The following is a 56573-nucleotide window of genomic DNA, read 5'->3' on the forward strand; positions in this document are numbered from 1 at the left end:
GCCTATGCCGACCTGGGCCAGGGCAAGGGCAGCTATCCGCTGGCCGAGGAACTGGCCGAAACCGTGCTCAGCCTCCCCATCGGCCCCCACATGCCGACCGACGCCGTCGACCACGTCGCACAAGTGGTGCGCCAAACCCTCAGCAGCTGAGCGCTACTGCTCCGGAGCGGACGCTGTGGCGGGCGACGGCCCAGCCGATGAAGCCGGCGCCGCCAGTGACGAGGATCCACAAGGGACCGTCACTGCTTCACCATTTCACGATCGAGCGCTGGGATCGGCTCGTCGAACAGCATGATCTTCAGTTGTTCGTCAGCGAAACGACACCATAGGTGAGCGGACGAGAGAAAGATTGGCGCCCGATGCATACCGCCGATACTCTTTGACAAGAACCCGCGAGACAGCGATTCCTGCCAGATCCGCCTGAGCATCCAACAGCTGCTTCAGGCCCTCGAGTGCGGTCTCCTTGCGAGTATGACCCCAGCGCACGACGTAAACCGCTTTGTCGGCCATTCTGGACAAAGCAAGGGCGTCGGCGCTCACGAGAACCGGTGGGCAATCCAGCAAGACAGCATCGTATGTGGTTGCAAGAAGCTCCAGCAACTGTGCCATCCTACCGGACGTCAGAAGGTGCGACATGCTCGGGTGCCATGTGCCCGCGGGAATAAGATCAGCGCCCGTCAATTCATCTCTGTGGATGCACTGGTTGAGGACCGCCTGATCATCAGTCAATAGTTCGGCGAGGCCCGGACCGCTCCCGCAACGTAGAAGCAGATGGGATCGCGGGTTGCGCCAGTCGCAATCGATGACGAGAACCCGACGCCCCTTGGTCGCAAGCAAGCGCGCCAGGGAAGCTACCATCACCGACTTGCCCTCGCCGGGAGTAGCCGAGCTGAAGAGGATAGTTCTCGGAATTGACTCCGTCTCGGAGAGCTCAATGCCCAAGGCTAACCGGCGCAAAGCCTCGCCGTAAGGCGATGCGGGCTCGCGGACGACCTTCTGGCTTGCCGTACGTCCCTTTACCTGCGGCACCATCGCCAGTACCGGCATGCCGGTCATACTCTCGATCTGGTCCGGTCGCCGAAAGGTGCGATCATTGCCCTCGAGTACAAGGGCGATTCCCGATCCGATGAGCAGGGCCGCAAAGGATCCCAATCCAAGGAACAGGGCCTTTGGTGGGAAGCTCGGGGCAGCGGCCGGCACCGCCGGCGAGATCAGTTTGGCGTTCGCCTGAAGAGCATCGCCGGCCGTCGCGGCCTGCTTGGCGCGATTGAGCATTGCCTCCAGCAGATTGCGATTCACCTGCGCGTCGCGCTCGAGAGCTTCCAGCTGAATGGATTTGTCATTCACCACACCCATCTGCGCCTTAACGGCGTCGAACTGGGCGGAGAGTGCATTGTATCTTGCTTCAGCCGCTCTCGCGTCTCGCGCCAGACCGTCGATGATACGCCCGACCTCGCCCGACAGACGGGCTGCGACCGAGCCGGCTTCGGCGCGGCTGGCGAGGACCTGCGGATGCCGCGCCCCCAAAGTCGATTCCGTCTCCGCTCCACGCCTTTCTACATCTGCGAGCTGCTGCTTGAGCGCCGCGACCAGCGGCGAGCGCAATACTTCCGGCACGGATTCATTCGCGAGTGCTCCCTTGCGAAGCTGCTGGGCTTCCCGCAACCGCGACTCTGCTTCGACCTTGGCTCCCTGAGCCACTGTGAGCTGGCTGTTCAGCTCGGCAAGTTGCTGCGTCGTGACGCTTCCATTCCCGCTCTTGTATAGGCCATGCGCGCGCCGATAATCCTGGACGGCCTGATCCGATTTGCTCACCACGTCACGAAGTTCGGATATGCGATCCAACAAATATTTGTCGACCTTCTCCATGGCGCGCAGCTTCTCGCCTCGCTGAAAGTCGAGATACTGTTCAGCAAAGGCATTTGCCATGGAAGCTGCGAGAAGAGGCTCCGGAGCCTCCGCCTTAATGCTCAGGACGTGAGAACGGCCAAGCATTGCTACGTCGATCCGCGAAAGCAGCACATCTATCATTCGCTCACGGCCTAGCGCATCCGGCGACAAGTGCGTGACGCTCTCCGCCGTGCTTTCTCCGAAAATCGAACGTTGAACGTCAAGGCGCAGCCCGTTCACAAAGGCCATCGCCTCGCTCCACCGCGAAGGCTTCTGCAGTTCGGGGTTGAAGAATGGACTCTTCTGCAGCTGCAGCTGATCGATAACGCTCGCGGCAATCTGCCGAGACTGCAGTATGAAGCTTTCGTTCTGAACTCTCTCGGCGTCCGGACTGACCTCCGCCAGCACCGACTGAACATTCATCACCCGCGGTGCCTGGATCCCCACGAGAAGCCTCGCCTCGCCAACGTACAACGGCGGCAGTGAGTAAACGATCGCACCAGACAGGGCTGCGCCAAGAATTGTCATCGAAAGCAGCAACCAACGCCGACGCCAAAGTTGGGCGAGCGTTCCACCCAACGTTTGCTCCGTGCTGGGGCGCGATCCGGCGGCCTCTACGGCGATATATTGCGGTGGTGGAAACGCCTCGGCTGCCTCGATTTCTCGGCTCTCGCGATTCAGCCGCTGAACTCCCGTTTTTCTCGAGCCTTGGGTATCTCGCATGATGTGCTCCAGCTCACGGCTGGCGGCCGCGGCCAGCCGGGTCAATCATTCTGTCAACAGCAGAAGCGTATCAGGGAGGTCAGTCGGTGCCGCGTGATCAGATCATGGCGAGAGCAGGATGATGCACCTCAACCGTGCCACACTTCCGCCTAGTCACTCGACGCTGGAACGAAAATCGTCAGGAATCGCTGGCAATCCCGATGACCGAACTGTGCACGCCCCCCCAGGACAAGGAATGTACGCGCGGCATCCTGGGGAACCGCCATATCTTGGAGATCGCGCCCATCGTCGCCGCCCTCGGCGCCTGAAGAACCTTGGGTCTCGAGCCTAATGAATACCATCTCCCCGGCTCTGCTTATGCTGACGGAAACGGCGTCATCTGCCCGAGAATTCTCTCGTAAGACAGCAAAACACATCACAAAGGCTTGGAGAAGGAACTGTCTCGGCCCGATGACGGTGCAATCACCATCACTCTGAATGTGAGTGTGGTCACCACATTCTTCCAAACCGACGGCGCTTTGCGCGAATGCCTCCCGCACCATAGCGGTAAGATCAATCCGTTCATGAGGCGTCACTATGGTAGCAGCGAGCGAGTCTCCGGCGTTCCAGAGTTCATCCATCAGGGCCGCGAGGCGCTGAGTCGCCACGTCGATGAACGTAGCGGCGCGAACAGAATGGCTGTGTTCGGCCGGCAACGCTCTCTTGATGGATTCCATTGCCATCATGATCGTCGTCAGCGGCGTCTTCATCGCGTGAACTGCGGTCGACGCATCTTGCCGAATTTGCGCCGCCAGCCGCTCCAAGTCATCGCGGGGCTGCGCGAACGGGTTCGCGATATAGGTCGAAATGGCGGGCGCTGCGGGCGCTGATGCCGGGAGTGTTTGCCCTCTCTTGATGGCCATGAGAATCAGGGCGATCGTCAGGATCACACCCACGAGATAGACTGCAGCTGCTGACATCGCCGCCGGTTGCTGCCAAAAAAGTACCGCCTTCAGGACGGTGGAATCGGGCGGCAAGCTCGGAGAGGTCGCCTGCGATGCTGACTGATTCAACGGAGCGCTGGCAATCCCGATTAGGGAGAAGGTATGGGCACTCGGCGCGAGCACAGTGTCGCCGGAGGAAGATGCAGTATCAGCCGCAACTGAGCCAGCTTTTGGCGTGGTACCACCGGTCGGCTTCAGCGCAGGCTTCCCGCCTACAACTTGGTTCAGATCGAAGGTACGGGCGATCGCGTCCGATGGCGATGACTCGGATCCTGGCGTGACTAACCGTGGTATCGGGTCACTATGCAGTACCCGCTCCGTCGTATTACCGCCCAGCCCGACAAAGACACCAGCAGCTAGCGCCGGCAGCATCACGATCAGGCTGACGGCCGTCCAAAGACAGACGGCCGGAGGTATTCGCCGCGGATCCATAGTCTGTAACGACCTTAGCTAGAGCCACTGCCGCATCCGCGACCCCAGACATAGCCAAACGCAGTGTAGTTCTCGATCTCGGCAAACGATGGATCGTAGGCCCGGAACTTGCCGCGAATCCGCTTGATGGCCGAGCGCACATTGGTCCGGTAGCCGTTCTCGCCCGTTCCAGCAATGAAGCCGCGATAATGCAGGCAATCATAGATATCGCGGTAAGTTACATGGTGGCCGGCATTGCGCGCCAGCAGATGGACGATCTTGAATTCCCCAAGCGTCAGCTGAACGTCGGTGTCATTCCAAAATGCGCGACTGACATGCGGCTTCAGCAATAGCTTGCCGCATTGGAGGAATCTCTCCCGAAGAGTCTCCGGTGTCTTTATTCCAGCGACGAGACGCAGGCGCTGTACGAGGATGGAAATACCTCTCGCCTTGTCGATGAAGTCTAGCGCCCCATGATCGAATGCAAGGGATTCGTTTGACGTGAAGGGTCGCCCAGTCAGGAAGACCGCTGGCAAGGCGATGCCCAGTCGACGTAGTTGGAGCAGAAGATCAATGCCGGAGACGCGGGGAAGACCCCAGTCCAAAAGGATCACGTCCGCATCGGCGATGTCGTGCACGGCAGCGAGCAAAGATTGCGCATCAGCAAATGTCTCGACCGAGAACCCATGCTCCGTCAGCTCTGCTCGAAGCATCTCCCGGAAATGAGCATCGTCATCTACGGCGATGACCCGCGTTGGCCTTAAGCTCTCGGCTGATGCAGCTGGCGGCAGCAGCGCTGATGCAGAGTGTTGCGATGATAGCAGCATGTTCTGTTCCTCGTGACAGTGTTGCAAGGCGACGCTGTCCCTCTCAAGCCGACATCCGCCTTCACGCAGGACCCAGAGGGCCATGCGAGCGAAGAACGGAACCAATCAGCCGAGAGAGTTACGAGGGTGGGCACCGAATCGCGCGTGAGCGCGATTTGTGGTGAATCGTGGATAGCCCTTCTGTTGGCAATACACTTCATTATGTCCCCAACACTAAACCAAAAGGTTCCCGCCTTTTGGCCCCTTCCCACTTTCAACTAGACGCGTACGGGTCCCAACCCCGCGCATACTATAAGCATGAAAGAAGCTGATAGAGTCGGGTCCGCAGCCTCTTTGCCGTCACGATCACAAGTTCATCACAAAGTCCAAAACAAGAGCAACACTCACCGGACGCTGCCCCTTTTCGGCCCGCGATGCATTCGACGACTTCACCCAGAATATTGCCTACCACTATAAGTAGTGCCTTCACATCCATGCTGGTACGTCATCGATGGTCAGAAGATCTTCAGGGCATCTGCAGCGCAACGTCTGCAACAGGCAGATTCTAACGTCAGTTGTGAACGTGACCTGATCGAGGCCGGCGTCCCTTTCAGTCGAAGGGGAGAGTGCGCGGCCACCAGGACGAAGTTGCTGGTGACCCCAGAGCTAGTCGTGGTCCTTTTATAGGCGGAAGTCACATTAACGTTGCATATCGTACACGAGGCGTCGGCGTTCGCTTTCGCACGCTCTCCGGCTCACGGACTGCAAGAGCAATGATGACGGCCGCTTTCTAGCATCGAGTCGTACTGAGCGAGGTTAAGGAGAGGGCTTTTTCGGGAGGCTCCCCATCTTCGAACGGTCATCGGAGACACCGATTGATCAGGCTATGCCTTAGTTTGATCACGCCTCTAGTCCGCGGGCATCACGCATCATCGCACCGGGCTGGATCGATGCTGGCCTATCCCGAACTTGGAGTGCGAGCATGCATTCTCGCGAAGCGACCTTCATTGAGGCGCAGATCGAAAAGCCAGATGAGCATCAAGGCTCGCCGCGACATCTTCGCGGCGGAAGATCCCGGCATCGCCAGATTGACAGGCCAGTCGATCCGGCAATCGAGTCCTTTTCTCGTCAACTGGCAGAGCGTTTCTCCGATGATGTTCGCAGGGCTCGGGGTCTGATTCAGGACGAGAGTCAGGCGCATGCAGCGCCTTCGGGAAATCAGCAGTCCTTCCCAGAACGGACCAATCCTCGCCGAGCGTATCTTCTGCTCCTCGTATTCTGTCTCGGGACAGGCCTATTGGCAGCCGGCGCGCTCTACTTCCTTCGCCCTCAAGTACAGGCCCCGCCTGCGCTCATCGCTCAACCGATCAATCCGACACCGTCGCAGGCAACGCTTGTTCCTTCGTCGACGATACCAGCGCCGGTGCCGACGCCAGCGACACCGCCAGCGCTACTACCGCTGCCGGATGCCTCTCAACCACGGGCGCCCGCCCCCATCGTTGATGCGGAGCCAGTACCCGTTGTCCCAGTGGAAGAGCGAGCCGTGGTTGCCGAGGCAACGCCAAGAGATCCGATGCTCAATCCCGCGGAAGCAAAAGAGCTTCAGACATTGCTGACCGCGAGCGGCCTAACTCCGGGGCCTGTCGATGGCATCATCGGTCCCATGACCGCAGCAGCGGTTAGGCGCTACGAAGAACGTGAGGGACTTCGCCCTACAGGTTTGGTGAATTACCCGATCCTACAGCACCTCCGGAAGAAACAGGCTTCCCCGACCGGGCCGGAGGCTGCCGCCTCCCAATAGCCGATTGTCATACGTCTACCCAGGCAAGAGGGGCTGACCGAGGCAACGAGACAGAGAAATTCACAGCCGATGACGCGAATACGGAGACATGAATGTCTGCGACCGTGATGCCAAGTCCCCACAGGCCGTACACTGTGGCTTACGGCTCAATGCCAGGTACTGCCAGGCTCAGCTGGGTCGATATCGCGCTCATCGTGCTGTTCCTGATCGGCATCTATACGAACTATACAATCCCGATTTCGAAGAACGTTCCCATTCCTTCCATTCCAGCGGGCGTCGCCGGTCTCATCCTCCTGTGGCGGCGACGGGACCAAATATCGCGCGCTGGGTTGATGGCTTTCATATTGGTCATTGCCCTGTACACCGTTTCCATACTCTGCGCGCCCGATCTTAACTTCCTGCCTAGACGTACAAACGGACTTATCCAGCTCGTCTACTCCATGACGATAGGATACGCGCTGTTTCTGACTGTTACCCTCGGGAGCCGCAATCAGATCGCCGGTCTCTTTCTGGGATGCGCCCTGACACTGGCCATAGGCTGCTTGCTGGAAACCTATGGTGGCTTGCGACCGATCAGCGATTCAGTTCGGTCAGTTCTCTACAGTCGCGGCTTCTACGACGGCGACCTCCGGGACCTGACATACTATGACCGCGTCCGTCCCAAATTCTTTGCGTCCGAACCTTCCAGCGTTACGTTCTGCTACTCACTCTTTACGTTCCTATGGTTGGTCGCGAGCTCGTCGCGGTGGAAACTCATCCTCTACGGGCTATTGTTTGCCCTCGGCATCGCTGCAATGCCTGGCCCAACCCTTTTGCTAATGCTGATTCTTGCGGCGCCTTACCTGGTTTTTCTCGCATCGCGCAGTGGCGGGAAGGTGAATTTTGCCCGCCTGATCCCGAACGCTGCGGCATGCCTCTTGTGCGCAGGCGCAGTCTTGCTGGTCGCACAAACTGTGTTTGTCGAGCGCAATCGCGACGCCCAGTCGGGCAACGATCCCAGCGCTTTCTATCGTGTGCGTGGGCCCGCCCTCGCGGGCATCGACATCATGTCGTCAATGCCCTTCGGCGCCGGATTGACCGGAGAGCCGTTCATCCAAGACAGAGTCACCAACCTCTACCTACGATCTCCGGCGTACTCCTCGGCATGGCCGGTTGTTCATCCTGCCTCCGAACTGTTGATCAACTACTTCTGGCTGCACTGGATCTATCTCGGCCTTGTGCCGGGATTAATACTGATCGCCGCCATCAGCTATTGGCTAACGACTCTGGGTGTTCCAAGCCCAGCTTTCTGCTGGGTCGTATGGGCAATCCTCGGTCAGGCGTCCGGCGCTTATGTTGGCCCCACCTGCTGGGGAGTGCTGTTCCTGGCAGCCGCCGTCGCGGTTCTCAACCAAAGGACCACCTCGAAGACGTGGCTCCTGAAAGCCGTCGATTGACCATTTCGCGCCGGCACTGGATGGACGACCACGAAAGGCCTACCGGCGGGAAGCCAGTGCCCCCGACAGCACGGTCAATGCCATGACAGTCAGCCCTATCGAGCCGGCGTCGTAACCGTCGTCGTCGTCGCGGTAGGCGTCGGGGAATACGGATCATTGTAGACAGTCGTCGTGCGTTGCGTCGTTGGAGCCGGCGGAGGTTTCACCGTCTCATGGCTTACCGAACAACCGACGACCAGGACTGCAACACCCACTGCACTCAAAGGAACGATCCTCATTGGTAACCTCCTTGCTGGAATGGGTTACCAACGGATCCAAGGTGAAACAGTTCCTAGGCGGATCCTTTCTTCGCACACATTCGGTGACATGAGTTCACTAAGGATCACGCCTTCGCGACTAAGCCAGCTGTGGCCTGCCTGCCCATAGGCCAAACAAAGAAGGGTCCGCCACACCCGGCGGACCCCCCCATTTTTGCAACTGCCGAGCCAGTCTGATTCCCCAACCCCACTCACTCGGTAGTGTGCACCATTCGAAGCTACCGCCCTTCTGCACCGACATGCTGTGATGACGAAGAGATATACCGCCCATGATTGTGGTAGAGGACTTCTGCGAACTACAACCTGTTGCGCATCTGGGCGATACCAACCCTCCTCCGTGCGGGCCTCATCGACACCGGAAGCTCAGACGTCGCGTGACCAGGTTGTTCTCCTTATCCGAGCAATGGGCATAGTCTTGTCACCGCCTCGTTCAAAAAGTTCTGGCACCTACTTTGTTGAATCAAAGTTGGATCGCGGGACGTGAGGTGCACGTGGGGCGCGTTCTCTCGGATAAGTCCATCGGCAGGGTATCGCGCCTGCGCGAAGCGGGTATTGGACTGGGCCTGGTGCTGGCGAGCGTCATGGCCTGCCTGCTGGCCGGCGAGCTGCTTGTGCGGATCGTGTCTGATGATCCCAAGCGATGGGAATGGGAGAACTTCGTCACATACCCATCCCTTGCCGAAGGCCGCTGGAACGTCATGCAGCCGGACTCCCTTCTGGGCTACAAGCCGCGCGCCGGGTATTCGGGCACGAATCATGGTGGCAAGGAACTGTTGACCTTCGACATGCGAGGCCTCCGCGTGCATCGGCGCGACTCCCCACCTCCCGCTATCGAAACTCCGCCAGTCCTGGTGTTGGGCAACTCCTACGCCATGGGTGAGGAAGTAAACGACGAAGAGACCTTCCCAGCACATCTTCAAGACATGCTGGATCGCCGCGTCCTCAATGGCGGCGTAGCAGGCTATGGCATCGATCAGGTTGTGCTGCGCGCTGAGGCGCTCGTTCCGGCGCTGAAACCCGGACTGCTGGTGGTTAGCTTCATCGGCGACAACGTGCGTCGAGCGCAGGAACGGGTCTTATGGGGTGTCGAGAAGCCCTATTTTGAGGTGATCGAAGGTGGACTCGAGCTGCGCAACGTGCCGGTGCCGTTGCATGTGGTCCAGCCGATAGATGCATTCCGCAGAATTGCAGGTCATTCGTTCCTGGTCGATCTGACGATGGACCGGCTGGGTTTGGCCGACTACTGGCTAGCGGGCCAGCCTCGTCTCCGCGTGGCCGCCCACGAACAAGGCGACCGTGTCTCTTGCCTGCTGATGGAGAGACTGCGCCAACTCAGCCTCGCTCACGGCCTGACGATACTGATCGTCGCACAGTATACGCCACTTGCCTGGATGAATGAGACGACCCGTCAGTTCGAAGTTCAGACCACCGCGGCGGTCCTGCAATGTGCAGAGAAGAGCGGCCTGCTGATACTCGATACGGCCGCTGCCTTCGAAACTGCCGTTCGAGCCGATGGACTCGATGCTTACTACGTCGGAGGCCACAAGGATGATGCCGGCAACCGACTCACGGCCAAGTTGATCACCGACCGACTTGCTTCGTTACAGCATAAGCCCTTCTAGATTTCGACCAGCACCACTTCATGGGTGACATTGGCCGACTTCTTCACCATGGCGGTCGCCGAGCAATATTTCTCGTCCGACAGGCTCACGGCCCGCTCGATCAGCGCCTTGTTCAGCTTACGGCCGCGTACAGTGTAGACAAGTTTCACTGAGGTGAAGACCTTGGGATGATCGTCGGCGCGCTCGGCGACCAGCGAGACCTCGACCCCTTCGATGTCCTGGCGCTGCTTCTTCAGCATCGAAACCACATCGATCGCCGTGCAGCCACCCAGGCCCATCAGCACCACCTCCATCGGGCGCGAGGCGAGGTTGCGGCCGCCGACATCAGGGGCACCGTCCATGGTGAGGGTATGGCCGCTGCCACCCTCGGCGACGAACAGGGCACCGTCGACCCAGGAGATCTTGGCGGTCGTGGACATGGCTACTCCTCGTGCTTGCTCTTCGACAGGAACTTGATGACGCCGTGGAAGGTGCGGACCTCCTGCTCGGTCATCACCGCGCGCTGCAACAGCGCCCGCAGATTGTTGACCATGGCCGGCCGCATCGCCTTGTGGCGCAGAAAACCCGACTGATCCAATGCCCGCTCGAGATGCTCAAACAGATTGGCGAGCTCCTCCTTGTCGGCCGGCCGCGCCGAATGGTCGGACATGCGCTGAAGGGGCGTTTCGTCACCCCAGGCGGTCCATTCGTAGGCAATCAACAACACCGCCTGCGCCATGTTGAGGGAGGAGAATTGCGGGTTGAGCGGGATGGAGAGCGCGGTGTCGGCATGCACCATGTCGTCGTTGGTGAGGCCGGTGCGCTCCGGACCGAACAGGATACCAACCCGTTCGCCCTGCCCGATCCAGCCATGCATCTCTCCGGCCGCCTGGCGCGGCGTCAGGATGCGCTGGCTGAGTTCGCGGTTGCGTGCCGTGGTCGCGACCACGCGGCCAAGGTCAGCGACGGCATCGGCCACCGATTCGAAGACCTCCGCCTTTTCGAGCACGACGTCGGCACCGGAGGCGGCGCGCTGCGCCTTGTCGTTCGGCCAGCCGTCGCGCGGCGCCACCAACCGCAAAGTCGATAGCCCGCAGTTCAGCATGGCCCGTGCAGCCATGCCGATATTTTCGCCGAGTTGTGGGCGTACCAAGATGACCGCCGGCGTCACGGCGGCAACGGCGCGGCCCTTCGATGCGCGTCCCATGCCGTCCTATAACGTGGTTAGCGCGTCGGGATAAGGGCTGGCCGTCGCATCAGGACCAGAAGCGGGATCAGCACGAGCGTGCAGATCATCATGATGCGGAAGTCGTTGAGGTAGCCGATCAGCGCCGCCTGCCGGGTGATCTCGTTATCCCAGATCGCGAGCATCGTCGGATCATAGCCGGAAGCGTGGCTGCCCAGGGGCCAGCCCGGATGGAAGGGCGTGAACCTCTCCACGATATCGGCGCGGTTCTGCTGGCTGTTGCTGGCCAGCATCGAAACCAGGACGGCAATGCCGATACTGGCACCTAGATTGCGCAGCAACGCGTTGATGGCGGCTCCCTCGGTGCGCAGCCGCGGCGGTAGCGTGGCGAACGTCAGAACCGTCAGTGGCGGAAAGACGAGCCCCAACCCGAAGCCCAGGAGCACGCCATTCCAGATGATTTCCGCTTCGCTGACATTCAGATTGAACAACGTCATGTCCCACAGCGACAGCGCGGACAGAGCGAAGCCGAGGCCGATTAGAAATCGGGGATCGATGAAGTTGATCAGGCGCGCCACCAGCATCATAGAAACCATCATGCCGGCGCCTCGCGGCGCGAGCACGATGCCGGTGGTGAGAACCGGATAACCCAGGAGCTGCTGCAGGAAGGGCGGCATCAGGGTCGCCGTCACGATCAGCACCAGGCCCGCCAGCGCCGTGAAGCAGAGGCCGACGCAGAGATTGCGATCGCGGAAGAGATCTCGTGACAGGAACGGCTGGCGATCGGTCAGCATGTGGATCAGGAACATGGCGAAGGCCACGGCCGCCACCAGGGTCTCGCCGATGATCTCCACCGAGTCGAACCAGTCGAGCATATGGCCACGGTCGAGCATGAGTTGGAAGGAGCCGATCGCGACGGCCAGCAAGGTGAACCCGAGCAGATCGAAGCGGCGCGGCGTGCCATGCACATTATCGCGCACAAGTGCCAGGATGCCGATGGTGCAGAGAATGCCGACCGGGAGGTTGACGTAAAACACCCAACGCCAGCTGAACTCATCGGTCAGCCACCCCCCGAGCGATGGGCCGGCGATCGGACCGATCATGGTGCCGACGCCCCACATCGCCATGGCCTTGCCCTGCTCTTCACGCGGATAAGTATCCATCATGATCGCCTGCGAGACCGGCACAAGTGCCGCGCCAAAGCCACCCTGCAGGGCACGAAACAGCACGAGCTGATCGAGCGACTGGGCGGCGCCACACATCATCGACACGATGGTGAAGCCGACGACACAGAACGAAAGCGTCCGGCGCAGGCCGAAACGCATGGCGCAGAAGCCCGCGAGCGGCGTCATGATTGCCGATGCAACAATATAGGAGGTAACGACCCAGGAGACCTGCTCCTGCGTCGCCGACAGCGAGCCCTGGATTGACGGCAACGCGACGTTGGCGATCGTCCCGTCGAGCGCATGCATGATGGTGGCGGCCATCACCGTGAAAGTGATGAGGCGGCGGCGGCGCAAGGTCGCCCGATCGACGGCCAGCGCCATTGGACTAAGAGCTGGTGCCCGACGAAGCGCTCGCCGATGCGCCCGAGAGGCCGAGCCACTTGGCCGTGCTGTTCAGCAGCCCGCTCAGGGTACGGCTGTGGCCGGTGTCGATCTCGACCGTCGTGCTCATGCCGACCCGGAGCGGCGGGTCACCCTCGCGACACGTGACACTCACCCGCACGGGGATGCGCTGCACGACCTTCACCCAGTTGCCGCTGGCGTTCTGCGGCGGCAGCACGGCGAACTCCGCTCCGGTTGCCTGGGCGATGCTGCTGACCGTGCCGCTGCACTGCGAGTCGGGATAGGTGTCGATGTGGATCGCCGCCTTCTGGCCCGGCCGCACGCGCGTGAGTTCGGTCTCTTTGTAGTTGGCCTCGATCCAGAGATCGGTATCGGCCACCACCACCATGGCCGGTACGCCAGCGGTAGCGTAGCTGCCCGGCACCGGCCGCTTGGAAACCATACCGTCGAGCGGTGACTCGATCATGGTGCGGCGAAGCTGCAGCAGCGCTTCCTCACGGGCAGCCATCATCTGCCTCACGCGTGGATGATCGTCGGCCCGAATCTTGGGATCGCCAGCCAACGCGGCTTCGATGCGGGTGAGATCCTCCTGCGCGGCCGAGATGCGCTGGCGGGCGACCTCGAGGCCCATTCGCGCTTCCTCGAGCTTCTGGGTCGAAGCAACTTTCTTCGCGGCGAGCTCGGCCTGACGGTCGAACTCGGCCTGTGCGAAGGTCTGCTGGCTCAGCGCGGCCTTGATCTCCTCGCGCTTGGTGCGCCACTGCGCGCGCAAGCCCCGGATGTCGGCACGCGTCGTCTCGATCTCGGCCTCGATCTTCGCCAAAGCGTGACGATAGGACTGGTCGTCGAGGCGGAAGAGAAGCTGGCCACGCGAGACGCGCTGGTTCTCCTGAACGGGCACTTCGACGATGACCCCGCTCAGTTCCGTCGCGATCTGAGCGCGATCGCCCTTCACATAGGCGTTGTCCGTGGTGACCGTGCGGCCAGACGACAACCAGACAAACAGGGTGATGGCCAACACGACCGCCGGCAGCAGCCACATGACGGCACGCGCAAGGACGCGCCCAGCCAGCCGCGGCCGCCGCGTTACGGCCGCCGCGATGGGCGGGGTCTGGGTGTCCAGATGCTCTCCGTCTCGCACAAGAGATATGGTCTGCCCCGACCCATTCTAGGTCAACTGGCAGTCGCAACATGGCTGCTAGGCTGGGTTGTGCGAGCTTGGCTCGCTACGCGAATGCCTGCCTATGTCCGTTGTGCGGGCTGAGCGCCGTCGCGAAACAGCTTGTAGGTAATGGCGTCGTAGAGCGCGTTGTAAGAAGCGTCGACGATGTTGGGCGACACGCCGATGGTGCTCCAACGCCGGCCTTTCGCGTCCGCACTCTCGATCATGACGCGTGTCGTTGCCGCCGTGCCGCCAGCCGAATCGAGGATACGGACCTTGAAGTCGACCAACCGCATGTCCCCGAGCTCCGGATAGACCGGGAGCAATGCCTTTCGCAACGCAGCATCAAGGGCGTTCACGGGACCGTTGCCCTCGCCCACTTCCATCGCGCGGCGGCCGGCGACATCAAGCTTCACGGTCGCCTCGGACAGGGCGATCAACTGGCCGCGCGCATTCACCCGTCGCTCGGCCAGCACCCGGAAGCTCTGAAGCGCAAAATAGTCGGGCACGGTGTGGAGTTCATGCCGTGCCAGAAGCTCGAACGACGCATCGGCGCCGTCATAGGCATAGCCCTCGGACTCGCGTTCCTTCACGATTTCGAGCAGGCGCGCGACGCCGGGATCCTTGGGATCGACCTCCAACCCGATCTGGCGAAAGCGCGCCATGATGTTGGAGCGCCCGGCCTGATCGCTCACCACGATGATACGCTGGTTGCCGATCACCTCGGGATCGACATGCTCATAGGTCTTGGGATCCTTCTCGACCGCCGAGACGTGCAAGCCGCCCTTGTGGGCGAAGGCGCGCGTGCCGACATAGGCCGCGCTGCGGTTGGTCGGCATGTTCAGCCGGTCGTCGAGCAGGCGCGACAGGTGCGTGAGCCGCTGCATCGCGCCGTCCTTCAGGCCCGTATCGAAGCCCATCTTCAGCACGAGATTGGGGATCAATGCGATCATATTGGCATTGCCACAACGCTCACCGAGCCCGTTGATCGTGCCTTGGACCTGGCGCGCGCCGGCGCGCACTGCCGCCAGCGAGTTGGCCACGGCATTCTCGGTGTCGTTGTGAGTGTGGATGCCGATCCGGTCACCCGGGATCTTCTTCACCACCTCCCCCACGATGCGCTCGATTTCGTGCGGGAGGGTGCCGCCGTTGGTGTCGCAAAGCACCAGCCAGCGAGAGCCGGCCTTCTCTGCAGCGGCGAGGCACGCCATCGCATAGTCGGGATTGGCCTTGTAGCCGTCGAAGAAATGCTCGGCATCGAACATCACCTCATCCATGCGTGTCTTTGCATAGGCGAGTGAGTCCGAGATCATCTCGAGATACTCGGTGCGATCGACCTCAAGGGCGACATCGACATGGAAATCCCAAGTCTTGCCGACCATGCAGACGTTGCGTGCCTTGGTCTGCAGGATGGCGGCCAGCCCGGGATCGTTGGCCGCACTGCGGCCGGCGCGGCGCGTCATGCCGAAGGCTGTGAACTTGGCGTTCTTGAATTCTGGCGGCTCGGCAAAGAAGCGATCGTCCGTCGGATTGGCGCCCGGCCAGCCGCCTTCAATGTAGTCAATCCCGAGCAGGTCCAGCTCGCGCGCAATCGCGACCTTGTCGGCAACGGTAAAGTCGACGCCTTGGGTCTGGGCGCCGTCTCGCAGGGTGGTGTCGAAGAGGTAGACTCGGTTGGACTGGCTCATGGCGCGCGCATCATAGTGACGAGAAGTTACGGGAGATACGCCTTATGACTACTCCGACCACAATCGTCGAGCTGCGCACGAGCCTGTTGCAGGTGCCGTGGCGAGGCGCCGCGCCGGCCGCGGGCATCCTCTCCGAGCCTCATCGCCAGATCTTCGTGCTGGAGATCGAGACGCAAGGCGGCCTGGTGGGCATGAGCTACCTGATGCCGCTACGTGGTGGCCTGGACACGCTCGATGCCTGCATGAAGGAGCTGATTGCACCTCATGTGATCGGTCGCGACGCAACGGAAGTCGAGGGCATCTGGCAGACCCTGTACCGCAGCAACTTCTGGCTGGGCCGCATGGGCGTCACCGTTTTCGCCCAGAGCGCCGTCGACATGGCGCTGTGGGACATCGTGGGCAAGCGGGCCGGCCTGCCGTTGTTCCGGCTCTGGGGTGCGGCGCGCACCGAAATACCGGCGTACGGCTCCGGCTGTTTCCGTGGCCTCGGCCGCGACGGCATGATCCGCCGTGCCAAGGAGTTCACGGCCCAGGGCCTCAAGGCCATCAAGATGCAGGTGGCTCACATCCGGCCGTGGCGCGAGGACGTCGAGAACGTGAAGGCGATGCGCGAGGCCATGGGCGGCGGCGTCGAGATCATGATCGACGTCAACATGGGCTGGGACGCTGACACCGCCATCCAGGCCGGCCATCGCATCGACGAGTTCGATCCCTACTGGCTCGAGGAGCCGGTGGTCGCCGAGGACTTCGCCGGCTACCGCCGGATCGCCGCGGCGCTCAAGACGAGGGTCGTGGGCGGCGAGAGCCACTTCACGCGCAACGACCTCAGGCCCTTCTTCGAGACGCCGTGCGTGCCAATCCTTCAGCCCGACCCCATGCGTGGCGGCTATACCGAGCTACGCAAGATCGCAGCAGCGGCCGAACCCTGGGGCATCCGCCTCGCCCCACATCTCTTCCACGAGACGATGGTCCACCTGCTGGCCTCGATCCCCAACGCCAGCTACCTCGAATACATGGACTGGAACGACGATCTCTGGATCGAGCCGATATTGCCCTCGAAGAACGGGACGATGAGCCCACCCGAGCGGCCGGGCCACGGCCTCGCCTTCCGGCCGGAGATCCTGAAAGACCATCGCATCGGCGGACAGCGCCTCAAGGGCTGAAGGCGTCGACGCAGGCCTCGAAGGTGATGCTCTTGCTGTCGCGGTCCGGTGCCGCGCCGCGGCGGTAGTCGGCGGAAACGACGAGGTCGACGAAGCCTGCCGCACCGAGCGCCTCCTCGAACTCGGCAATGCCCCACCAGCGCAGGCTAAAGAGTTCCTCTTCGGCGAGGATCAGCCGACCGTGCCGCCAATGCTCGTAGGTAAGAAGCGAAACCGTCGTCTGGCGCGCAGCGTCGGTTTCGAGGTGACGCTCCTGCAGAGTGAGCAGGCCTTCGCCCGCCTGCCAGCTTCGTTGCCTATCCGTCGCGTCGACGAAGGCGGAAACGGGATCGAGATCGACGATCAGCCGGCCGCCCGGCCGCAGCGCCGCGCGGAACCGGTGCAGCACGTCACGCGCAACTGCGGCATCGACGATCAACTGGAACGACCCAGCCGGCAGGATGATGGCGTCGAAGGCCCGTTCGACCTTGAAATCCTCGAACCTCTGTAGGCTGAGTGGCGGCGCGAAGCCGCGCGCGGCGCATTCACGGCGGCAATAGTCGAGCATCTCCGGCGAAGCATCAAAACCTTGCACGTCATACCCGGCTTCCAGCAAGGAAATCAGGACGCGGCCATTGCCGACTGCGGGTTCAAGTACGGGACCGCGGCATCCCTTCAGCCCTTCGCGGTAGAATTCGATGTCACCGAAGGAACGACCAATCGGCTTGTCGAGGTGATAGACCCAGGCTGCCACTGAGCCGTAGCGGTTGTTCATAATCGCAGCCGGCCAAGCGTCGCGGCGGCGAAGCGCTCGGCCGAGAGTGGGTCGAACTCCATGAACAATGCCGGCTCCAGCACCTCGACTTCGATCACGATCAGCGTGCCGTCGCGTACGACGCCGTCGACGCGGGCGTAGAGCGGCCGTTCCGGCAAAGCGGCGAGGCAGGCTGCCCCCTGCTCTGTCACCGCGGCCGGCGGCGTCTCGGCGGTGCGGGTCGGCTTATAGCGCGAGTTGGAGCGGAATTCGCCCGGTGGTGGGCGTTTGCGGATAGCGTGACTGAAGACACCGTCGAAATAGACGAGTGACAATTCTCCCTCGGCGATCTCGTGCAGGAATTCCTGCACGACCACACCTGAAGCGCGCGCTTCGTCAGAGAGGTTGGCGACCTGTTCGGCCAGCGTCGCGCGTTGCAGAAGCTCGACCGAATGACCCGAGGCGCCGGTGGCGGGCTTCACTACGGCGCGGTCCCAAAGCTCTTCGGCAAGGACCTTATCGATAATGGCGGCATCGCAAGCGACGACATGCGTTCGAGGGACGCGTACACCCGCCACTGCAAGCTTCCCGACATAATCTTTGCGCAGGTTCCAGCGAATGAGATCGATGGAATTGAACAGTTGCGTTGCAGAGGCCATCGCCTCCGTCCACTCGCGAAAAGCTTCCAGCGTCCGATAGTATCCCCAGGTCGCGCGGATAACGACGGCATCAGCGTCCGCGAAGCCACTACGCGGCCCATCCCACGGCGCACTGACGACACGACAACCACGCCGTTCGAGCGCATCGGCATAGAGACGATCGGACACCAGGAGGTCGGGACTCTCGCGAGATGTCGCCAGGACGACTACGCCGACCATCTATTTCTTCTTCGTTCGCGGCACCAGCGCCGCGAGCCGCTCGATGAATGGCGCTGGCAGACGGCGTGCGCGTGCGATCTCGACCGCATCGCGACCACGATCATCGCCGATCGTCGGATCGGCGCCAGCCGTGATCAATAGGTCGAGTGTCTTCAACCGCTGCAGCCGCGCCGCATAGAAGAGCGGCGTTTCCCCGTGTGCTCTGAGGTTCAGGCGCGGCTTCGCCTTCAATAGCTCGCGCATCATTACCGAGTCATCGCGCCACACGGCCGCCCACAAGGAATAGCTGGCATCGGCGCCGCGCCTCAGCAGGAAGCGCACCAGCGGCAGGTTTTCGCCACGGGCCACGGCGTACCAGACGGACGTGGCGCGGAAGTCGCCTTCGTCCTCGTCCATCGGCACCTCGTCCTCGAGGCATGCACCTGCCCGCAACAGCACGGTCACGGTCGCAATGCCATTTGGCTCACGGAGCCCGGCAGCTTCCGGTCGCATCGCGCACGCCAGATGCAGCGCCTGGCGTCTTGATGGATCGCGTGCGGAGACCAGCGCCGGTGCAGCCTTGAGCATGGCGGCAACCGACGCGGCGTCCCACACTTTGACCGCCGCGAACAATGCTGTCTTGGACGGCGCTTTCATGGTGCTACTTGCACACGTTCAGGAGCGCCTGCCATTCAGCATTGCTGAAGGCCGGCCGTCCCGTGGCAGGACGCTTGGTGGCCTCGATGCGCTCGGCCGTCGGCGGATGGCTGGACCAGATGCCCGCGGCCGCTGCCGCGTCCTTGGGTTCCTTCTCCATGAGCTGCTGGAAGAAGGTCGATACCCCATCGGCACGCAGGCCACGCCGCTCCAGCAAATCCACACCGGTCGCATCGGCCTCACGCTCGGCGGAGCGCCCGTTGCGCAGCGCCAGCAGCAGACTGCCGCCGCCACCTACCGTGCTCATCATCTCCGAATAACCGCCGCTCACGAGCTTCAACAGCAGGTCCATGCCATAGGCGCGCACCAGTCCCTTGGTCGGGTGATAGTGCACGACGTGACCGATCTCGTGTGCCACGACACCCGCAACCTGCGAGCTGTCCTTCGCCTGGGTGATCAGGTCGGAATAGAAAACCAGGATGCCGCCCGGAAGGGTGAAGGCGTTGACCGGTCCGCCTTCGACGATGTGCACGGTGATCGGGTGAGGATAGCCCGCTTCCTTTGCGAGATCGTTGGCCAGGCGGTTGATGGCCGCCAGCCCCACCTCGCCCTCGCACTCCTCCTTATCGGCGAGGAGATCGTCGAGGACGGTCTCGCCCAACTGCTCCTGCCAACTGTTCGGCAGGAAGGGCACGGCATACTCCGTACCGTAGTCGAGGATGCCCCAGAACACGCCGACCAAGGCGACGATGGCTGAGGAGAAGACGGCGATGCGCCGCCCGACCGCCACCGGGCGCGGCACCAGTGCCTGTAGCGCCGGCGCCAGCGAGGCGAGGGTGCTGCGCACCTGCGGGTCTTCGACGATCAGCCTTGCGTCGCTGCCGTGCCGCACGATCGATGGCACCACCTCGTGCTGGGTATCGCCCAGCACGGCGACTTCGCCGATCGGCCAGCGCGCGACGACTTCCGCTCCAGTCGGCCGGTAGATCACCAGTTCGTTCGTCGTAAGCCGTACCGAGACGATGTGAACTTCGGCGGTCTCGCCGTCGTAGTAGCGGGTCGTCATCGTGGGAGCAGCGGCCACGCTCAAACCCCGCTCACGTCGAACATGTCGAGCAAGCCCTCGCCGTAACCTGGTCCGCGATCTGCCGGCTGGCGGATCTCCTGGCCATTGGGCACGCCGTAGATCCAGAGCTGGGCCGAGATCAGCTTCATCGTGCGATGCATCACCAAGGGCCAGCCGATGCCGAGGGTCAGCAGGATGATGAGATAGTTCAGCACCAGGAAGCCCCACATCTGCCGCGTCGTGATCGCCGTCGTGAAGAGCAGGTTTCCGGCACGGCTGTGGGTCACGAGGTAGCGCAACAGATAGGCCTGCCACCAGCAACGCAGCGGCAGGATCAGCAGGCCAAAGACGATGTAGGCGGCGAAGGCCAGAACCAGGACCAGCAGCACGGTGTTCAGGCTGGGGTTGGACAGAAGCCTCAGAAAATCGTCGGATGAAATGCCAAGACCTTCGATCGTGCCGCCGACAGCGGCAAAGACGGCGACGCCGGCGGCGATCCAGGCAATGATGTTCAGGAAGTAATAGCCGATATAGCGGCCGTAGATATCACCAGCGCGGCCCGCGAAGACGAACGGCAGGGTGCCGACGCGCGCGTTGGCGATGCGCGGCCGCGCGAGATTCACCGAGACGAGCGGAGTCAGCAGATAGGCCGTCGTAGCGTTGACGAAATGCAGGCCCGTCGCCAGTGCGCCGTAGCTCCACGCCGACCCTGCCATACCGCAACGAATGCCGCGCCAGCGCGTGCGCGAGAGCCTGTAGCGTAGCCCTGCATAGTGTCCGACATAAGCCAGCGGAAAGCCGATCAGCGCGACCGACAGCGAGAAAAGGTCGAACATGCCGAAGCTTGCCATCGGCTTCTCGTGAAAGACGTAACGCCAGACCAACCACATCAGGCCGATCCAGACCGCGACCAGCAGCAAGGCGAACAGGAACCCGATCAGAAGCTCGCGGCCACGACCACGATATTCGAAGCGATCCCCCAGGACCGCGAGGTGGCTCCAGACGTAGCGGCGGATGTTGGTACGCCCCCAGAAACGTGACCAGCCGAGCGTCACCAGCATCAGCAAGAGATGCCTCAGATAGATCGCGTACAGCTCGCCGAGCCGCCCGTCATAGACCGGCCGGCTGGGCGTCGGGTCGGGTGCCCAGGGGGTTCCGGGCACAGTCGTTTGGCTGACAGCCTGAGGGGCAACCTGCGTCCAAGGAGAGGAAGAGTTACTCAACGGGCCCCTATCTCACTGATTGCACTGCAAAATTTTCCATGCTGCGACGCAGCATGTATTGGTGTAGGCAAGTTTACGTCAACCTCGCCGCGAACCGCCACCATGACAGCATCCGCCCGCGACAAAGCCCAAAAGAACCAGGCCAACAAGGATCGGCCCTGGCTGATCCGCACCTATGCCGGCCATTCGACGGCAGCCAAGTCCAACGAGCTTTACCGGACCAATCTGGCCCGCGGGCAGACCGGCCTGTCGGTGGCCTTCGATCTGCCGACGCAGACCGGCTACGACAGCGACCACCCGCTGGCCAAGGGCGAAGTCGGCAAGGTCGGCGTGCCGATCTCCCATCTCGGCGACATGCGCACCTTATTCGACGGCATTCCGCTCGACCGCATGAACACGTCGATGACCATCAACGCCCCGGCGGCGTGGCTGCTTTCGCTCTACATCGCGACGGCCGAGGCCCAGGGTGTGGCACGCGACAAGCTGCAGGGCACGACGCAGAACGACATCATCAAGGAATATCTCTCGCGTGGGACTTACATCTTCCCGCCGGAGCCGTCGCTCCGCCTGACAGCCGACACGATCGGCTTCACCTATCGTGAAGTTCCCAAGTGGAACCCGATGAACGTCTGCAGCTACCATCTGCAGGAAGCGGGCGCGACGCCGGTGCAGGAGCTGGCCTTTGCCCTGGCCAACGCCATTGCCGTGCTCGACGCGGTGAAGGCCCGTGGCCAGGTCCCCGAGGCTGATTTCCCGCAGGTCGTGGGCCGCATCTCCTTCTTCGTGAACGCGGGCATCCGCTTCATCACCGAGATGTGCAAGATGCGGGCCTTCGCCGAGATGTGGGAGGATATCACCCTCAACCGCTACGGCGTCACCGACGCCAAACAGCGTCTGTTTCGCTATGGCGTTCAGGTGAATTCGCTCGGCCTCACCGAACAGCAGCCAGAAAACAACGTCTACCGCATCCTGCTCGAGATGCTGGCCGTCGTAATGAGCAAGAACGCACGCGCCCGCTCGGTGCAGCTCCCAGCCTGGAACGAGGCGCTCGGCCTGCCGCGGCCGTGGGACCAGCAATGGTCGCTGCGTCTGCAGCAGATCGTGGCTTTCGAAACCGATCTTCTGGAATACGCTGACATTTTCGACGGCAGCAAGGAGATCGCAGCCAAGGTCGAAGCGTTGAAGCAGGAAGCGCTCGCCGAGATGGGTCGCATCGCCGACATCGGCGGCGCTGTGGCCGCGATCGACGCCGCCTATATGAAGCAGCGCCTGGTCGAGTCCAACCTCAAGCGCCTCGCCGCCATCGAAATAGGCGAGCAGACCGTGGTCGGCGTCAATGCCTTCACCGAAGGTGAGCCCTCGCCGCTTTCTGCTGGCGAAGGCTCGATCATGACGGTCGACAGCTCGGTCGAACGCGATCAGGTGGAGCGGTTGAATGCCTGGCGCGCCTCGCGCGACAGTGCCGCGGCGAAGAAGGCGCTGGCTGAATTGACCGCCGCGGCCAAGGAAGACCGCAATGTCATGCCGGCTTCGATCGCCTGTGCGCAAGCGGGCATCACGACCGGCGAATGGACGGAAACGCTGCGCGCCGTATTCGGCGAGTATCGTGCGCCCACCGGCGTCGCGCGTGCCGCCGGCGTCAGCGATGGCCGGCTGGAGGCCGCGCGCCGCGAGGTCGACAGCGTGTCGAAGCGTCTCGGCCGGCGCATCAAGATACTGGTCGGCAAGCCCGGTCTCGATGGGCACTCCAACGGCGCGGAACAGATCGCCGTACGTGCCCGCGATTGCGGCATGGAGGTTGTCTACGAGGGCATCCGGCTGACACCCGAGCGCATCATCAATGCAGCGATCGAGGAGAGCGTGCACGTCGTAGGCCTCTCGATCCTCTCGGGCGGTCATGTCTCGCTGGTAAGTGACGTGCTGCAGGGCATGCGTGCCGCGGGCATCGCTGATGTGCCTGTGGTGGTCGGCGGGATCATCCCACCGGCCGACGCCGAAGCGCTGATTGCCGCCGGCGTCGCACGTGTCTACACGCCCAAGGACTTCGATCTCACGCAGATCATGCGCGACGTCGTCTCCGTGGTGGACCACGCCTGGAAGAACGCAGCCTAGACGCGATAATCTTCACTATCTCTCCTCTTCGCGCCGAGCTACCGTCGTCTCGCAGATTGCTCTGCAAGAAGCGAGAAGGAGAAGCAGATGGGCCTGTTCGACTTCGTTCGCGACATCGGTCGCAAGCTCTTCACCAAAGACTCCGACGCCAATGACAAGCTCAAGGCGGAGATCGAAGCCTCGCTCAAAGGGGTCGAGGGATTGACCGTCGACTATGACCCTAGTTCGGGCACCGTGAAGCTCGGCGGCACCGCCTCTGATGCTGCGGCTCTGCAAAAGGCAATCCTCATCGCCGGCAATACGATGGGCGTCAGTAATGTCAGTACTACGGGGATGAACATCGCCGCCGAGGACGATACGCAGTATTACATCATCAAGTCGGGCGATACGCTGTCGGCCATCGCGCAGCACTTCTACAAGGATGCCAACAAGTATCCGAAGATCTTCGAGGCCAACCGCGAAGTGATCAAGGACGCCAACCTGATCTTCCCAGGCCAGAAAATTCGTATTCCGCCGGCCTGATCGATCCCGTCATCTAATCGGCGACCGCGACAGGCTCGCGGCCGCATGCAGCATCGGCTCAACGACGGCGTGGCTGAACAGCCACGCTTCGGCGTGCACGGTAGGGCCGTCTCGGCGAATGACCCGCGCCAGGGCAATCACATCGGCCTGTTGCGCCGGACGCAGGACCGTAACGGTGAGGTGCGTGAGCTTCGCCGTCACGCCCGCTGTAGCCCGCAGCGATGTGTCGACCAGAGACAGGAGCGCCGCCGTCGTCCAGTCGCTGTCGGGTGCCGGTGAGAAGCGCAGGCGCACGTCCTGATCCTGGCATTCCTCGACGAACAGGCCGTGAAGATCGGCGGCCGGCAGGGTCTTCTCCAGGAGTGCTTGCAATTCGTCTTCGGTCATCGGCCGCACTCTATGCTATCTCCGCGTTCGATGTCCTTCCTCGACCATATCCGGCGTTGCAACAACGCCGACCTGTCGCAATTCGAATCCTGGTTCATTGGCCAGGAGCGTGCAGGCTTCCTCCATCGCGACTTTGCTGCCGACGTGGTGGGCAAATCAGGTCTGTTCACGCGCCGCGAGAACGGCTGGCATCTCGATCCTGGCCTCGATACACCGGCCAAGCGAACGGCAGCGATGCGCGCATTCCTGCTGACGCTGCGCGGGCGCGGCTATTTCAAAGGCCTGTGGCGGGAAGAGGAATATGCCGTCGCACCACACGATGGCACGCCGATGCTAATGGCGATGGAGCGCTCGGCCGTACCGTGGTTCGGCGTGCGCGCCGGTGGCCCACACATGACAGGCTTTGTCCGGCGCGCGGACGGGCTGCACATCTGGGTGCCACGGCGCTCCTACGAGAAGCCGACCTTCCCCGGCCAGCTCGACAATACCGTGGCCGGCGGTCAACCCGCAGGGCTCGGCCTGCACGAGAATCTGGTGAAGGAGTGCGGCGAGGAAGCGTCGATTCCTCCCCAACTAGCAAAACAAGCCAAGGCCGTCAGCGTCGTCGCCTACTGGAACCAGTCGGGTCAGCAGCTCAAGCCCGATGTCATGACCTGCTTCGATCTCGAACTGCCGGAGGAGTTCACACCGCGTGCGAACGACGGCGAGGTCCATTCCTTCGAGCTGTGGCCCGTGCAGAGAGTCTTCGAAACCGTGCGCGACACGGAAGAGTTCAAATACAACTGCAATCTCGTCCTGATCGACTTCTTCGTCCGCCATGGCCTGCTCTCGGCCGACGATCCGGACTTCGTTCCTATCGTCCAAGGCCTACGGATGATGTACACTCCCATGAGCGGAATCGGCTGAGCGACGGAGTCCGCAACCTTTACGGTGCGTCTCCGTTGCCCCGCTGACCCGAAAACTGGGGAGCGGAGCCATGTCCCACTTGGCATCTGTTCTGTCTCTGGCCACTGTTGCGGCCATGACACTGGCCGGCGTTGGCGCGCCGGTCTGGGCGCAAAGTCATTCCGGGCACCACGGACAAGGTCACGCAGATAATCACGACTGGTACGAGAAGCTGAAGCAACCAGGCTCGAATGCGTCGTGCTGCAACGGCACGATCAACGGCGTCGAAGGCGACTGCCGCCCGACACGCGCCTACCAGAAGGACGATGGCGTGTGGTACGCGCTGCTCAACGGCCGGTGGGTACCGGTACCGCCGCGGGTCGTCCTGCAGCAGCTCTCACCCGACGGCAACAGCCACATCTGTGCCGGCAAGAGCGGTGTGATCTTCTGCTTCCTGGGTGGGTCGCCTAAGTCGTAGCGATCAGGCGCACGATCCCCTTAACCCGGAGGCGCAATCTTGGCCTCCTTGATCACCTGACGCCATTTCTCGGTTTCCACGGCGATGCGCTTGCCGTAGTCGGCGGCGCTACCGCCCACGGTGACGAAGCCGAGATCGACCAGCCTCTTGTTGACCGTAGGATCGGCGATGGCTTCGCCGAAGGCCGAGTTGAGACGCGCCACCACAGGTTCGGGCGTGCCGCCGGGCGCCATGACGCCGAAGAATACCGCCGCCTGCATGCTCGCAGGCAGTCCGGCCTCGGTCACCGTCGGGACGTCGGGCAGCATCGGCGTACGCTTTGCCGCCGCCACCACCAGACCACGCAGGCGGCCATCCTTCACAGCGATTCCGGTCGGCAGCAGCGTGTCCGAGAAGAGCATGATGTGCCCGCCCAGCACATCCTTGAGCGCATCGGCGCTGCCTTTGTAGCCGACATGCTCGAGCCTGATACCGGCCTGCGATCGAAGCTGTTCTCCCCACAGATGCGGGATGCTGGCATTGCCCGGCGAGGCATAGCTCACCGGCTGCGGCTGCTTCTTCGCATAGTCGATCAGCTCGGCAACCGTCTTGAAGGGCGCTTCCTTGTTGCAGGCGAGAAGCAACGGCATATCGACGAAGCCGATCACCGGCATGAGATCCTTGGTCGGATCGTAGGGCAGCTTCAGGCCGAACGAACTGTTGGTGGCGATAGTGCCCGGCGAAAGCAGGAGCGTGTAGCCGTCAGGCTTGGCCTTGGCGACGATCTCGGTCCCGATGATCGTGCCGCCGCCTGGCTTGTTGTCGACCATCACCTGCTGGCCGAGCTTGTTGGAAAGATACTCCGCCGCAATACGTGCCGAAGTGTCCGTTGCGCCCCCCGGCGCATAAGGGACGACGAAGCGAATTGGCTTGTCGGGGAAGGCCTGCGCGCGCGAAGCCCGTGACGCGGTGATCAAGCCCGCAGACGCAACCGTCGCGGCCAAGAGATGGCGACGTTTCATATTTTCTTTTCCTCCCAGTCTCGTTCTTGTCGTTTTGCCCAACGTCGCATGGCATGCGAAGCTCACGCAACAGCAATGGGGAGCGAGACGTGGTGCGCGACGGTCAAGAGTTGGAGTTGAGCAATGCCGACGAGGGCGCAGTCGCGGCGCTCGATTTCGTCAGGCAGGAGTGGCTGGCCTTCGGCAACCGCTTCGCGCCTTTCATCGCTGCCGCCGACAAGGAAGAAAAGTGCCTGATGCTGCCCCTGGTCGCAGCCGGCCTGATGCTGACCATGTATTCGGATGAAAGCCACGCCGCCGCCAAGCGCTATCTCGCCCGCGCCAAGGCGTCGGCCGCTGGCGCCAATGCACGCGAACAGGCATGGCTTACCGCCATCGAGAGCTGGATCGGTGGCGATCTCGATCGCAGCGCCGATGCTTTCGAAAAAATCGTGACCGAATGGCCACGCGATCTCCTGGCCGCCAAGCTCGCGCAGATCCACGCCTTCAACCGCGGTGACTCCGAAGGCCTGCTGCGCGTCGGGGAGCAGATCGCAGCCGCCAACGACAACCGTTTCGTCCTGGCGATGCACGCCTTTGGATTGGAAGAGTGCAATCGCCTCGACGAAGCGGAGGCCCTCGCCCGCAAGGCCGTCGCCCTGGATCGTCATGACCCCTGGGCGCATCACGCCATCGCCCATTGCCTGGAAGCCCGCGGCAAGATGCTGGAGGGCGTGGCCTTCCTGCACTCGATGTCCGACACCTGGGAGAGCTGCAACTCCTTCATGTCCACCCACAATTGGTGGCATCTCGCGTTGTTCCTGATCGATCTGGATCGCACCGACGAAGCGCTGGCACTTTACGATCAGCGCGTCTGGGGTGTCTGGAAGGAATTCTGCGAGGACCAGATCAATGCCATCTCGCTGCTGGCGCGCCTCGAACTGCGCGGTGTCGATGTCGGCAGCCGCTGGGCCGATCTCGCCCTCTACCTGAAGCCGCGCCTGCACGAGCACTACTCGGCCTTTCACGACGTCCACTACCTCTATGGCCTCGCTCGCGCTGGCGAACAGAGCGCCGTCACCGAGATGCTGGCGAGCCTCGAGGACCGGGCCGAACGCGCCAAGCCCTTCGAACGCGAGACCTGGGCCGATTGTACGGTGCCGCTGGCGCACGGTCTTGCCGCACATGCCAAGGGAGAGCATGCGAATGCTGCCCGCCTGCTTGGCCAAGCGATGCCGCATCTACGCACCCTGGGCGGCTCGATCGCCCAACGCACCCTGTTCGGCGCTATCCATCTCGATGCGTTGACCCGCTCCGGCTGGAACGATGCGGCGCTGGCCATCCTGCAGGCCGATGAGCGCGAAAGGCCTTCGGTCCCGGCGACCAAGCGTGCTCTGGCCGATCTCTACAAGAAAGTCGGCCGCACCGAGCAGGCGCTGGCCGCCGAATATCAGGCCGAGCAGCTAGCCCGCCGCTACCGGGCCGCAGCTCAAAGAGGAATGACGGGGGAAACGGCATGACGACGGATCTCACACAGACAAGCGCGGCCAGGCTCGGGAAGCTCTACCACAAGGGCAAAGCTTCGCCGGTCGAGACGATGAAAGCCGTCCTGGCGCGCGCCGATCGTCTCGCCCCGACGATCAATGCCCTCTGCCGGATCGATGCTGACCGATCGCTGGCCGCCGCACGCGAGTCCGAGAAACGCTGGCAGAAAGGCAAGGCACTGTCGCCGCTCGACGGCGTACCGGTCTCGATCAAGGAACTGGTGCGAGTGAAGGGCTGGCCGGCTTCGATGGGCAGCAAGCTCACCGACAAGGCGCCGGCCGATGCCGATGCACCCGTCGTCGCACGCCTGCGCGAAGCCGGTGCCATCGTGTTCGCGCAAAGCACCAGCTCGGAATACGGCCACAAGGGCGTCACCGATACGCCGCTGCACGGCATCACACGCAATCCGTGGAACCCAGAGCGCACGCCGGGCGGGTCCTCGGGCGGCGCGGGTGCAGCTGTAGCGGCTGGGCTGGGGCCGATCGCCATTGGCACCGATGGGGGCGGTTCGGTCCGTATTCCCGCGAGCTTCACCGGTCTGGTCGGGCTCAAGGCCACCTTCGGTCGCGTGCCGGCCTGGCCGCCGTCGATGACCGGCGATCTTTCCAACACCGGTCCGATGTGTCGCACGGCGCTCGACTGCGCGCTGATGATGAACGTCATCAGCAGGCCCGACGCGCGCGATCCCCATGCGTTGCCCGAAAACGACACCGACTATGCCGACAAGCTCGGCAAGAAGCTGAAGAAGCTCAAGATCGGCTTCATTCTGCGCTTCGGCGATCATCCCGTCGATATCGAGGTCGCCGCCATGGTGACCCGCGCCGCCCGTCAGTTCGAAAAGCTCGGCTGCACGGTTGAGGAGGTCGAAGCGCCCTTCCCCTACGCTGACGCCAGTCGCGCCTTCGTGGTCCACTGGCTGTCCGCCCTGCAGCGCCTGCTGCAGCTCTTCCCCGAGGAGCGGCATCACGAATTCGACCCCAGCCTGCTCGCCGGCGCCAAGGCTGGCCTGCGCTATACGCTGCAGGATGTCGTGAATGCCCAGGTGACACGCCGGGACCTCGCCATCGCCTGGAACCTCTTCTTCGCCAAGTACGATCTACTGCTGTCGCCGACTGTCGCGGTACAGCCCTTCGAAGCCGGCAAAAATCTACCCGACGGGCCGGACGGCAAGGCCAACGTGATGTGGTCGCCCTATACGCCGCAGTTCAACCTGACGCGCCATCCCGCGGCTTCCGTGCCTTGCGGCCTGTCGCGTCAGGGATTGCCGATCGGCCTGCAGATTGCTTCTGGCCACTACAAGGATGCGCTCGTGTTGCGCGCGGCCGCGGCTTATGCCGCGGCGCATCCGCTCAAATTCACTGTCCTTCCGGAGACCAAGTAAATGACTGCCGACCTTGCGATGATGCCGGCCCACGAGCTGGTGAAACTCTATAAGGCCCGCAAGGCCTCGCCGGTCGAGGCGACCAAGTCGGCACTGGCGCGCGTCGACGCGTTCAATCCGCAGCTCAATGCCTTCCAGCATCTCGATCCCGACTCGGCGCTGCGCCAGGCACGCGCCTCCGAGAAACGCTGGAAGAAGGGCGGCAAGAGGCTCTCCGACATCGACGGCGTGCCGATCACCATCAAGGACATGGTGCTGACCAAGGGCATGCCGACGCGCATGGGCAGCCTCGCCACCGACGCCGATGGTCCCTGGACCGTCGATGCCCCTGTGGCGCAGCGGTTGCGCGAGGCGGGCACTGTCCTGCTCGGCAAGACCACCTCGCCGGAATATGGCTGGAAGGGCGTGACCGATTCCGGCCTCTATGGCGCCACGCACAATCCCTGGAAGATCGGCCGCACGCCGGGCGGTTCCTCCGGCGGCGGCACGGCCGCCGAGGCGGTCGGCATGGGCAATCTCGCGGTCGGCACCGATGGCGCCGGTTCCGTCCGCATCCCCTGCTCCTTTTCCGGCATCTTCGGGCTGAAGCCAACGCAGGCGCGCGTGCCGCTCTATCCGCCGTCAGCACAGGGCACGCTCTCCCATATCGGGCCGATGACACGCACCGTGCGCGACGCCGCCATGATGATGAACGTCATGGCACGGCCCGATCCGCGCGATCCCTATGGTCGGCCCGACGATGCCGAGGATTACCTCAAGGGTTTCGACAAGGGCGTGAAGGGCCTCCGGATCGCCTATTCGCCCAATCTCGGCTTCGTTGAGCGCGAGAAGATCGACCGCGATGTTTCCCAGGCTGTCGAGAATGCCGTGAAAGTGTTTAAAACCCTGGGTGCCAAGATCGTCGAAGACTCACCCGACCTGATGGGCCTCGACCCGCGGCGCATCCTGAACGCGCACTGGCAGTCGAATGTCGCCATTCTTGCCAAGAGCTTCAGCGAAGAGAAACGGGCGTTGATGGATCCGGGCCTGCTGAAGGCGGCCGAAGTCGGCGCCAACCTCGGACAGGAGGCGGTCGTCACCGCCATCCACCAGCGCCAAACCGTAGCTGCGATCATGAACCAGTTCATGGCCAAGTACGATCTGCTGCTGACGCCGACCATGCCGATGACAGCCTTCGCGGTGAACGAGAATGGAGCCTGGGGCGGCGACGGTGTCGACATCGGCTGGACGCCCTTCACCCTCACCTTCAACCTGACCCGCCAGCCGGCCGCCACCATCCCCTGCGGCCTCGACCGCGAGGGCATGCCGATCGGCCTGCAGATCGTGGGCGGCCATGCCCGCGACGCTCTGGTCCTTCGGGCGGCCGCCGCCTACGAGCGCGTACGGCCGATCCCGGCACCGCCGATGGCGCATCAGATCTGACACCTCCAAGAGGTGACGCGCTATAGTCAGAGCATGGCAGGCCATGCTCCGACACAACCGGGCGCACCGGCGAGCGGGCCATGACGAGCCGCCGGCGCACCCTGGTCTATGCAGCCATCGTCGCGGCTCAGGTCGGCGCGCTCGCCTATGCCGCGCGCTGGGCGGAGGACAGGGCGGCTCTCGGACATACGGACTCGCTAGGGTGGCGACCCTTTCCCTGGCCTTTCCCGCCCGAGCCCTGGCCGGCCGGCCGCGCCTGGACCGGCGATGATCACGACGTCTATGTGCAGTTGAAGCCCAACCTCTGTGCCGATTGCCAGACCGAAATCCTGACCGACGAAGCGGTCGATCGTGCTGTCGACATCCAGCGGCTCGATCCACGGTTCGAGCCCGTGGGACCCGGCAGTCGCATTCGCATCACCGACCTGTTCGGCCGCGCGCGGACCTACTGCCACAAAAGACGCAACGGCTCTCTGCGTTATGCCGAGGGCGTTGCCTTCACCTACAAATGCGATCTCATCGTCGCCATCGTCGACGGCAATGTCTCCGATCCGCAGAAGCGCAAGGCCGGACGCGACTTCCTCGAATCGAACACACCGCAAGTCTGGCTGCTCAAGCAGCTCGAGGGGCGGTGACGGCGATAAGGACCACAAGGCCGAGTGCCATCGCTCCCGCCGTGAAACCCAGTGGCCCGTTCATTGTGACTTCGTAGAGCCCTGCCCCCACCAGGGGTCCGATAATCCATGCAGCAGACACGGCGGCCTGGAGTTGGCCGGCAACTCTTCCCTGCCGGTTGCCGCTACTCACCAACGAGGCCCCCGCAGTCAACCCGGATTGGGTGGCCGCAAAGCCAATGCCCATCAGCCCGAAGGAGAGCATCAGCCAGCCGAAATCGGGCGCCATCAGACAGGCAACGCTGGTCACACCGCAAACGACGAGGCCGGTCGACATCAGTTTACCGGGCGACCATTTGAGGAGACGCACGACGAAGGCCTGGAAGACGAACGACGAGGTGGCGAAGGTCAGGCTGACCAGGCTCGCCTGTTGCACCGCCTCGATCGTGTCGACCTTGAGGGTGTCCTGAACATAGAAGGCGTTCGTTGCCTGCAGGCCGGCAAAGGCGAAATGAAAGACGAAGGCGAGCGCCAGATAGGGCGTGATCCTGCCGGCGCTCGCCATCGGCGGAGACGTGTTCATCGCAGGCGTGGGCGGCAGGTCACACAGGAGAGCGACGACAACGATGGCGGTCAGCACCGTCAAGATACAGGCCACCAGAGGCGCCACGGCAAAGCCGTACTCGACCAGGAGCGCCACCAGCACGGGACCGACCACCGTCCCCAGACCGAAGGCGGCGCCGACCATGGCCACACCGGCTGCCCGATCGCGATGGCTGGTGATATCCGCCATGTAGGCCGTGGCTGCGGGCTGCACGCCGCCGCAAAGAAAGCCATAGACCGTTCGCGCGCCGAACAGGGCCAGAAAGGCGACGAAGACGTCGACGTCACCTTTCTTCAAGGTGAACAGGGCACCGAACAGCAGCAGAGACGCGGCAGCGCCGACTAATCCCGACAGGATTACCGGACGCCGCCCTCGTTCATCGGCGAACCGGCCCCAGCGTGACGAGGTGAGCGCGAACAGAAAAGCCGACGAGGCGATGATGACGCCGACCTGAAACTCGCTAAGCCCGATGCTGCGGCCGAACAACCCCACGGTCGCGTGGATCGTCACATTGCCCAGCGTCATGACGAAAACGGCAAGAAGAACGACGATGGAGGCCATCGCGCAACTTTCGCCGCTTCGCCTGCGCGAAGTGAAATGACAAATGATTTCTCAGTGTTACGGTTGATTACCCGGCATTACTGGCCAATGCCGTCCGACGGCATCATCCCCAAACGTCCTTTGCCACCTCGACGCAGCGCGCGAGTTTGGCCCACTGCTCCTTCTCGGCAAGGAGATTGCCTTCCTCCGTGCTGGCGAAGCCGCATTGCGGCGACAGGCAGAGCTGGTCCAGGTTCGCGAACTTGGCAGCCTCGTCGAGGCGACGCTTGAGCGAGTCCTTGTCCTCCAGCGTACCGGTCTTGGACGTCATGACGCCGAGCACGGCGAGCTTGTTCTTGGGCAGCATGCGCAGCGGCTCGAAGCCACCGGCGCGCTCACTGTCGTACTCCATGAAGTAGGCATCGACGCCCATCTTGTTGAACAACACGTCGGCCACCGGTTCGTAGCCACCCTGCGCCATCCAGGTCGACCGGAAGTTGCCACGGCAGAGATGCATGGAGATGGTCATGCCAGGCGTGCGACCGGAAACGGCGGCATTAACCAGATCGGCGTAGATGTGCAGCAGCTTGTCGGGATCGTCGCCGCGGCCGCGCAGGTACTCGCGCTGCGCCGGGTCGCAGAGATAGGCGACGAAGACCTCGTCGAGCTGAAGATACGTGCAGCCCGCTTCGCCGAAAGCGCGCACCGCCTTGGCGTAGGCCTTGCCGAGATCCTCGAAGAACGGCTCCATCTCCGGATAGACCGACCGCTCGATCGCCGCCCGGCCGCCGCGATAGTGCAGCGCCGTCGGCGACGGAATGGTCATCTTCGGCACTGTTTTGGCGACCGACTTCAGGAACCTGAAATGCTCGACCATCGGGTGATCGGTGAAATCGATCTTGCCGTGGACATGTAGTCCTTCGGCCTTGGTCTCGGTTCCCTTGAACTGCAGGCCTTGCGCCACGCTCACCAGTTCGACACCATCGAGGCCCGCCAGGAAATCGTAGTGCCACCAGGAGCGGCGGAACTCGCCATCGGTCACAGCCTGCAGGCCGATCTCCTCCTGCCTGGCGACCAGCTTCCGGATCTCGGCATCCTCGACCGCCTTCAGCTCGGCCGGCGTGATCTCGCCCGTGGCACGCTTTGTGCGCGCAGCCTTGAGCGGCGGAGAGCGCAGGAGGCTGCCGACCTGGTCGGCACGAAACGGCGGCTTGGTCCGCTTCATAGGGCATACCCTCCATCGATCATCAGAGTTTGGCCGGTGATCCATCGCGCACGGGCCGACGCCAGGAACACCACGCCTTCGGCCACTTCCTCTGCCGTGCCCAGTCGCTTGAGCGCCTTGGCCTGCCGCGACGCTTCGAGGAAACGCTCGTCGAAATCGCCACGCTCGACCAGCGCATGGTAGAGCCCGTCGGTGATCACGCCGACCCCGACGGCATTGGCCCGCACGCCGAAGCGGCCCTCTTCAGCGGCGATGGCTTTCACGATCTGCTCGATCGCGGCCTTGGGCGCGGCACTCAAGATATCCTTGGTGGCGTAGCGACGGATGGCCGGCGTCACGATCGCGGTGAAGCTGCCTTTGGTGGTTCTCAAATGAGGAAGAGCGGCCTGAACCAATTGATAACAACCGAAAGCATCGTGCTCCATCACCTCGCGGAAGGTCGCTGCCGGCTGCTGGCTGACGAAGCGCATGGGAATGTAGGGACCGGCGGCATAGATCGCCGTATGCACGCCGCCGAAATGCTGGCCCGCCTCGTCGACGAACTGCTTCACCAGGGCTTCATCGCGCAGATCGACCTGGCCGACATGGACCTCGCGGCCGGCGCGGCGGACGCGGGTGGCCGTCTCCTCGGCGCCGCCGACGTTACTGAAATAATTGAGCGCGATATCGCAGCCGCGTTCGGCGAGTTGCAGCGCAATGGCGCGGCCGATCCCGCCGGATCCACCGATCACGACGGCACAGCCGCTCGACGGGAAGTCGGGCAGCCGTTCGGGGGCGGTCACGCCGCAACGCCGAGGGCGCTGCGGATGGAGCTGTGGAAGTGCACAAGCGACGGCTCGTTGCGGCCGTAGATCACTTCCTCCGTGGCGCCCGATTCGAAACCGATCTGCATACGCTCGCCCAGCGGGAAGTCCTCTTCCATGACCGTGCGGATCGCGATGTCACGGTTCTTCTCCCAGTAGGCCGCCGGCCGCTCGCTGTCGGCCGGCATGTAGAGGGAGAACTCGACTTCGCAGCGACCGGGATCATCGCGGTCCGGAAAGGCCCGCCAAATCTCGATATGGTCGACCTGCCAGACGATGATCGTGTTGGGGAAGAGCTGGTAGATCGCAATGACATGCGGGCGGAAGTTGCGCTCACTTTCAGGCAGTGTTCGCACGCCGTCGATCGAGGTCCTCGCCACGCACATGCGACCGTGCCGGCCAGCACCGTCGAAGGTCCCGCAGTTGCCGATGAAGTAAGGCGCGATGGTTTTCCGATGCAGGTGCGGAATGTGATAACCCTCGAGGAAGGTATCGACCGCAAACTTCCAGTTGATGCGCGGCGTCACGCGATCGACTGAGAACATCGGATAGGTATTCAGTTCGAGCGCCGCAAAATCCAGCCCCATCGCGCCCAGCGTCGTATCGACATCGATGTCCGCGCTCTCGCTTTCCTGCACCGGCGTCGCGCGCATGAAGATCATGCCGTGCTTCTCTCCGACCGGCAGGCGCACGAGGCCGTGCGCACCAAGATCAAGACCGGCGAAGCCCACCTTGTCGGTCACGCCAAGCAGCTTGCCTTGTCCGTCGTAGGTCCAGCCATGATAGGGACAGACGAAAGCGCGCGCGTTGCCGCAGCCTTGCGCGACCGGCGCGCCACGGTGGCGGCAGATGTTGGCGAAGGCCCTGACCGCACCGTCGGTGCCGCGCGTCATCAGCACCGGCATGCCGGCGACGTCCTCCGTCACATAGTCACCCGGTTTGGGCAGCCGTGAGGAGAGACCCATGAAGAGCGGCAAGGCGCGGAACAGTGCGTCGCGCTCTCGCATCGCCCGTTCGGTGCTCGAATAAGCGTCGACCTTGTTGCGGAACAGAGCGTCCGCAAGATCGGTGGTGCGGCCGTCGATATGGCCGAGTAGCCGGCTCCCGACGGCAAGTTGTTCATTCCGGTCCATCCCGGAATGTTATGCCTTCGCCGGGAAGGCAGCAATCAGGGCGAACACGTCGTCCGGCGTCTTGCCGGCATCGCGCAGGGCGCGGATGGTAAGGTCCTTGTCTCGCTTCGCAAAGCGACGGCCGTCGGAGTCGGTCAGCAGGCGGTGATGAGCATATTGCGGTGCAGCGTAACCCAGCAGCTTCTGCAACAGCCCATGGACATGGGTCGAGGGCAACAAATCCTCGCCGCGTGTCACCAGGGTGACGCCCTGCAGGTGATCGTCGACCGTGACAGCGAGATGATAGCTGGTCGGCGTATCCTTGCGGGCGATCACGAAATCACCCATCAACAAGGGCTGCCCCTCGATGCGCCCCCTCGTCTCATCAACGAAGGAGTAAGGCCCCGCCTGCTCGGCCGCCCGCACCGCATCGAGCCGCATGCAGAGTTCATGACCGGCAGCAATGCGATGGCGGCGTTCCTCGATCGACAGAGAACGGCAGGTACCGGGATAAAGCGGGCCATCGGGACCGTGGGGCGCGCTCGCAGCCGCGGCAATCTCGCGGGCGATGTCAGCGCGAGTGCAGAAACAGGGATAGATCAGCCCGCGCGCATCGAGCTGGTCCAGCACCTTGCCATAATCGGCGAAATGGTCGGACTGCCGACGCACTTCGCCGTCCCAGTCGAGGCCGAGCCAACGCAGATCTTCGAGGATGGCGGTCTCGTACTCGCGGCGGCAGCGGCGAATGTCGGTGTCTTCGATGCGCACCAGGAAGGTGCCGCCGACCTCCCGCGCCTGCTGCCAGGCGATCCTGGCGGAATAGGCACTGCCGAGATGAAGTTCGCCTGTCGGGCTGGGGGCAAAACGCGTGACGATCGACATCATCCGACGTTACAGCACGACCTCGCCGCGTGCTATGGCGGGTACGCCATGGCCAAAGTCGCGACCCGCATCGTTCTGGACAAGAAGACCCTCAAGAAGGCGCTGCGCGAGCTGGCAGATGTCGATCCCGACATTGCCCGCGCCCTCGAAGAAGCTGGCACGCCGGAGCTGCGCGACATGCCCACCGGTTACGGCGGGTTGATGCGCTCGATCGTGGGCCAGCAGGTTTCGGTACACGCCGCGCGCAGCATCTGGCTGCGGCTCGAGGCAGCGGTGCCGTCGATGGAGCCAGCGGCGTTCCTCGCGCAGACCGACGAACAGCTCCGTGCCGTCGGCCTGTCGGGCGCCAAGGTGAAATACGGCCGCAGCCTCGCCACCGACATCGTCGAAGGCCGCATCGATTTCTCGACACTCGACGATCTCGATGACGCTGCAGCGATCGCCATGCTGACCCAGGCCAAGGGCATCGGCCCGTGGACGGCGGAAATCTACCTGATGTTCGCGCACGGCCGACCCGACATCATGCCGGGCCTCGATCTCGGCCTGGTGGTAGCCGCGCAGCATCTCAAGAAGCTGCGTACGCGGCCGGACGCCAAACGGCTGCTCAAGATCGCCGAAGCATGGCGCCCCTGGCGCAGCGCCGCCGCGCTGGTGCTCTGGCACTATCGCCGCAACATGCCGGACTGGAGCGCCCGGGAAAAGAACGGGGAGAAGAAGACATGAGCAAACTCGAAGGCCCCAGCCACGGCCCGCATGGCGGCGGCAAGCCCGAACATCTCGTCGTGCTGCTGCATGGTTATGGCGCGGACGGCAACGACCTGATCGGGCTGGCGCCGCTACTCGGCCAGTTGATGCCCGACACGGTGTTCCATGCCCCCAACGCGCCGCAACCCTGCGAGGGCAATCCCTTCGGCTATCAATGGTTTGGCATCTCCCGGCTTGATCCCGCAATCGCGCTTGCCGGCGTGCGCACGGCCGCCCCGCTGCTCAACGCTTATCTCGACGAGACCATGGCGGCCTATGGCCTCGACGAAGCCAAGACCGTCCTGGTCGGTTTCAGCCAAGGCACCATGATGGCCCTGCATGTCGGGCTGCGCCGCAGGAAGCAGCTTGCCGGCATCATCGGCTTCTCCGGCATGCTGGCCGGCGCAGAGCTGCTGAAGGCGGAACTGCAGAACAAGCCACCGATTCTGCTGGTCCATGGCGACAGCGACGAAATGCTGCCGCATACCCTGACGCAACGCGCCGCAGAGGCGTTGACCGGAGCCGGCCTTCAAGTCGGCGTGCATATCGCCGAGGGCGTCGGCCACAGCATTGACGATACAGGCCTGCAGTTGGCCGCGCGCTTTCTCCTCAACGTCTTCGACCTGCCGGAGCCGCAATGACCGAAGGACTGTGCAAGCCGGGCTTCGAGCGCGTCGCCGAAGCCTTCAAGGCGAACTTCGACAGCAAGGGCGAGATCGGCGCCTCGGTCTGCCTGACGGTGGGCGGCGAGACGGTCGTCGATCTTTGGGGTGGCACCGCGGACCAGAAGACCAATGCGCCGTGGACGCGCGATACGCTGTCCATCGTCTTCTCCTGCACCAAGGGCGCCACGGCACTTTGCGCGCATGTGCTCGCCTCGCAGGGCAAGCTCGACCTCGATGCGCCGGTGCGCGAGCTGTGGCCGGAGTTCGCCCAGCACGGCAAAGGGCATGTGACGACGCGCATGATGCTCGACCATTCCTCGGCCGTGCCGGCGGTGCGTGCCAAGGTGAAGGACGACGGCCCCTACGACTGGGATTACATGACGACGCGGCTGGCCGACGAGGAGCCATTCTGGCAACCCGGCACGCGCAACGGCTATCACGGTTTCACCTTCGGATGGACGGTCGGCGAAATGGTGCGCCGCGCCTCAGGCAAGTCGCTCGGTACGTTCTTCCGTGACGAGATCGCGGGTCCGCTCGACCTCGACTTCTGGATCGGCCTGCCGGAAGAGATGGAGTCGCGCGTCGCGCCCATCGTGGCCCATGTCTACAAGGCGGCCGACGCGGTGACGCCCTTTATGCGCGATCTCGCGACGAACAAGGAATCGATCCCCGCCCTCTTCTACTTCAACAACGGTGCCTGGCGCTCCGGCGGCGCCAACACGCGCACAGGCCATGCCGCCGAAATCGGCGCGGCCAACGGCATCACCAACGCGCGCGGCCTTGCCGGCATGTATGCGCCGATCGCCAATGGTGGCGGCAAGCTCGTGGACGCGAAGACGCTCACATGCATGGGCGAGGTCTCGATGGCGACGCACGACGACGCCACCCTGCGTATCCCGACGCGCTTTGCGCTTGGCTTCATGAAGTCGATGGACAACCGCAAGCGCAGCATGGCCGCCAAGCTGTGGGGCGAGGATTGCGACAGCGTGATCATGGGCAGTGCCGCTTTCGGCCATGTCGGTGCCGGCGGCTCGCTGGGTTTTGCCGACCCTGCAGCCGGCCTGTCCTTCGGCTACACCATGAACCGCATGGGTCCAGGCCTGCTGATGAACGAGCGCGGCCAATCGCTGGTCGACGCGGCCTATCTGTCGCTGGGCTACAAGAACAAGGATGGCGGGGTGTGGGTGAAGTGACGCTTCGCGCAGCTTCATGATCCTGGGCGCTCGTTCATGATCCCCGTTTTCCGGCCCCTCAAGGACCCTGCCGTCGCCACCGTCTGGTCGGGGCTGGCCGCCTCGACCATCGGCGAAGACCTCTTCCGGGTAGCGGTCGTCTGGATCGCGGCGGAGCAGATCGGCAACGCTGCGGGCTACGTCAACGCCACGCAGTACGGTGCCATGCTGGTGGTCGGCCTGCTCGGTGCCTCGGCTTTCGATCGCTGGCGTCCCGACCGCGCGATGATCGGCGCCAAATACGCCAGCGCAGTCATGGCGCTGCTGCCCGTCATTGGCTTTTACATCTGGGGCGTCTCGATCCCCCTGCTGGTAGCCTCGGTCATGGGGCTGGCCGGCCTGCGCATGGTGTTCACGCCGGCGCTGCAATCGGCCGTGCCCGTGCTGGTGACCGATCGCAGCGCCATGCAGGCGATCAACGGCCTGTTCGACGCCACCTGGCGGCTGGCACGCCTGATCGGCCCCGTGATGGCGGCGATCCTCAACACGCTTCTGCCGGTGATCCATTTCCTGACGATCACCGCCGTCGGTTTCGTGCTGTCGGCTCTCGCGATCTGGGTGGTGCGCGACCGCCTGGTAGATCCTGCCGCCAGGCTGCGGCCGGGACGCGGCGGCTGGCGCGGCGCCTGGGACGCCTTGCTCGATGGCGCCCGCCTGATGCTGCGCGAGCGCACGACCGGCGCGCTGCTGCTGATCAACGCCTTCGCCAACGGGCCATGGAGCGTGGCGCTGCAGCTCTGCATCGCTCTGATGGTGGTCGAGCACGACCCGCACCTGTTCGGCTTCCACGGTCTGGCCTCGCTCGGCCTGATCGTCGGCAGTTGCGGCTTCGGCGACGTGCTGGGCAACCTGATCGCCGGCAGCGTGCGCTTCCGCCGGCCCCTCTCCACCATGTTCCTGGGCTATGTCGCTATGGGCGCCGGCTTCGCGCTGATTGCGCTCGCCGCCTGGGGCCTCGACAACCCCTACAAGCTGCCGGCGATGATGGCGGCCGGCCTGATCGCCGGGCTGGGCGCGCCGTTCTTCTTCATCCCGATGATCACCCGCATGCAGACGGTGTTCAAAGGCGCCGAGATCGCCCGCGTCTTCCGCCTGCGGCTCGCCGTCATGGCGGGATCGATGCTGTTCTTCAATCTGTTGGCGACACCGATGTTCGACCTGATCGGCCCGACGCACACCGAATTCTATTTTGGCCTGCTGCTGCTGGCCCTGGGCCTCAGCGGTTACATCTACTACCGTCGCCAGGAAAATAATCCCTAGAACGCCTCTTGCGGGAAACGCTGTGTATTGATAGCGTCCGATAGATACACAGCGTTACCGTTACCGTCCCCGCCTATCTTTCGCCCGACGACAGGAGCGCGCCATGGCCAAAGCCTTCCCAACCGACAATCCCTTTCTGCGCGGCTACTACGCCCCGGTGAACACCGAGGCCGACGCGGCCCATCTCCACATCACCGGCGAGATGCCGAAGGAGCTCTGCGGCACGCTCTATCGCAACGGTCCCAATCCGCAGTTCGCGCCGCGCGGCCCGTACCACTGGTTCGGCGGCGACGGCATGATCCACGCCTTCCACATCGAGAACGGCAACGTCTCCTACAAGAACCGCTGGGTGCGCACGCCCAAGTGGGAGATCGAAAACAAGGAGGGCGAAGGCCTCTCCGGCACCTTCGGCAATCCGCGCTATACCGACCCACGCGTCTTCGCGCTGAACTCGACCATCGCCAATACCAACATCGTCTGGCACGGCAACAAGCTGCTGGCGCTCGAGGAGGCGCATGCGCCCTTCTCGCTCGATCCCGCGAGCCTGATGCCCGTCGGACCGAAGGATGGATACGAGACCTATGGCGACAAGCTCTGTGGTCCCTTCACCGCCCATCCCAAGATGGACCCGAAGACGGGCGAGATGGTGTTTTTCGGCTACTCCGCCAAAGGCCGCTTCACCAAGGAAGTGAGCGTCCAGAGCGTGACGGCCGACGGCAAAATCAACCGCGCCGAGATCCTCGACGGACCCTATCCGTCGATGATCCACGACTTCGCCGTGACGAAGAACTGGATCGTCGTGCCGATCTTCCCGCTCACCTCGTCCATGGAGCGCGCCATGGCCGGCTTGCCGCCCTACGCCTGGGAACCGGACAAGGGCAGCCACATCGCCTTCATCCCGCGCGGCGGTACAGTCGCCGACGTGAAATGGGTCAGCGCGCCACCCTGCTACGTCTTCCATCCGATGAACCATTTCGAGACGGCCGACGGCAAGGTCGTGGTCGACGTCATGAAATACGACGTGGCGCCGCTCTTTCCCCTGCCCGATGGCTCGCCGTCCACCAAGGAGACGCCCGCGGCGCGGCTGTTCCGCTGGACCTTCGACCTCTCCGGCCACGCCAACACCTTCAAGGAGGAGCAGCTCGACGACCGCGCCGGCGAGTTCCCGCGCTTCGACGAGCGCTTCACCATGAGCGACTACCGCCATGGCTGGATCGTTTCGGGCAACGTCGCCGAAGCCGGCGTCCGACACAGCGAGGGCATCACCCATTACGACCTGCAGACCGGCCGTAACGCGACCTGGAACGCTGGCGCCGACGATCGCTTCGGCGAGCCTGTGTTCGTGCCGCGGACCGAAGACGCGGCCGAAGGCGATGGCTGGGTGCTGTCGGTCATCTACCGCTCCGAGGAGGGCCGCAGCGACCTCGCGGTCTTCGAAGCGACCGACATTGCCAAGGGGCCGGTGGCACTTGCCCACTTGAGCAGCCGAGTGCCGGCAGGCTTTCATGGCAACTGGCGGCCGGGTCCCCTCTAAGGGGGCTGACAAGGAGCTGCCCAGGGAGCCGATCGATGATCATCGTCCATCATCTGAACAACTCACGCTCACAGCGCATCCTCTGGATGCTCGAGGAGCTTGGCCTCGACTACGAGATCAAGCCCTACATGCGTGAGCCTTCAATGATGGCGCCGGCCTCGCTGCGCGCCGTGCATCCGCTCGGCAAGTCGCCGGTGATCAGCGACGGCGACAAGACTCTGGCGGAATCGGGCGCCATCCTCGAATACCTGTCGCTGACCTATGGTGGCGGCAGGTTCACGCCGGCAGCAGGGACACCGGAGTGGCTGCGTTACACCTACTTCATGCACTACGCGGAGGGCTCGCTGATGCCGCTCCTGTTCATGAAGCTGGTGTTCGGCCGCTTGCCGACGCGCGTGCCGATCTTCATGCGGCCAGTGGCGCGTGCCATTGCCTCCGGTGCTGACAAGACGCTGCTGGGGCCGCAGATCTCGAACCACTTCGCTTTCCTTGAAGGTGAACTCGCCCAGCGCGACTGGTTCGCGGGCAACGAGTTCACCGCGGCCGACGTGCAGATGAGTTTCCCGATCGAAGCGGCGGCAGCACGCGCCGGGCTCGGCGGACGCATGCCGAAGCTGCAGGCCTTCGTCGAGCGCATTCATGCCCGACCCGCTTACAAGCGTGCCCTCGAAAAAGGCGGAGCTTTCGAGCTTTTGAAATAGACGACGGCCAGCACAGCTTCGTGCTACGTCCGACTCAACCTAGCGAATAAGCATTTCAAGGAGCGAAACCATGGCCCTTCCTGCCCTGCTGCGTGACAACCTTTCGATCCCGGTGGTCGGCGCGCCGCTGTTCATCGTGTCCAATCCGGATCTGGTGATCGAGCAGTGCAAGGCGGGCATCGTCGGCTCCTTTCCGGCGCTGAATGCGCGGCCGAAGGAAGTGCTGGAGGAGTGGCTGCAGCGCATCACGACAGAGCTGCGCGAGTACAAGGCCAAGAACCCGGACAAGAAGGTTGCGCCCTTCGCGGTGAACCAGATCGTACACAGCTCCAACGATCGGCTGCAGCACGACATCGACCTTTGCGAGAAGTACAAAGTGCCGATCCAGATCACCTCGCTGCGCGCACCCGATGACGTGGTGAAGTCGGCCAAGCGTTACGGCTGCCTGGTGTTCCACGACGTCACCAACGTCACTCATGCCAAGCGCGCCCTGCAGGCCGGCGTCGACGGCCTGATCCTGGTCTGCGCTGGCGCCGGTGGTCATGCCGGCCGGCTCTCGCCCTTCGCGCTGGTGCCGGAAGTGCGCCAATTCTACGACGGCACGATCCTGCTCTCGGGCTCGATCTCCAACGGCGCCTCTGTGCTGGCGGCCCAGGCGATGGGCGCCGACCTCGCCTATCTCGGCACGCGCTTCACCGCGAGCAAGGAAGGCAATGCCTCCGAGGGCAACAAGCAGTGCATCATCGATTCTTCGGGTGAAGAGATTGTCTACACCAACCTCTTCACCGGCGTGCATGGCAACTACCTGAAGCGGAGCATTGCGGCTTCGGGCCTCGACCCCGACGCGCTGCCCGAAGCCGACAAGAGCAAGATGAACTTCGGTTCCGGCGGCAACACGAAGGCCAAGGCTTGGCGCGACATCTGGGGTGCGGGTCAGGGCGTCGGCCAGATCTTTGACGCTCCGCCGGCCGCTGAAATCGTGGCCCGTCTCAAGGCCGAATACGAAGCGGCCCGCGCCGCCCTGTTCGCCGGCGAAACCGTGCCGACGCAACTGAAGCAGGCCGCCGAATAACGCTGAAATTGATCAGCGGCCGACCAGCGCGGCCGCTGTCTTTTCCTCGTTGGCGACGTAGCCCTTGATGGCGTCGTCGCCGCTCAGCGTACGGTCGGGATCGCGGCCGTCGCCGTGGGCGATGAGCTGCAGGCAGAACCAGCCAAGGCCCGCCTTCGCGGGGACGATCTGATCTTCGTAAGCCTCTGCACTGTTGGTCTCGCCAGCCAGCAGGCGATGGGGCAGGTCGGTGTCGACACACATCGGCCGGCCGAGCCCGATCACGTCGCAGGCTCCCTCGCCAAGCGCTGCTTCCATGGCGGCCTTCGATCGGAAGCCGCCGGTCAGCATGATCGGCACAGGCGCTGCCTGCTTGATGAGCTGGGCGTACTCCAGGAAGTAGGCTTCGCGGCGGACCGTGCTTTCCTTGGCGCCGCTGCCCATCATGGCTGGTTTCTCGTAATTGCCGCCTGAGATTTCGATCAAGTCGACCGATGCCTCGCCTAGCCACTTCACGACCTGCAGGCATTCCTCGTTGGAGAAGCCGCCCTGTTGGAAATCCGAGGAGTTGAGCTTCACTGAAATACAGAAGCCTGGCGCCGTGGTGGCCCTGACGGTGCGAACGACATCGAGAAGAAGGCCGGCACGGGCCGCGAGGTCGCCGCCCCAGCGATCCTCGCGCTTGTTCACCAGCGGCGTCAGGAATTGGCTCAACAAATAGCCATGCGCGGCGTGGATCTGCACGCCGGTGAAGCCTGCTTCGAGTGCGACAGCGGCGGTGTGCGCGAAACGGCGCGGGACGTCGGCCACCTCTTCGGCCGTCATCGCGCGCGGTGGCGCAAAGGCGCTAGCCGGCAGGGCAAGCGGCACGGCCGACGGTGCCACTGGATGATCACAGACCCGGCGCGGTGTCTGTCGGCCGGGATGACTGATCTGCATCCAGAGTTCGGTTCCGTTGGCGGTGCCCGCTTTGGCGTAGGCGCGCAGCGCTTCCATGCCGCCATTGTCGTCGATGGCGACATTGCCCGGCCGCTCGAGATAACGACGATCCACCTGCACATTGCCCGTTACGACAACGGCCGCGCCGCCTTCGGCCCATCTTCGATAGAGGCTGACATGGCGGGCAGTCGCGCGGTTCATTTCGTCGGCGAGACCCTCGGTCAGCGGCGCTTTGCCGATGCGATTCTTGAGGACGACGCCGTTCGGCAGTTTCAGGGGTTGGGCAAGGAGTGACATGAGGCGACTTTGCCAAACCTCGTCTCTGCCTGCTAGGGAACGACCTGCATGATTCGTAGCCTCTATGACTGGGTGATTCGCCTCGCCCGACATCGCCACGCGATCCCCGCCATGGGCGCCGTCTCCTTCATGGAGAGTTCGTTCTTCCCGATTCCACCCGACGTGATGCTGGTGCCGATGGTGCTGGCCAACCGCGAGAAGGCGTTTCAGATCGCGCTGGTCTGCACCGTCTGCTCTGTCCTGGGCGGCCTGCTGGGCTATGCGATCGGCTATTACTTCTTCGAGACGATCGGTGAATGGGTCGTCAGGACCTATGGCCTGCAATCGGGCCTCGCCACCTTTCGCGCAGGCTTCGACGAGTACGGGACCTGGATCATCCTGATCAAGGGCCTGACGCCCATTCCCTACAAGCTGGTGACCATCGCCTCGGGAGCGGCGCACTTCGATCTCTTCACATTCGTGTGGGCGTCCATCTTGACGCGTGGCGCACGGTTCTTCCTCGTGGCAGCGTTGCTGTGGAAGTTCGGCGAGCCGATTCGCACCTTCATCGAGAAGCGTCTGACCCTGCTCACCTGGCTTTTCCTGATTGCGCTGATCGGCGGCTTCGTCGCCTTCCGCTACATGTTCTAGGGATTACGTCATGGCTTCGTTGCAGCGCCTGCCCCTTCCCAGCTTGCTCGGGCTGCTGGCGGCGCTGGGCAGCGGCTTCTTGCTGGGCGGAGCCCTTTTCTTCCAGTACGGCTTGGGTCTCGCCCCCTGCGAAATGTGCCATTGGCAACGCTGGCCGCACATCGTGGCCATCGTTGCGGGCCTCGGGGCCTTTGCCGCCTCCTCGAATCGAAAGCTGGCCCTTGGCCTGCTACTGGTCGCGATCGTGGCCATCGCCGTCACCTCGGCGCTCGGCGTCTTTCATGCGGGCGTCGAATATCGCTGGTGGGCAGGGCCGCAGGCCTGCGCAGGCACCATTCCCACCGGCCTCTCGCCGGAGGAGCTGAAGAAGTACCTGTTCGGCGCCAAGATGGTCCGTTGCGACGAGCCCGTCTGGAAGCTGGCGGGCATCTCGATGGCGGGCTGGAATGCCATCCTGTCCGCCGTATTGGCCATCGTCCTCGCTTCGGGTGTATCCAGACGGGCAAGGTCCTAGACATGAAAACCGGCGACATCCGTAACCCTGGCGATCCCGATGCCCGCGACTTGGTCGAGCGCACGATCCGTGTCGACCAAGCAGGCGAGTTCGGCGCCGTACGCATCTACGAAGGCCAGCTCGCAGCGCTGCGCTGGACGGGTCGCGCCAACAGCGAGGCCGGCCGCAAGATCGCCCACATGGCGCGCCAGGAGCGCGAGCACAACAAAGTCTTCGACCGGCTCCTGGTCGAGCGCCGGGTGCGGCCGACTGCGCTGTCGCCGCTCTGGAACGTCGCGGGCTTCGCCCTCGGCGCCGCCACGGCACTGATGGGCGACAAGGCCGCCATGGCCTGCACGGTCGCCATCGAGGAGACGATCGAAGAGCACTATGCCGGCCAGGCCGCCAAGCTCGGCGACGACGAGGCCGAGCTCAAGTCCACCGTCGAGAAGTTCCGCGCCGAGGAGATGGAGCATCGCGACGAGGCTCTGGCCTCTGGCGCCGAACAGGCGCCCGCCTACGAAGCGCTGACGACCGCGATCAAGGCCGGCTCACGGCTGGCCATCTGGTTGTCCACTCGAATCTGATCAGCGCGCGGCAAAGCCGCCGTCGACCACCATCTGCGCACCCGTGACGAACTTCGATTCATCACTGGCGAGGTAGAGTACGGCGTTCGCGATGTCGCGCGGTTCGCCGAGATGGCCGAGCGGCTCGCTGGCTGTCAGCCGCGCACGCGCTTCCTCGGGTTCGCGATAGGCGGCAATCACGCCCTGCAGCATCGGCGTATCCATGTATCCCGGATGGACGGAATTCACCCGGATGTTGGTCTTGAGCAGCGCGAACTCCAGCGCCGTGGCCTTGGTCAGCTGGGTCACACCGCCCTTGCTCGAACAATAGGCGGATGCCGCTTCGGCGATGCCGACGATGCCCGCCACCGAGGAGATGTTGACGATCGAACCGCCTCCTGCCCGCTTCATCGCTTCCGCGCCGTATTTGATGCCGAGAAAGACGCCGTCGAGGTTGATGGCGTGGATCTGCCGCCAGCGCTCCAAAGTGAGCTTGTGAACCCAGGTACCGTCGGCGGTACCGGCATTGTTCACCAGCACATCGAGCTTGCCGAAGGTCTGCTCGGCAGCCGCGACAGCGGCAATCCAGTCGGCTTCGCTGGTGACGTCGAGCTTCAGCGCCTGCGCGCGTTGGCCATGGGCGGAGATCGCAGCGGCAGCCTCCTGGGCGGCCTCGACGCGAATGTCGCCAATGACGACGGCTGCGCCCTCTTCCGCCAGACGTTCTGCCGTCGCTTTTCCCAATCCCGATGCCGCGCCCGTGACCAGCGCGACCTTGCCCGCAACTCGACCTGCCATGCCTCAACCCTGATCGAGTTCGCTGTCCCAGTAAAGAAAGTCGCGCCAGCTTTCGTGCAGGTAACCCGGCGGGAAGCCTCGGCCATTCTCCTGCAGGAGCTGTGTCGAGGGTTCGGCCGGTGCTCGATGCAACGCAAGCCCGCTTTCGCTCAGCAACCGATTGCCCTTCAGAAGATTGCACGGGCTACAGGCCGTGACGACATTGCTCCAGCTCGTCCGACCGCCGCGCGACTTCGGCACGACATGGTCGAAGGTGAGTTCGTTGGTCGCGAAGTCGCCGCTGCAGTACTGGCAGGTGAACCGGTCGCGCAGGAAGACGTTGAACCGCGTGAAGGCCGGACGACGCGCGGCCGGGACATACTCTTTGAGGGCAATAACGCTGGGCAGCCGCATCTCGAAGGACGGGCTGTGGATCATGCGCTCATACTCGGAGATCACGCTGACGCGATCGAGGAACACCGCCTTGACGGCGTCCTGCCAGGACCAGATCGACAATGGGAAGTAAGACAAGGGCCGAAAGTCGGCGTTGAGCACCAGCGCGTGGCAGGACTCAAGGCCCGGCGTCACGGCTAGGCCCGCCGCCGCGGAGAGGGACTACTCGGAAAATCGATCCGATCGACCATGCCGCGCATTGTGGCAAGCTTTTCGAGAAACACAACATGTCGGCGTAGCCGTCATCGAGATGCCTTGGAAGCATCACCTGACGGTCACGACTTCGGGCGGCTGATGCGTTCGCGGGCCCCTGCCTCGGAGCCGAGCGAGGCCGCGGCGAGCGCCAGGGCCGCGACGGACAGGACCATTACCGCCGCGTAACCATCGGTAAGATCATGCAGAACGCCGCCGATCCAGGCGCCGAAGAAACCGCCGAACCCCATGCCCATGCTGATCAGGCCGTAGATGCGGCCAAAGTGAGCACCGCGATAGCGCAGCGTGGCGAGGGTGGAGATCATGGGCCCGCGCGACCCCATGCTGCCGCCAAAGAGTAAGACATACAGCCACAGCCAGAGGTCGTCGCTCGGTCCACGCACCAACGCGAGCGCGCCAACGCCCCCGATCGACGAACCATAGGCGAGCAACGCCGCAAGGCGGCGGCCACCACGATCGGCGAGCCAGGAGAACCCCACCATGCCCAGCGGCATCAGGAATCCGGCGACAGCCAACGCCTGAGCTGCGTAAGCACCGTCGAAGCCACGCTCCAGGAGATAGATCATGACCTGGGGTGCGAGCGAAAAGATGCCGATGGAGGTGAGGCCGAAAGACACCGTCAACGCCCAGAACGGCCAATCGTGCAACGCCTCACCGACCGTCGGTCCGGTATCACCGGCAGCACGCAAGGGCACGAGCCCCGGCGCGCCCCGTTCGATGCGGCGCCACGGCAGGAATGCCAACAACGGAATGAACACGGCGCTCACGCAGGCGAAGACGATGTATGCGTCACGCCAACCCTCGGTCGCGATCAGGTGCTGGGCAATCGGAATGGTCGCCATGGCGCCGACACCCGACGCGGACCACGAGACGCCGATTGCCACGCCCAGCCGGTTGGCCGGAAACCAGCGGCCGAGCAAGGTGGAACTCAACACCCCGGAGAGCGAGGCACTGCCGAAGCCCATCACGACGCCGAGGCCGAGATAGAGGTGCCAGACGTTCGTCGCCTGAGACGCACCAGCCGTCGCCAGCGCAGCAGCCGTCATGCCGACCATTGTCAGTACGCGAAGGCCGAAGCGATCGGCGATCCACCCCGCAACTGGCGCGGCCGTACCGCCCAGCAACAGCGAGAAGCCGTAGATCAACGTCACCGAGCCGCGGTTCGTCTCGAACGCCTGCTGTATCGACGGAACGAAGACGGCGAAGGTTTCGCCGATCGAACGGCTCGCGACACCGAGGACGAAGCAAAGCGCAACCAGCGCCCACGGCACGAACCGATTCATCACCTCAACCTCGACGAGTACCTGGTGGTGTGCAAGTCACCTTGGCGGACCAGCAGGCTTGCATTCTCCGCATGCACAAGCCACGTTCCGCGCCGCGGAGGAGTAACGTGAACAATACGATCATCATCGAGCGTGGCTTCAATGGCCCGCGCCTGTCGGGCAACGGCGGCTATGTCGGCGGTGTGCTTGCCGATCACTTCACGCGCGCCTTCGGCGGCGATGGCGCTGTCGAGATCACGCTGCGTGCGCCGATCCCTGTCGAAACCAGCCTGCAGGTCGTGCGCGAAGGCGATGCGCTTATGCTGCGCGAAGGTGAGACGCTGATCTGCGAGGCGCGCGCCGGCAAGGTCGATCACCTCACGGCGCCGCCTGCTCCCACCGATTGGGCCGATGTGATGCGCCGTGGCGAAGAAGGCGGCAGCCCCGAGGACAGCGATTTCCATTGGTGCATCGTGTGCGGCCGAGGCCGCGCAGTAGGTGATGGTTTGCGCGTGTTCGGCACGCAGGGACCGGAACCCGGTTACTCCCTCTCCTGCTATGTGCCGCATGCCAACCACGCCGATGCGAGCGGCGCGATCCGTCCCGAGTTCCTGTGGGGCGCCCTCGATTGCCCCGGCGCCTGGGCCGCTCAGGATCCCGACGACTGGCGGCCGGCCCTCACCGGCCGCATGACCGCCAAGGTGCTGGACCGGCCGAAGGTCGGCGAGCGCTGTGCGGTGGTCGGCTGGCGTATCGGCGCCGAGGGCCGCAAGCTCTTCTCAGGAACGGCGCTCTACACCGAAAGCGGCCGCCTCTGCGCCATCGGCCACTGCACCTGGATCGTGCTGAAGACCTAGCGGCTGCGGACGAAGATGACGGCAGCCTCGTCGGCATAGGCCTGGCGCCAGCCGGGCAGGCGCGCGAGCAGTTTGTTGGCCGGCTGGTCGGGCGGCAGCAAGGTCCAGTCGATGCGATAGCGATCCAGCACTTCGTCGAGCGGATCGGCACTGCGTAGGCTCACCATCTCGGAATATCGTTTAATGAAATCGCCGCCATAGAGCTCGCCGCGGCCGTCGATGAAGGTCGGCACGCCCGCATGAATGAGGTAGCCGCCGAAATTGTAGTGGTTGAGCACGCGACCCGTGAGGCCCGCCTGCTTGGCGTAGGCCATCGCAGCCGACGGCATCGTCTGCGGCGGCGGCGCAATCGCGGCGTGACGGACCACGAAGGCCGCGAAAAGCACACAGCAGGCGACAGCGGCGGCAATGGCCGCAATGCCCGCGGGCTGCGCCAGCGCCGCCGCCTGAGCGGCCAACGAAGAACCTTTGCCATCCGATGCGTTGGGCCTGAGCGACGGCCACTGCCGCGCCAGCAACGGCGCGATGGCGAGCGGCGCCAGCATCGCCAGCAACTCGGCATTGCGGGCGTAACGCAGGTAGAGATGCAGAAGGCCGAGCACGATCAGCAGGCGCAGCAACGGCAGCTTCAAGCCACGCGACAACGCGGCATAGAGAGCGATCAGCAGGATCAGTTCCTGCAACGGCTGCTTCTGGAAGTCGGGTGACCGCCATTCCGAGATGGTCGCAAGGGTGTCGCCGATGCCAAAGATGCGCAACGTCACCAGGATCGGTTCCGGCCCATAGGGCGTGATGCAGGACACAAGCAGCGCTCCTGCGCCGAACTTCGCCCAACCTGTGAGGAGCGCTTTGCGCTCTACTGGGTTCCGCGCGCCGATCACGGCTTCGAGGGCGAAGGCGCCCGCGAGTAGTAACCCCAACGTGAAGCCGCCATGCAGGTTGGCCCACAGCAGCATGGCGAGCAGCAGCAGAGGCTCGGGTGCGCGGCGCTCCTCGACGGCGCGTACAAGACCCGCCACCCAGATCAGCATGAACGGGAAGGCAAGCACATGTGGCCGCGCCACGAAGTGCGGCGCCGTCATCACGATGGCTGCAATCGTGAACAACGCGGCCGGCACCGGTTTGATATCCCGCAGGACCAGCCGCATCATCAGCGCGAAGCTGACGCCTAGCGCGCCGGCCGCCAGGGCGGTGATGCCACCCCATCCGCCCAGCTTGAATGCCGACGCCATTAGAAGCTGCGACAGCCACTCCTTGGCAATCCAGGGCTGGCCGAGGAACGTGAACGAGAACGGATCGGCGGTCGGCGCGGCGCCGTGCGCCATCATCCAGTTGCCGACGGCGATGTGCCAATGGGTGTCAGGATCGCTGAGCAACGGCATGCCGCTGCCGTTGAAGAGGCCGATGAACAGGAACAGGCCGAGGACCAGCGGCCACGACAGGGACCATGCGGAACGCGAGCTGGCAACGGGCGCACCGGCCTCGGAAACATCGGGGGAAACCGAGAGGCCAGAAGTGACGGCCATAGGGCGAGCTCCAAGACGACTCGAAGGAAATTCCGTAATATATTGATATACAATATTATTTACCGACATACCAGCGGCCATTCCAATACGTTATAGGAAAGACGATGCAGGCCGCTCCCCTTCTCAAGGATCTCGTGCTGGTTGGCGGTGGCCATGCTCACGTCCATGTCCTGAAGAGTTTCGGCATGAAGCCGATGCCGGGCGTACGGCTGACGCTGATCGGCCGGGACATCGAGACGCCCTACTCCGGCATGATCCCGGGCTTCGTCGCCGGCCACTATTCCTTCGACGAATGCCACATCGATCTCGCACGGCTTTCCGCCTGGACCGGCGCGCGACTGATCCATGCCGAGGCGATCGGGATCGACAGGGACAACCGACAGGTGCTGCTCAAGGATCGCCCGCCGGTCACCTATGACTTTCTCTCTATCGACGTCGGCTCATCGCCCAGCGTCGACGCGCTCCCGGGAGCGGCCGAACACGCCACACCGGTTAAACCCATCGCCGAGCTCGGCCGCCGCTGGCTGGCCTTCCTCGAACGCGTGAAGGACTGGCAGGGCTCGCTACGCATCGCCGTGATCGGCGGTGGCGCGGGCGGCGTCGAGCTGGCGTTGGCGATCGATCATCGGCTACGCGCCATCGCGCACAAGGCTGAAGTCTCGGTCACGCTCACCACCAAGGGCGAGATCCTGTCAGGCCAGGCTGCTGCCGCGCGGCGGAAGATTCGCGCCATCTTTCAGCGACGCGGCATTCGCCTGCTGGAGAATGTCGCGACGACCCGACTTGAGGATGGCACCGTGCTTCTAGAGAACGGTGAGCGCCTTGCCGTTGACGACGTGTTCGTCGTTACTGAAGCGAGCGCTGCAAAATGGTTTGCCGGCACCGGCCTTCCTCTCGACCTGCGCGGCTTCTTCGCCGTCGAGCCGACGCTGCGCTCGACCGGCGACGAGCGCATCTTCGCCGTCGGTGATTGCGCCAGCGTGGCTACCCATCCGCGACCGAAAGCCGGTGTCTTCGCGGTGCGCCAGGGGCCGCCGTTGGCCGAGAACCTGCGCCGGGCCCTGCTCGGCCAGCCGCTGCAGCCCTTCACGCCGCAGAGCCGCTACCTTTCGATCCTGGGCACAGGCGATGGCCATGCGGTCGCGACCCGCAGCGGATGGGCCATCGAAGGGGCGTGGGTCTGGCGCTGGAAGGACCATATCGATCGCAAGTGGATGCGCATGTACTGTGAGCCGCCGGCTGGTCCGATGGACATGGCCGCCCGCAACGCGCCACCCGATCCGGCCCTGGCCGATGCCGAGGCCAAACGCCTCCTTGCCGATATCGGCATGCGCTGCGGCGGCTGCGGCGCCAAGGTCGGCGCCAATGTCCTGACGCGCGTGCTGGGCCGGCTCGGCCCCTCACCCGGATCGAATGTCACCATCGGCCTCGACGCGCCTGACGATGCTGCAATGATCGAAGTACCCGCCGGTCAGGCGCTGGTGCAGTCCGTCGATTTCTTCCGCACCTTCATCGACGATCCCTTCGCCTTCGGGGAAGTGGCTGCCGTCCATGCCTTGGGCGATGTCTGGGCAATGGGCGCCAGGCCGCACAGCGCGCTCGCGCTCGCCGTGGTTCCGGCTGCCGCCGAGCGACTGATGGAGGAAGATCTCTTCCAGATGCTTTCAGGCGCACGCAGCGTTCTCGATCGCTCCGGCTGCGCGTTGATCGGCGGCCATTCGGGCGAAGGCCCTGAGGCTGCCCTCGGCTTTTCAGTGAACGGCCTCGTCGTTGCTGCCAAGGCTTTGCGCAAGGGCGGGCTGCGGCCAGGCGACAGGCTGGTTCTCACGAAGAAGCTCGGCACCGGCGTGATCTTCGCGGCCGCCATGCGTGGCGTGGCGCGCGGTCGCTGGATCGCCGAAGCACTCGCCGCGATGCGCACGCCCTCGGACAAGGCCGCAGCGGCATTGATCGCCGCCGGCGTTCACGCCTGCACCGATGTCACGGGCTTCGGCCTGACCGGCCATCTCGCCGAGATGATCCGCGCAACAGGTCGCGGCGACGAGGTCTCGGTCGATCTCCATCTCGATGCCCTGCCTGCCCTAGACGGCGCCGTGGAGCTGTTCGCCCAAGGCCTGGCGAGTTCGCTACAGCCGGAGAACTTGCGGGCGCGTCATCTGATCGACGGCATGGATCGTATGGCCGGTCATGCCAAGCTGCCGCTATTGTTCGATCCGCAGACGGCCGGCGGCCTGCTCGCGGCCGTTCCGGCCGAAGTGGCGAACACTATCGAGGGTGTCGTGATCGGCGAGGTGCACGCGCGTACCGAGGGACGATCTTTCATTCATCTGGTTTAAGGAGACGGTCCATGGCGCACGCAAAGGCAAGCATCGGCACGACCAACTACGAGACGACCATCGCTACAGGGCATGGCGGCCATCACAAGCTCAAGGCCGACGAAGGCGCCGAACTCGGCGGCAAGGATGCAGGCCCCGCGCCCTACGATCTCCTGACCTCGGCGCTCGGCGCCTGCACGGTGATCACGCTCCGCATGTATGCCGAGCGCAAGAAATGGCCGGTCACCGCCGTCCATGCCGACATCCATTTCTCGCGCGACGGTGACAAGCAGCGGATCGATCGCGTGCTCACCATCGAAGGTGCTGTCGACGAGGAGCAGAAGAAGCGCATGGCCGACATCGCCGAGCGCACTCCCGTTACGCTCACCCTGAAGACGGGGCTCGAGATCCTGACGAAGCTGGCCTGACGCGGTAGCTCAGCCTTTACCGCCGCGCTTCTTCCACGCCTCGTAGTCGCGCTTGGCCTCGTCGCTCGCCACCGGGAACAAGCCCTTCAGTGAGCGGCCGCGGGCCACCTCGGCCTCGGCGAACTCTTCGTAGTGATACGTGTTGAGCGCTTCCTCGGCCACCGCTTCGACGATGCCGGGCGGAATGACGAGGACGGCGTCGCGGTCGCCCACGATCACGTCGCCCGGATAGACGGCGACACCACCACAACCGATCGGCAGGTTGAGATCGACCGGCCGATGGGCGATCGGACTCGGCGGCGAGGACGGCCGGCGGTGATAGGCCGGCAGACCCGTCTTGAAGACGCCATCGGTATCGCGAAAGCCGCCATCGGTGACGATGCCGGCAGCGCCACGCGCCTTCAGCCGGCCGACATAGAGATCACCCGCCGAGGCAGCTCGCGAATCGCCGCGCGAATCGATCATCAGCACATAGCCTGGCGGGCACTCTTCCATGGCCTGCGGCTGGACCATCGAGCGGTTGGACGAGGTCGGACCGTCCATGTCCTCGCGCGAGGGGATGAAACGCATGGTGAAGGCGAGGCCGACCATGCGGGGCTGCTCGGGACGCATCGGCCAGACGTCGTAGAGCGTCATGCTGCGCAGGCCGCGGCGGTTCAGAACGCCGGTGAGCGTCGACGTGCCCACCTTGGCCAGCGCCTCGCGCAGATCGGATGAAAGCGACGTCATGGCGATCTCTCCCTCGATTTCGTGCCGACGTTAGCCGATAATCCGGCAAATGCGCGTCGAAATCCTCTGTACCGGCGACGAGATCCTCACCGGCAAGACCGTCAACACCAACTACAGCCATATGGCCCGGCGTCTCGTCGATGTCGGGCTCGGTGTCCATTGGGGCACCACGGTCGGCGACGATCGGGAGAGCCTGCTGCAGGCCTTCCGTCAGGCCGGCGAACGCGCCGACGCGGTGATCGTCAATGGCGGGTTGGGCCCCACCGTCGACGACCTCTCGCAGGAAGTGGCCGCCCAGGCCGCTGGCGTCGATCTGGTGCTGAGTGACTACTGGCTGCAGCGCATGGAAGAATCCTATGCGCGGCGCGGCCGGGTCATGCCGCCCAACAACCGCAAGCAGGCCATGCTGCCGGCCAATGCGGAGTTCATCGACAATCCCATCGGCACGGCCTGCGGCTTTGCCGTCACCATCGGCAAGGCGCGTTTCTTCTTCACGCCGGGCGTGCCGCGCGAGATGCGCCGCATGCTCGACGAGCAGGTCATCCCGCGCCTGCTGGCGCTGAGCGGCATCAAGGGCGTGGCCAAGCTCAAGCGCTTCCACACTTTCGGCATCGGCGAATCACGCGCCGATCAGATGCTGGGCGACATGGAGGCCTTCAAGGACGGCGGCGGCATCAAACTCGGTTTTCAAGCGCACTATCCGCAGCTCGAGACCAAGCTTGCCATCCGCGGCGAGGACGAAGCTGATCTCGCCGTCCGACTCGCGCCCATCGAGGCGGAAGTTCGCCGTCGTCTCGGCAACTTCATCATCGCCGAGGACGAGCAGACGCTCGAAGGCGTGATCCTCGCCAAGCTGCTGGAACGCGGCGCCTCACTGGCGACGGCCGAGATGTTCACCGGCGGACATCTTGCGGCGCGCCTCGCCCCACTCGCTGGTGCCGAACGGGCGTTCCGACGCGGTGTCATAGCCCGCGACCTCGGTGAACTCGAAGCGACGGGCGTCACGCCCGAAGCGGCTGCCGCAGCTGCCCGGACGCTGCGCGAGAAGAGCGGCGCCAGCCATGCGCTGGCCGTCCTGATCGATCTCGACGAAGGCATCGACCGCCCCGATCTCGGCGGTACGATCTGCATCGGCCTC

General features: G+C 63.8%; 54 protein-coding genes (1 of these 54 running past the window's edge). 28 read left to right on the plus strand and 26 right to left on the minus strand.

Translation table 11 applies throughout. The features are described from left to right. Nucleotides 1–12: 12 nt before the first annotated feature. The gene (locus tag EPO50_RS31465; protein ID WP_367268021.1) at nucleotides 13–150 is read left to right on the plus strand and encodes a DegT/DnrJ/EryC1/StrS family aminotransferase; all 138 of its coding nucleotides are present in this window, start codon (nucleotides 13–15) and stop codon (nucleotides 148–150) included. A 159-nt stretch (nucleotides 151–309) separates the two neighbouring features. Here EPO50_RS31465 and EPO50_RS00980 read toward each other — a convergent pair whose 3' ends face one another. The 3 genes from EPO50_RS00980 to EPO50_RS00990 all read right to left on the minus strand — a co-directional run bounded on the left by EPO50_RS00980 (nucleotide 310) and on the right by EPO50_RS00990 (nucleotide 4918). Then, nucleotides 310–2658 carry an AAA family ATPase gene (locus EPO50_RS00980; protein WP_296340771.1) on the minus strand — a complete coding sequence of 783 codons (2349 nt, stop codon included), beginning with the start codon at nucleotides 2656–2658 and terminating at the stop codon, nucleotides 310–312. Nucleotides 2659–2762: 104 nt separating this feature from the next. Next, a complete protein-coding gene (locus tag EPO50_RS00985; RefSeq protein ID WP_296340772.1) occupies nucleotides 2763–3971 on the minus strand; it encodes a hypothetical protein in 1209 nt (402 codons plus the stop codon). 71 nt (nucleotides 3972–4042) lie between these two features. After that, the gene (locus EPO50_RS00990; protein ID WP_296340773.1) at nucleotides 4043–4918 is read right to left on the minus strand and encodes a response regulator transcription factor; all 876 of its coding nucleotides are present in this window, start codon (nucleotides 4916–4918) and stop codon (nucleotides 4043–4045) included. Nucleotides 4919–5844: 926 nt separating this feature from the next. Here EPO50_RS00990 and EPO50_RS00995 point away from each other — a divergent pair. From EPO50_RS00995 to EPO50_RS01005, 4 genes are all read left to right on the plus strand, one after another. Further along, entirely contained in the window at nucleotides 5845–5991 is a 147-nt protein-coding gene (locus tag EPO50_RS00995) for a hypothetical protein (protein WP_296340774.1), read from the plus strand. A 395-nt stretch (nucleotides 5992–6386) separates the two neighbouring features. Continuing rightward, a complete protein-coding gene (locus EPO50_RS31470; protein WP_367268017.1) occupies nucleotides 6387–6614 on the plus strand; it encodes a peptidoglycan-binding protein in 228 nt (75 codons plus the stop codon). 149 nt (nucleotides 6615–6763) lie between these two features. Beyond that, a complete protein-coding gene (locus EPO50_RS01000; protein ID WP_296340775.1) occupies nucleotides 6764–8050 on the plus strand; it encodes a hypothetical protein in 1287 nt (428 codons plus the stop codon). Nucleotides 8051–8858: 808 nt separating this feature from the next. After that, nucleotides 8859–9989 (plus strand): hypothetical protein, encoded by a 1131-nt coding sequence (locus tag EPO50_RS01005; RefSeq protein ID WP_296340776.1) that lies wholly within the window; start codon nucleotides 8859–8861, stop codon nucleotides 9987–9989. Here EPO50_RS01005 and EPO50_RS01010 read toward each other — a convergent pair. The 5 genes from EPO50_RS01010 to cimA form a co-directional block, all read right to left on the minus strand. Next, on the minus strand, nucleotides 9986–10408 hold the full coding sequence (locus EPO50_RS01010) for an OsmC family protein (protein WP_296340777.1): 423 nt from the start codon (nucleotides 10406–10408) through the stop codon (nucleotides 9986–9988). The genes EPO50_RS01005 and EPO50_RS01010 overlap by 4 nt on opposite strands. A 2-nt stretch (nucleotides 10409–10410) precedes the next feature. Next, on the minus strand, nucleotides 10411–11175 hold the full coding sequence (locus EPO50_RS01015; protein WP_296340778.1) for an RNA methyltransferase: 765 nt from the start codon (nucleotides 11173–11175) through the stop codon (nucleotides 10411–10413). Nucleotides 11176–11192: 17 nt separating this feature from the next. Continuing rightward, complete coding sequence (locus EPO50_RS01020) at nucleotides 11193–12701, minus strand: DHA2 family efflux MFS transporter permease subunit (RefSeq protein WP_296340779.1); 1509 nt, start codon at nucleotides 12699–12701, stop codon at nucleotides 11193–11195. A gap of 4 nt (nucleotides 12702–12705) precedes the next feature. Then, nucleotides 12706–13764 (minus strand): HlyD family secretion protein, encoded by a 1059-nt coding sequence (locus EPO50_RS01025; protein ID WP_296340780.1) that lies wholly within the window; start codon nucleotides 13762–13764, stop codon nucleotides 12706–12708. A gap of 200 nt (nucleotides 13765–13964) precedes the next feature. After that, entirely contained in the window at nucleotides 13965–15572 is a 1608-nt protein-coding gene (gene cimA / locus EPO50_RS01030) for a citramalate synthase (protein ID WP_296340781.1), read from the minus strand. 44 nt (nucleotides 15573–15616) lie between these two features. Between cimA and EPO50_RS01035 the strand changes: the two genes are divergently transcribed. Beyond that, nucleotides 15617–16735, plus strand: a complete 1119-nt coding sequence (locus tag EPO50_RS01035) for a mandelate racemase/muconate lactonizing enzyme family protein (protein WP_296340782.1) — start codon at nucleotides 15617–15619, stop codon at nucleotides 16733–16735. Here EPO50_RS01035 and EPO50_RS01040 read toward each other — a convergent pair. Genes EPO50_RS01040 through EPO50_RS01060 form a run of 5 tightly spaced genes read right to left on the minus strand, consistent with a single transcriptional unit; the run spans nucleotide 16725 to nucleotide 21211 of the window. Further along, a complete protein-coding gene (locus EPO50_RS01040; protein ID WP_296340783.1) occupies nucleotides 16725–17489 on the minus strand; it encodes a bifunctional 2-polyprenyl-6-hydroxyphenol methylase/3-demethylubiquinol 3-O-methyltransferase UbiG in 765 nt (254 codons plus the stop codon). The genes EPO50_RS01035 and EPO50_RS01040 overlap by 11 nt on opposite strands. Further along, nucleotides 17486–18346 (minus strand): hypothetical protein, encoded by an 861-nt coding sequence (locus EPO50_RS01045; RefSeq protein WP_296340784.1) that lies wholly within the window; start codon nucleotides 18344–18346, stop codon nucleotides 17486–17488. Before EPO50_RS01045 ends, EPO50_RS01040 begins: the two co-directional genes overlap by 4 nt. Continuing rightward, nucleotides 18347–18982: an ankyrin repeat domain-containing protein gene (locus EPO50_RS01050; RefSeq protein WP_296340785.1), complete on the minus strand. Its 636-nt coding sequence runs from the start codon at nucleotides 18980–18982 to the stop codon at nucleotides 18347–18349. A 4-nt stretch (nucleotides 18983–18986) separates the two neighbouring features. Then, on the minus strand, nucleotides 18987–20066 hold the full coding sequence (locus EPO50_RS01055; protein ID WP_296340786.1) for a M48 family metallopeptidase: 1080 nt from the start codon (nucleotides 20064–20066) through the stop codon (nucleotides 18987–18989). A gap of 2 nt (nucleotides 20067–20068) precedes the next feature. Then, the gene (locus EPO50_RS01060; protein WP_296340787.1) at nucleotides 20069–21211 is read right to left on the minus strand and encodes a DUF898 family protein; all 1143 of its coding nucleotides are present in this window, start codon (nucleotides 21209–21211) and stop codon (nucleotides 20069–20071) included. Nucleotides 21212–21373: 162 nt separating this feature from the next. Here EPO50_RS01060 and EPO50_RS01065 point away from each other — a divergent pair, with 162 nt between their 5' ends. Together EPO50_RS01065 and lysM are read left to right on the plus strand one after the other, a co-directional pair. Next, nucleotides 21374–23383 carry a protein meaA gene (locus EPO50_RS01065; protein WP_296340788.1) on the plus strand — a complete coding sequence of 670 codons (2010 nt, stop codon included), beginning with the start codon at nucleotides 21374–21376 and terminating at the stop codon, nucleotides 23381–23383. An 87-nt stretch (nucleotides 23384–23470) separates the two neighbouring features. Then, nucleotides 23471–23905 (plus strand): peptidoglycan-binding protein LysM, encoded by a 435-nt coding sequence (lysM, locus tag EPO50_RS01070; RefSeq protein ID WP_296340789.1) that lies wholly within the window; start codon nucleotides 23471–23473, stop codon nucleotides 23903–23905. 9 nt (nucleotides 23906–23914) lie between these two features. On the opposite strand, the gene EPO50_RS01075 is transcribed toward lysM, so the two are convergent. Beyond that, the gene (locus tag EPO50_RS01075; protein WP_296340790.1) at nucleotides 23915–24292 is read right to left on the minus strand and encodes a hypothetical protein; all 378 of its coding nucleotides are present in this window, start codon (nucleotides 24290–24292) and stop codon (nucleotides 23915–23917) included. Nucleotides 24293–24322: 30 nt separating this feature from the next. On the opposite strand from EPO50_RS01075, the gene EPO50_RS01080 reads away from it, so the two are divergent. Together EPO50_RS01080 and EPO50_RS01085 are read left to right on the plus strand one after the other, a co-directional pair. After that, nucleotides 24323–25198, plus strand: coding sequence for a DUF4743 domain-containing protein (locus tag EPO50_RS01080; protein WP_296340791.1), 876 nt, complete (start codon nucleotides 24323–24325; stop codon nucleotides 25196–25198). A 70-nt stretch (nucleotides 25199–25268) separates the two neighbouring features. After that, nucleotides 25269–25655, plus strand: a complete 387-nt coding sequence (locus EPO50_RS01085) for a hypothetical protein (protein WP_296340792.1) — start codon at nucleotides 25269–25271, stop codon at nucleotides 25653–25655. A 20-nt stretch (nucleotides 25656–25675) separates the two neighbouring features. Here the strand turns inward: EPO50_RS01085 and EPO50_RS01090 are convergent, their stop codons facing one another. Beyond that, nucleotides 25676–26656, minus strand: coding sequence for a tripartite tricarboxylate transporter substrate binding protein (locus EPO50_RS01090; protein ID WP_296340793.1), 981 nt, complete (start codon nucleotides 26654–26656; stop codon nucleotides 25676–25678). Nucleotides 26657–26748: 92 nt separating this feature from the next. Between EPO50_RS01090 and EPO50_RS01095 the strand changes: the two genes are divergently transcribed. The 4 genes from EPO50_RS01095 (at nucleotide 26749) to EPO50_RS01110 (ending at nucleotide 31618) form a co-directional block, all read left to right on the plus strand. After that, nucleotides 26749–28155, plus strand: coding sequence for a tetratricopeptide repeat protein (locus tag EPO50_RS01095; protein ID WP_296340794.1), 1407 nt, complete (start codon nucleotides 26749–26751; stop codon nucleotides 28153–28155). After that, entirely contained in the window at nucleotides 28152–29561 is a 1410-nt protein-coding gene (locus EPO50_RS01100) for an amidase (RefSeq protein WP_296340795.1), read from the plus strand. Before EPO50_RS01095 ends, EPO50_RS01100 begins: the two co-directional genes overlap by 4 nt. Next, nucleotides 29562–30983, plus strand: coding sequence for an amidase (locus tag EPO50_RS01105; protein ID WP_296340796.1), 1422 nt, complete (start codon nucleotides 29562–29564; stop codon nucleotides 30981–30983). Nucleotides 30984–31063: 80 nt separating this feature from the next. Next, the gene (locus EPO50_RS01110; RefSeq protein ID WP_296340797.1) at nucleotides 31064–31618 is read left to right on the plus strand and encodes a hypothetical protein; all 555 of its coding nucleotides are present in this window, start codon (nucleotides 31064–31066) and stop codon (nucleotides 31616–31618) included. On the opposite strand, the gene EPO50_RS01115 is transcribed toward EPO50_RS01110, so the two are convergent. The 5 genes from EPO50_RS01115 to gluQRS all read right to left on the minus strand — a co-directional run bounded on the left by EPO50_RS01115 (nucleotide 31596) and on the right by gluQRS (nucleotide 36763). Next, nucleotides 31596–32762, minus strand: coding sequence for an MFS transporter (locus tag EPO50_RS01115; RefSeq protein ID WP_296340798.1), 1167 nt, complete (start codon nucleotides 32760–32762; stop codon nucleotides 31596–31598). The two genes, EPO50_RS01110 and EPO50_RS01115, sit on opposite strands and share 23 nt — an antisense overlap. A gap of 103 nt (nucleotides 32763–32865) precedes the next feature. Further along, nucleotides 32866–33966, minus strand: a complete 1101-nt coding sequence (locus EPO50_RS01120) for a 5-methyltetrahydropteroyltriglutamate--homocysteine S-methyltransferase (protein WP_296340799.1) — start codon at nucleotides 33964–33966, stop codon at nucleotides 32866–32868. Continuing rightward, nucleotides 33963–34748, minus strand: a complete 786-nt coding sequence (locus tag EPO50_RS01125; RefSeq protein ID WP_296340800.1) for an SDR family oxidoreductase — start codon at nucleotides 34746–34748, stop codon at nucleotides 33963–33965. Before EPO50_RS01125 ends, EPO50_RS01120 begins: the two co-directional genes overlap by 4 nt. Then, nucleotides 34745–35902, minus strand: a complete 1158-nt coding sequence (locus tag EPO50_RS01130; protein ID WP_296340801.1) for an aromatic ring-hydroxylating dioxygenase subunit alpha — start codon at nucleotides 35900–35902, stop codon at nucleotides 34745–34747. The genes EPO50_RS01125 and EPO50_RS01130 overlap by 4 nt, the downstream gene beginning before the upstream one ends. Before the next feature lie 9 nt (nucleotides 35903–35911). Next, nucleotides 35912–36763 (minus strand): tRNA glutamyl-Q(34) synthetase GluQRS, encoded by an 852-nt coding sequence (gluQRS, locus tag EPO50_RS01135; RefSeq protein WP_367268018.1) that lies wholly within the window; start codon nucleotides 36761–36763, stop codon nucleotides 35912–35914. Between the two features lie 48 nt (nucleotides 36764–36811). On the opposite strand from gluQRS, the gene EPO50_RS01140 reads away from it, so the two are divergent. The 7 genes from EPO50_RS01140 to EPO50_RS01170 all read left to right on the plus strand — a co-directional run bounded on the left by EPO50_RS01140 (nucleotide 36812) and on the right by EPO50_RS01170 (nucleotide 43971). Beyond that, nucleotides 36812–37486 (plus strand): DNA-3-methyladenine glycosylase 2 family protein, encoded by a 675-nt coding sequence (locus tag EPO50_RS01140; RefSeq protein WP_296340803.1) that lies wholly within the window; start codon nucleotides 36812–36814, stop codon nucleotides 37484–37486. Further along, nucleotides 37483–38148, plus strand: a complete 666-nt coding sequence (locus EPO50_RS01145; protein WP_296340804.1) for a dienelactone hydrolase family protein — start codon at nucleotides 37483–37485, stop codon at nucleotides 38146–38148. Before EPO50_RS01140 ends, EPO50_RS01145 begins: the two co-directional genes overlap by 4 nt. Then, complete coding sequence (locus EPO50_RS01150; RefSeq protein ID WP_296340805.1) at nucleotides 38145–39365, plus strand: serine hydrolase domain-containing protein; 1221 nt, start codon at nucleotides 38145–38147, stop codon at nucleotides 39363–39365. The genes EPO50_RS01145 and EPO50_RS01150 overlap by 4 nt, the downstream gene beginning before the upstream one ends. Before the next feature lie 36 nt (nucleotides 39366–39401). After that, entirely contained in the window at nucleotides 39402–40664 is a 1263-nt protein-coding gene (locus EPO50_RS01155; RefSeq protein ID WP_296340806.1) for an MFS transporter, read from the plus strand. A 103-nt stretch (nucleotides 40665–40767) separates the two neighbouring features. Then, nucleotides 40768–42198, plus strand: a complete 1431-nt coding sequence (locus tag EPO50_RS01160; RefSeq protein WP_296340807.1) for a carotenoid oxygenase family protein — start codon at nucleotides 40768–40770, stop codon at nucleotides 42196–42198. A 35-nt stretch (nucleotides 42199–42233) separates the two neighbouring features. Beyond that, a complete protein-coding gene (locus EPO50_RS01165; RefSeq protein ID WP_296340808.1) occupies nucleotides 42234–42899 on the plus strand; it encodes a glutathione S-transferase in 666 nt (221 codons plus the stop codon). A gap of 70 nt (nucleotides 42900–42969) precedes the next feature. Continuing rightward, entirely contained in the window at nucleotides 42970–43971 is a 1002-nt protein-coding gene (locus tag EPO50_RS01170; RefSeq protein ID WP_296340809.1) for a nitronate monooxygenase family protein, read from the plus strand. 12 nt (nucleotides 43972–43983) lie between these two features. Here EPO50_RS01170 and EPO50_RS01175 read toward each other — a convergent pair whose 3' ends face one another. Beyond that, the gene (locus EPO50_RS01175; RefSeq protein ID WP_296340810.1) at nucleotides 43984–45186 is read right to left on the minus strand and encodes an NADH:flavin oxidoreductase/NADH oxidase family protein; all 1203 of its coding nucleotides are present in this window, start codon (nucleotides 45184–45186) and stop codon (nucleotides 43984–43986) included. 48 nt (nucleotides 45187–45234) lie between these two features. Here EPO50_RS01175 and EPO50_RS01180 point away from each other — a divergent pair, with 48 nt between their 5' ends. Genes EPO50_RS01180 through EPO50_RS01190 form a run of 3 tightly spaced genes read left to right on the plus strand, consistent with a single transcriptional unit; the run spans nucleotide 45235 to nucleotide 46896 of the window. After that, complete coding sequence (locus EPO50_RS01180) at nucleotides 45235–45816, plus strand: YqaA family protein (protein WP_296340811.1); 582 nt, start codon at nucleotides 45235–45237, stop codon at nucleotides 45814–45816. Between the two features lie 10 nt (nucleotides 45817–45826). Beyond that, nucleotides 45827–46330, plus strand: coding sequence for a disulfide bond formation protein B (locus EPO50_RS01185; RefSeq protein WP_296340812.1), 504 nt, complete (start codon nucleotides 45827–45829; stop codon nucleotides 46328–46330). A gap of 2 nt (nucleotides 46331–46332) precedes the next feature. Then, nucleotides 46333–46896 carry a demethoxyubiquinone hydroxylase family protein gene (locus EPO50_RS01190; protein ID WP_296340813.1) on the plus strand — a complete coding sequence of 188 codons (564 nt, stop codon included), beginning with the start codon at nucleotides 46333–46335 and terminating at the stop codon, nucleotides 46894–46896. On the opposite strand, the gene EPO50_RS01195 is transcribed toward EPO50_RS01190, so the two are convergent. The 3 genes from EPO50_RS01195 to EPO50_RS01205 all read right to left on the minus strand — a co-directional run bounded on the left by EPO50_RS01195 (nucleotide 46897) and on the right by EPO50_RS01205 (nucleotide 49601). Then, nucleotides 46897–47673 carry a glucose 1-dehydrogenase gene (locus EPO50_RS01195; RefSeq protein WP_296340814.1) on the minus strand — a complete coding sequence of 259 codons (777 nt, stop codon included), beginning with the start codon at nucleotides 47671–47673 and terminating at the stop codon, nucleotides 46897–46899. A 3-nt stretch (nucleotides 47674–47676) separates the two neighbouring features. Then, a complete protein-coding gene (locus EPO50_RS01200) occupies nucleotides 47677–48240 on the minus strand; it encodes an HNH endonuclease (protein WP_296340815.1) in 564 nt (187 codons plus the stop codon). Nucleotides 48241–48380: 140 nt separating this feature from the next. Continuing rightward, entirely contained in the window at nucleotides 48381–49601 is a 1221-nt protein-coding gene (locus EPO50_RS01205) for an MFS transporter (RefSeq protein ID WP_296340816.1), read from the minus strand. Nucleotides 49602–49708: 107 nt separating this feature from the next. Between EPO50_RS01205 and EPO50_RS01210 the strand changes: the two genes are divergently transcribed. After that, the gene (locus EPO50_RS01210; RefSeq protein ID WP_296340817.1) at nucleotides 49709–50437 is read left to right on the plus strand and encodes a hypothetical protein; all 729 of its coding nucleotides are present in this window, start codon (nucleotides 49709–49711) and stop codon (nucleotides 50435–50437) included. On the opposite strand, the gene EPO50_RS01215 is transcribed toward EPO50_RS01210, so the two are convergent. Next, the gene (locus EPO50_RS01215; protein ID WP_296340818.1) at nucleotides 50434–51963 is read right to left on the minus strand and encodes a hypothetical protein; all 1530 of its coding nucleotides are present in this window, start codon (nucleotides 51961–51963) and stop codon (nucleotides 50434–50436) included. The two genes, EPO50_RS01210 and EPO50_RS01215, sit on opposite strands and share 4 nt — an antisense overlap. Nucleotides 51964–52067: 104 nt before the next feature. Between EPO50_RS01215 and selD the strand changes: the two genes are divergently transcribed. Continuing rightward, nucleotides 52068–54299, plus strand: coding sequence for a selenide, water dikinase SelD (gene selD / locus EPO50_RS01220; RefSeq protein ID WP_296340819.1), 2232 nt, complete (start codon nucleotides 52068–52070; stop codon nucleotides 54297–54299). Nucleotides 54300–54310: 11 nt separating this feature from the next. Then, nucleotides 54311–54706 (plus strand): OsmC family protein, encoded by a 396-nt coding sequence (locus EPO50_RS01225; RefSeq protein ID WP_020694629.1) that lies wholly within the window; start codon nucleotides 54311–54313, stop codon nucleotides 54704–54706. A gap of 9 nt (nucleotides 54707–54715) precedes the next feature. Here EPO50_RS01225 and EPO50_RS01230 read toward each other — a convergent pair whose 3' ends face one another. Further along, nucleotides 54716–55435, minus strand: coding sequence for a ribonuclease activity regulator RraA (locus EPO50_RS01230; RefSeq protein WP_296340820.1), 720 nt, complete (start codon nucleotides 55433–55435; stop codon nucleotides 54716–54718). Nucleotides 55436–55484: 49 nt separating this feature from the next. On the opposite strand from EPO50_RS01230, the gene EPO50_RS01235 reads away from it, so the two are divergent. Next, nucleotides 55485–56573, plus strand: partial view of a CinA family nicotinamide mononucleotide deamidase-related protein gene (locus EPO50_RS01235; RefSeq protein WP_296340821.1) — the 5' portion only. The gene runs 153 nt beyond the window's last position; 1089 of the gene's 1242 nt are visible here — the first part of the coding sequence; its start codon is at nucleotides 55485–55487; its stop codon lies off the right edge, out of view.

It is taken from the genome of Reyranella sp. (assembly GCF_004297405.1).
Classification (GTDB): domain Bacteria; phylum Pseudomonadota; class Alphaproteobacteria; order Reyranellales; family Reyranellaceae; genus Reyranella.

Coding starts and splice junctions, on each gene's coding strand:
- EPO50_RS00990 (WP_296340773.1), bottom strand. CDS start 4,918: ATGGCCCTCTGGGTCCTGCGTGAAGGCGGATGTCGGCTTGAGAGGGAC.
- EPO50_RS00995 (WP_296340774.1), top strand. CDS start 5,845: ATGAGCATCAAGGCTCGCCGCGACATCTTCGCGGCGGAAGATCCCGGC.
- EPO50_RS31470 (WP_367268017.1), top strand. CDS start 6,387: ATGCTCAATCCCGCGGAAGCAAAAGAGCTTCAGACATTGCTGACCGCG.
- EPO50_RS01000 (WP_296340775.1), top strand. CDS start 6,764: ATGCCAGGTACTGCCAGGCTCAGCTGGGTCGATATCGCGCTCATCGTG.
- EPO50_RS01010 (WP_296340777.1), bottom strand. CDS start 10,408: ATGTCCACGACCGCCAAGATCTCCTGGGTCGACGGTGCCCTGTTCGTC.
- EPO50_RS01015 (WP_296340778.1), bottom strand. CDS start 11,175: ATGGGACGCGCATCGAAGGGCCGCGCCGTTGCCGCCGTGACGCCGGCG.
- EPO50_RS01020 (WP_296340779.1), bottom strand. CDS start 12,701: ATGGCGCTGGCCGTCGATCGGGCGACCTTGCGCCGCCGCCGCCTCATC.
- EPO50_RS01025 (WP_296340780.1), bottom strand. CDS start 13,764: ATGTGGCTGCTGCCGGCGGTCGTGTTGGCCATCACCCTGTTTGTCTGG.
- cimA (WP_296340781.1), bottom strand. CDS start 15,572: ATGAGCCAGTCCAACCGAGTCTACCTCTTCGACACCACCCTGCGAGAC.
- EPO50_RS01035 (WP_296340782.1), top strand. CDS start 15,617: ATGACTACTCCGACCACAATCGTCGAGCTGCGCACGAGCCTGTTGCAG.
- EPO50_RS01040 (WP_296340783.1), bottom strand. CDS start 17,489: ATGAACAACCGCTACGGCTCAGTGGCAGCCTGGGTCTATCACCTCGAC.
- EPO50_RS01045 (WP_296340784.1), bottom strand. CDS start 18,346: ATGGTCGGCGTAGTCGTCCTGGCGACATCTCGCGAGAGTCCCGACCTC.
- EPO50_RS01050 (WP_296340785.1), bottom strand. CDS start 18,982: ATGAAAGCGCCGTCCAAGACAGCATTGTTCGCGGCGGTCAAAGTGTGG.
- EPO50_RS01065 (WP_296340788.1), top strand. CDS start 21,374: ATGACAGCATCCGCCCGCGACAAAGCCCAAAAGAACCAGGCCAACAAG.
- lysM (WP_296340789.1), top strand. CDS start 23,471: ATGGGCCTGTTCGACTTCGTTCGCGACATCGGTCGCAAGCTCTTCACC.
- EPO50_RS01075 (WP_296340790.1), bottom strand. CDS start 24,292: ATGACCGAAGACGAATTGCAAGCACTCCTGGAGAAGACCCTGCCGGCC.
- EPO50_RS01080 (WP_296340791.1), top strand. CDS start 24,323: ATGTCCTTCCTCGACCATATCCGGCGTTGCAACAACGCCGACCTGTCG.
- EPO50_RS01085 (WP_296340792.1), top strand. CDS start 25,269: ATGTCCCACTTGGCATCTGTTCTGTCTCTGGCCACTGTTGCGGCCATG.
- EPO50_RS01090 (WP_296340793.1), bottom strand. CDS start 26,656: ATGAAACGTCGCCATCTCTTGGCCGCGACGGTTGCGTCTGCGGGCTTG.
- EPO50_RS01100 (WP_296340795.1), top strand. CDS start 28,152: ATGACGACGGATCTCACACAGACAAGCGCGGCCAGGCTCGGGAAGCTC.
- EPO50_RS01105 (WP_296340796.1), top strand. CDS start 29,562: ATGACTGCCGACCTTGCGATGATGCCGGCCCACGAGCTGGTGAAACTC.
- EPO50_RS01110 (WP_296340797.1), top strand. CDS start 31,064: ATGACGAGCCGCCGGCGCACCCTGGTCTATGCAGCCATCGTCGCGGCT.
- EPO50_RS01115 (WP_296340798.1), bottom strand. CDS start 32,762: ATGGCCTCCATCGTCGTTCTTCTTGCCGTTTTCGTCATGACGCTGGGC.
- EPO50_RS01120 (WP_296340799.1), bottom strand. CDS start 33,966: ATGAAGCGGACCAAGCCGCCGTTTCGTGCCGACCAGGTCGGCAGCCTC.
- EPO50_RS01130 (WP_296340801.1), bottom strand. CDS start 35,902: ATGGACCGGAATGAACAACTTGCCGTCGGGAGCCGGCTACTCGGCCAT.
- gluQRS (WP_367268018.1), bottom strand. CDS start 36,763: ATGTCGATCGTCACGCGTTTTGCCCCCAGCCCGACAGGCGAACTTCAT.
- EPO50_RS01140 (WP_296340803.1), top strand. CDS start 36,812: ATGGCCAAAGTCGCGACCCGCATCGTTCTGGACAAGAAGACCCTCAAG.
- EPO50_RS01145 (WP_296340804.1), top strand. CDS start 37,483: ATGAGCAAACTCGAAGGCCCCAGCCACGGCCCGCATGGCGGCGGCAAG.
- EPO50_RS01150 (WP_296340805.1), top strand. CDS start 38,145: ATGACCGAAGGACTGTGCAAGCCGGGCTTCGAGCGCGTCGCCGAAGCC.
- EPO50_RS01155 (WP_296340806.1), top strand. CDS start 39,402: ATGATCCCCGTTTTCCGGCCCCTCAAGGACCCTGCCGTCGCCACCGTC.
- EPO50_RS01160 (WP_296340807.1), top strand. CDS start 40,768: ATGGCCAAAGCCTTCCCAACCGACAATCCCTTTCTGCGCGGCTACTAC.
- EPO50_RS01165 (WP_296340808.1), top strand. CDS start 42,234: ATGATCATCGTCCATCATCTGAACAACTCACGCTCACAGCGCATCCTC.
- EPO50_RS01170 (WP_296340809.1), top strand. CDS start 42,970: ATGGCCCTTCCTGCCCTGCTGCGTGACAACCTTTCGATCCCGGTGGTC.
- EPO50_RS01175 (WP_296340810.1), bottom strand. CDS start 45,186: ATGTCACTCCTTGCCCAACCCCTGAAACTGCCGAACGGCGTCGTCCTC.
- EPO50_RS01180 (WP_296340811.1), top strand. CDS start 45,235: ATGATTCGTAGCCTCTATGACTGGGTGATTCGCCTCGCCCGACATCGC.
- EPO50_RS01185 (WP_296340812.1), top strand. CDS start 45,827: ATGGCTTCGTTGCAGCGCCTGCCCCTTCCCAGCTTGCTCGGGCTGCTG.
- EPO50_RS01190 (WP_296340813.1), top strand. CDS start 46,333: ATGAAAACCGGCGACATCCGTAACCCTGGCGATCCCGATGCCCGCGAC.
- EPO50_RS01195 (WP_296340814.1), bottom strand. CDS start 47,673: ATGGCAGGTCGAGTTGCGGGCAAGGTCGCGCTGGTCACGGGCGCGGCA.
- EPO50_RS01205 (WP_296340816.1), bottom strand. CDS start 49,601: ATGAATCGGTTCGTGCCGTGGGCGCTGGTTGCGCTTTGCTTCGTCCTC.
- EPO50_RS01215 (WP_296340818.1), bottom strand. CDS start 51,963: ATGGCCGTCACTTCTGGCCTCTCGGTTTCCCCCGATGTTTCCGAGGCC.
- selD (WP_296340819.1), top strand. CDS start 52,068: ATGCAGGCCGCTCCCCTTCTCAAGGATCTCGTGCTGGTTGGCGGTGGC.
- EPO50_RS01225 (WP_020694629.1), top strand. CDS start 54,311: ATGGCGCACGCAAAGGCAAGCATCGGCACGACCAACTACGAGACGACC.
- EPO50_RS01230 (WP_296340820.1), bottom strand. CDS start 55,435: ATGACGTCGCTTTCATCCGATCTGCGCGAGGCGCTGGCCAAGGTGGGC.